The sequence below is a fragment of the Paractinoplanes hotanensis genome (genome assembly GCF_023717965.1).
Lineage (GTDB): Bacteria > Actinomycetota > Actinomycetes > Mycobacteriales > Micromonosporaceae > Actinoplanes > Actinoplanes polyasparticus.
Genome location: NZ_JAMQOL010000006.1, coordinates 56,882 through 113,025, shown reverse-complemented (window position 1 = coordinate 113,025; position 56,144 = coordinate 56,882). Strand labels below are relative to the sequence as shown.

The window sequence follows — 56,144 nt, the reverse complement described above, 5'->3', positions numbered from 1 at the left end:
CTCTGGACTTTTACTGTTAACAGTCCTAATGATTGATACATCTCATTGGGTTCGGGTGGAGGGGATGGCCATGAGGCGATCCAGATCGGTAATCCTGGCGACCGTCACGGCGCTGGTCGCCGGTGGCGCGGCGACCTACTTCACCAGTACGGCGTCAGCCGCCGCGGCCTGCGCGCCGGCGTGGAGCGCCTCGCAGGTCTACGTGGGCGGCAACACCGCCTCGCAGAACGGCGCCAACTACAGCGCCAAGTGGTGGACCCAGAACGAGTCGCCGGCCACCCACAGTGGACAGTGGGACGTCTGGAGGAACGACGGCGCGTGCGGCACGACGACGCCGCCGACCACGCCGCCGACCACGCCGCCGACCACGCCGCCCACGACGCCGCCGACCACTCCGCCGTCGAACGGTCAGCTGCCCAAGCACTTCCTCACCGGCTACTGGCAGAACTTCGACAACGGGGCCGCCCCGCTCAAGCTCGCCGCCGTCCCGAACAACTACGACCTCATCGCGGTTGCCTTCGCGGACGCCACCAGCACCCAGGGCGCGGTCACCTTCAACCTCGACCCGGGCCTGGCCGCGGCGGTCGGCGGGTACACCGACGCGCAGTTCAAGGCCGACATCGCCACCCTGCACTCGCGCGGCAAGAAGGTCGTCATCTCGGTCGGCGGCGAGAAGGGCACGGTCGCTGTCAACAGCGCCGCGGCCGCCACGGCGTTCGCCGACTCGGTGCACCGGCTGATCACCACGTACGGCTTCGACGGCGTCGACATCGACCTCGAGAACGGGCTGAACCCGACCTACATGGCGCAGGCGCTGCGCAGCCTGCGGGCCAAGGTGGGAGCGAGCCTGCTCATCACGATGGCGCCGCAGACGATCGACATGCAGTCGCCGCAGTCGTCCTACTTCGCGCTGGCGCTGAGCATCAAGGACATCCTGACCGTGGTGTTCACCCAGTTCTACAACTCCGGCTCGATGCTCGGCTGCGACAACAACGCCGCCTACAGCCAGGGCACGGTGAACTTCCTGACCGCGCTGGCCTGCATCCAGACCCAGGGCGGCCTGCGCCCCGACCAGGTCGCGCTCGGCCTGCCGGCGAGCACCCGTGCCGCCGGCGGTGGCTACGTCGCCCCGACCGTCGTCAACAACGCGCTCGACTGCCTCGCCAAGGCCACCAACTGCGGCTCGTTCCGGCCGCCGGCCACCTACCCGGGCATCCGGGGCGCGATGACCTGGTCGATCAACTGGGACGTCACCAACGGCAACGGCTTCGCCAACACCGTCAAGCCCCATCTCGCCACCCTCCCCTGACCCCCTTTTCTTGGAGACATCCCCGTGAAACTGAGCAGGAAGTTGCTCGTCCTCGGCGCGGTCGCCGTGGCCGGCACGGCCGCCGCGGTACTGCCGATGGCGACCTCGAGCGCGGCTGCCGCATGCGCCCCGGCCTGGAGCTCGAGCGCCGTCTACGTCAAGGACAACAGCGCCTCGCAGAACGGCCACAACTACACCGCCAAGTGGTGGACCCAGAACGACTCGCCGGCCACGCACAGTGGACAGTGGGACGTCTGGATCGACAACGGCGTGTGCGGCGGCGTCACGCCGCCGACGACGCCGCCCACCACGCCCCCGACCGGGCCCACCACGCCGCCGCCGTCGAACGGCACCAAGATGGCGTCCGCGCCGTACGTCTACCCGGGCTGGGGCAACCCGCCGGCGCCGTCCACGGTCGCCGGGACCGGCGTCAAGGCCTTCACCATCGCGTTCGTGCTCGCCAGCAACGGCTGCAACCCGGCCTGGGACGGCGAGACCGGGCTGACCGGCGGCGTGCACGCCAGCTACATCGCTCAGGCGCGGGCGGCCGGCATGGACATCGTCCCGTCGGTCGGCGGGTGGAGCGGCAACAAGCTCGGCCCGAACTGCTCGACGCCCGAGGCGCTGGCCGGCGCGTACCAGAAGATCATCGACGCCTTCCAGCTCAAGTCCATCGACATCGACATCGAGAACTCCGACGAGTTCGAGAACACCGTCGTGCAGGACCGGGTCCTGAACGCGCTGAAGATCGTCAAGCAGAAGAACCCGTCGGTGAAGACGATCCTGACCTTCGGCACCTCGCCGACCGGCCCGAACTTCTACGGCACGCGGCTGGTGCAGCAGGCCAAGGCGCTGAACGCGAACATCGACATCTTCACCCAGATGCCGTTCGACTTCGGTGGCGGCGCCGACATGTACGGCTCGACCGTGGGCGCCACCGAGGGCCTGAAGAACCTGCTGAAGACCACCTTCGGCTGGACCGACGCCCAGGCGTACTCGCACATCGGCATCTCGGGCATGAACGGGCTCTCCGACCAGCAGGAGCTCACCAGCACCGACACGTGGACCCGGATCCGCGACTACGCCAAGAGCAAGGGCCTGTCGCGCTTCACCTTCTGGGCGGTCAACCGGGACCGCGGCTGCGCCGGTGGCGGCGTGGTCTCGAACTGCTCCGGCATCGCGCAGGCCGACTGGGCCTTCACGAGGATCAGCGCCGGTTTCTAGAACAGCTATCGCTCACCTGACGCGCGGCCGCTCCGTCCAGCGGCCGCGCGTCGCCTTTTACGCACCTTCTTGATTGCCCAACTCGCGATCGTGACGATGAAGAAGGCCCAGATCGCGTAGTCGAAGTACTGGCTGTAGGTCTCGAGGTCCTGGTAGCGGGAGCCGAGCGCATAACCGCCGCCGACGAAGGCGGCGTTCCAGACGCCGCTGCCGATCGCGGTGAAGAGCACGAACTGGCCGAGGTTCATGTGGTTGGCGCCGGCCGGGATCGAGACCAGGCTGCGGACGACCGGCGCGCAGCGTCCGAAAAGGACGGCCGCCTTCTCGTGCTTCTCGAACCACCGGTCGGCCTTGCTCAGATCGTCGGCATCGACCAGCGGGATCCGGTCGAGCCAGCGGCGCAGCCTCTCCTCGCCTAGGGCGTAGCCGAGCCAGTAGAGCAGCAGCGCGCCACCCACCGAACCGAGCGTGGCCGCCACGAAGACCAGGATCAGATTGACCCGGCCCTCGCTCGCCAGATAGCCGCCCAGGGACAGCACGATCTCGCTCGGGATCGGCGGGACGAGGTTTTCCAGCGCGACAAGCAGGCCGACGCCCACCTCGCCCCACGACTCGATGACGGACGCCACCCATCCTGTCAGCCCGCCTTGCTGACTCAGACCCGCTTCAGCCACCGCCTGTTCATACCCGCCGCACCTGAAACGAACCTGAAGCGGGCGACGGGTATTGGTATATGCCGACGGTCGGTATATGGTTCCGGACGTGAACGAGCCGACCTTCCTCATCCTCACGGCTCTGGCCGGCGAGTCCCGGCACGGCTATGCCGTGACCGAAGACGTCGAGCAGATGACCGGCGGCCGGGTTCGCCTGCGGGCCGGCACGCTCTACGCCGCGCTCGACCGCCTGCGCGGCGAGGGCCTGATCGAGGTCGACCGGGAAGAGATCGTCCAGTCCCGCCTGCGGCGCTACTACCGGCTCACCGCGGCCGGCGAGCAGAGCCTCACAGCCGAGACTGCCCGCCTGCGCGAGCAGGCCACCATCGCGGAAGGGCGCCTGCGGGCCCGCCGCGCCGACTTCGGGGGAGCCACCGCGTGACCGAGATCCGCTACCGCCGCCTGCTCGCGCTCTACCCGCGTGACTTCCGCCAGGAATACGGCGACGAGATGCTCGGCGTCCTCATGGCCGACCCGCGCCCCGGCCCCGCCCAGGTGTTCGACGTCGCCCGCGGCGCGGTCGCCGCCCACCTGCGCGGCCTGTGGACCGGCGAGGGCCGGGCGGCCCGCGTGGTGCAGATCTTCGGGGCGATGCTGCTGTTCGCCGTCGCGTCGCGCCGTTTCGTCGGCGGGTTGCTCGCCACGGTCAACCACTTCGACCAGGTCGGCTGGCAGAACCTCCCGGTGACCAGCTCGGTGCGGTTCGTGGCCTGGGGCGTCGCGCTGGTGGCCGCCCTGCTCGGGTGGCGCCTGCTCGGTGCGGCCGGCGCCGCGGCCGGGCTGGCCGGCGAGGTCCTGACTCCGGCCGGTTCCTACGTGGAGACTCCGGCCACGGTGTTGTATGCCTACTGGCTGATCGTCTCCGCGACCCTGGTGCTGATCGCCGGCCTCGTCGCCGATCGGGGCCCCGTCCGGCCGAAGAGCTGGCAATGGGTTGCGGCCGCCGGAGTGGTCCTGGTGCTGCAGGGCAGGCTTGAGCAATCCGGTCCATCCGGCGCCTACGAGCTGCGATGGATGCTCGTTCTGGTCGCGGTGGCGCTGGCGGCGGTGGCGATCTTCAGGCAGGAACCTCGTCTGCGCGCCCGGCTGCTGTGCTGGGTTGCTCCGGTGCTCGCGACAGTGCCGCTGGTCGAATTCGGTTTCGCCGAGTTCATCGTCTACAACATGGGCCACCCCGAGTCGACGCGAATGATCAGCCCGCTGCAGTGGGCGGTGCTGGTCGTGGTGCCGGTGGTGGCCTTCGTGGGCGCGTCCGTTCTCGACCGCCGCGGCCGGGTGACGGCGGCGTCGGGGCGCTGATCGGCGGTTTGGCCCGTCGGAGTCAGGGTGAAGTAGAGAGGCATGACTGACCGGTGGTATCAGAAAGCCGTTGTCTATTGCGCCGACATCGACACCTTCGCCGACTCCGACGGGGACGGGTGCGGCGACATCCGGGGAATGATCGGCCGGCTCGACTATCTGGCCCGGCTCGGGGTCACCTGTCTGTGGCTCAACCCGATCCACCCGTCGCCCGACCGCGACGACGGTTACGACGTGACCGACTTCTACAACGTCGATCCGCGCTTCGGGAACCTCGGTGACTTCGCCGAGCTGCTGCATGAGGCGGGCAACCTCGGCATCAAGGTGATCATCGACCTGGTCGTCAACCACACCTCCGACAAGCACCCGTGGTTCCAGTCGGCCCGGTCGTCGCCCGACTCGCCGTACCGCGACTGGTATGTCTGGTCCGAGACCGAGCCGGCCGACCGCAAGCAGGGCATGGTCTTCCCCGGCGAACAGGACGAGACCTGGACCTACGACCGCACCGCGAAGCTCTGGTATTACCACCGGTTCTACAAGTTCCAGCCCGACCTCAACATCACCAACCCGGCCGTGCGCGAAGAGATCAAGAAGATCTGCGCGTTCTGGCTCCAGCTCGGGGTGGCCGGCTTCCGCATGGACGCGGTGCCGTTCATCATCGAGGAGACCCGGCCCGGGGAGCCCAACGCGACCAAGGATCTCGAATTCCTCTCCGACCTGCGGCAGTGGGTGCAGTGGCGCAAGGGTGACGCGGTGCTGCTGGCCGAGGCGAATGTCGAACCCGACGAGCTTTCCAAGTTCTTCGGCGACGGCGGTGGCTCCAACAACCGCATTCACATGCTGTTCGACTTCATGCTGAACACCCGGCTGATCCTGGCCCTGGCCCGGGAGGACGCCGAGCCGATCATCGACGGCCTGCGCGACACCCCGAAGCTGCCCCAGGGCGGCCAGTGGGCCACCTTCCTGCGCAACCACGACGAGATCGACCTGTCCCGGCTCACCACCGAACAGCGCGCCGAGGTGTTCGCGAAGTTCGGCCCGGAGCCCGAGATGCAGCTTTACGGCCGGGGCATCCGGCGGCGGCTGGCCCCGATGCTGAACAACGACCGGCGGCACATCGAGCTCGCCTACGCCCTGCAGTTCAGCCTGCGCGGCACGCCCGTCCTGCGCTACGGCGAAGAGATCGGCATGGGTGAGGACCTGACGCAGGAGGGGCGGCACGCGATCCGCACCGGCATGCAGTGGTCGCAGCTGCCCAACGGCGGCTTCTCGGCTGCCAAGACGGGTGACCTGGTGCGACCGGTGATCTCGGGTGGCGACTTCGGCTGGGAGAAGGTCAACGTGACCGTCCAGCGGCACAACCCGCAGTCGCTGCTGTCCTGGTTCGAGCGCATGATCCGTACGCTCCGGGAAGCGCCCGAGGTCGGCGCGGGCAGCTGCACGCACATCGATATTCCCGCGCCGACCAGTGTGTTGGTCCACCGCGCCGACGGCGAGACCGGCACGATGGTCTTCGTGCACAACCTGGGTACCGAGGCGGCGACCCTCGACCTCAGCTCGCTGGCCGACGAGGCGGAACAGCCCAACGACGTCCTGGCCGACCAGGAATACCCGGAGCTGGGCAAATGGGACAAGGTTGAGGTTGCCGGCTACGGATACCGGTGGATTCGCCTACGGCGTACGGCGTGATCGCGGGTTAAAGTGCACTCCAAGTGCAAAATGATTGATGGAGGCCGATAGTGTCACAGTCCGCTCCCACCCGCGTTGCCATCGTCACCGGAGCCGCCCGGGGCATCGGTGAGGCCACCGCGCGCAAGCTCGCCGCCGACGGCATGGCCGTCGCGGTCGTCGACCTCGACGAGGGCGCCTGCGCCAACACGGTGACGGCCATCCACGACGCGGGTGGGACGGCCCTGGCGGTCGGGGCCGACGTCTCCGACCCGATTCAGGTCAACTCCGCCGTCGACCGGGTCACGGCCGAGCTGGGCGCGCCGACCGTGCTTGTCAACAACGCCGGCGTGCTGCGCGACAACCTCCTCTTCAAGATGACCGACGACGACTGGGAGACCGTGATGGCGGTCCACCTGCGCGGCGCGTTCCTGTTCAGCCGGGCAGTGCAGAAACACATGGTCGACGCCGGTTGGGGCCGTATCGTCAGCTTGTCGAGCACTTCGGCGCTCGGCAACCGCGGCCAGGCCAACTACGCCGCGGCGAAGGCCGGTCTGCAGGGTTTCACCAAGACCCTCGCGATCGAGCTGGGCCGGTACGGCGTCACGGCCAACGCGGTGGCCCCGGGTTTCATCGTCACCGACATGACAGCCGCGACGGCGGCCCGGGTCGGGGTCGATTTCGCCCAGTTCGAGAAGGCTGCGGTGGCTCAGATTCCCGTCGGCCGGGCGGGTCGCCCCGAGGACGTCGCGAACACCGTATCCTTCCTCGTCAGCGAGGGTGCCGGTTTCGTCTCGGGCCAGGTCATCTATGTTGCCGGAGGGCCCCGCGCGTAGCCGGCGGTTGCTGAAAGGCGCTACAAAGAGATGATGATGAACCGACGCATGAGCTCGCGCAGCGTGTCGCTGACCAGCACGTTCTTGCTCCTCGCGGCGGGCGGCGCGGCCGCGTGCGACAACGACGACGACTACCAGGACGCCGGCTTCTACTGCGCCGACGCGAACGGCACCGTTGTCGACGAGGACTACTGCGACGACGACAACGACCGCGGCGGATCCGGCATCGGCGCGCTGCCCTTCTTCATCTGGTACTCATCGGCCTATCGGCCGGGCTACCCGGTCGGCTCCAGGCTGCCGGCAGGGGGCAACAAGTTCGCCTACAACGACCGGGCGGCGCGGCAGTCGTTCGGGCTGCCGGCCTCCGGCAAGATCGGCAACGGCACGGTGAAGACCAGCGTGGTCGGCAAGGGCGGCGCCGCCCGCGGTTCCAGCAAGAGTTCGGGCGGCTGAGCGTGCGCCGAATTCCCCACGGTCCGATCCGCGACGGCTGGAAGCTCACCAACTTCAGCCTCGGCCTGACCTACAACGACACCGAACTGCCCGACGGCACGATGGTCTCGTACTGGCAGGAGGGCCCGTACTACGACTTCACCGCGGCCGAGATCGAGGAGCTCGAGACGGCCACCGCGGCGCTGTTCGAGATGTGCCTCGAGGCCGGCGACTGGATGGTGAAGCAGTGCCCGCGCCACACGGTGCAGGGCCGCAAGGACGGCTACTTCGCGTCGGTGTGCAACCCGTCGAGCTGCTATCTGGCCCGCATCGGCATCCCCGAGTTCGCCCACGAGCAGATCATCCGCACGTGGTTCGACGGCGACGCCGAGACGTGGACGCACTACGACAAAGACCCCGAGATGCGGCTGCCGATGGAGACGCCGGACTACTCGCCGAGCGTCTACGGCCGCTTCGACCTGTGGTACAACGGCGCCGGCAGCACGCCCAAGCTGCTCGAGTTCAACGCGCAGACGCCCACCTCGCTGGTCGAGAGCGCGGTCATCCAGTGGCACTGGGCCGACCAGACCAACCTGACCAAGCACCCGTGGCGTCAGTGGAACTCGATTCACGACCGGCTCGTCGGCTGGCCCGCCGCCCCCGGTGAGCCGGGCGATCCGGGTGCGTGGCGCCGCAACATCGGCAAGCTGCGCGAGGCCCGCACGTGGCTCCCCGAGAAGCCCAAGATCTTCTTTGCGTACGAGACCTCGGAGACCTCGGGTGAGGACCGCATGAACGTCGCCTATCTGATGGCGACGGCCGAGGAGGCGGGCTACCCGGTCGAGCTGATCGCGATGAGCCAGATCGGCTGGGACGTCGCCGGTGACCGCGTGGTCTTCGTGCCCGGCGCCGGCAAGGAGCACGCGGCCGAGCCGATCGACATCATCTTCATGCTCTACCCGTGGGAATGGTTCTGGACGGAGGAGGGCGGCAAGGCCTTCTTCCGCAACATGGCCGACCCCACCAAGCACGGCACAGTCTGGATCGAGCCGCCCTACAAGGCCGCCCTGCTCGGCAACAAGGCGCTGCTGCCCGTGCTGTGGATGCTCTTCGGCGACAATCCCGAGCGCAGCAAATACCTGCTCCCGGCCTACTTCGCCGAGTCCTCCAAGGCGGCCTCGCTGACCAGCTACGCCAAGAAGCCGATCTGGGGCCGCGAAGGCGGCTCGGTGACGCTCGTGCGCGACGGCCGGACGATCACCGAGAACCCGTCGGAGTACGGGTCGGACGGCCGCTTCGTCGTGCAGGAGCTGTGCGAGCTGCCGTCGTTCGAGGGGCTCGAGGGCACGGTCCACCCGGTGATCGGCTCCTGGCTGATCGACGGCGAGCCGGCCGGCATGGGCATCCGCGAGGGACTCGGCACCAAGGGTCTGGTCACCAACGACATGAGCTTCTTCGTGCCGCACACCATCGAGGCCGACGGCTAGGGCAGTGCTAGGCCGGGTCGCCGGGCTGCGGGCGGTGGCGCCAGATCCACCACAGGCCGATGAACGGCAGCACCAGCGGCACGTAGCCGTAGCCGGCGCCGAAATGCGACCACACCGTGTCGTCGGGGAAGTCGCCGGCGTCGGCCACGGTCAGGACGCCCACCACGAGCACGCCGAGCAGCTCGATCGAGCAGCTGACCAGGGCGATCAGGCGGCCGCGGGTGCCGCCGACGGCGAGACCGACGGTGGCCGAGAGGTAGACCAGGCCGGCGAAGGCCGAGAGCAGGTAGGCCAGCGGCGCCTCGCCGAACTTCGTGGTGATCTGTACCAGCGCGCGGGCGCTGGCCGAGAGCGCGAAGACGCCGTACACCAGCAGCAGCACCCGGCCGAGGCCGGAGCCGAGCGCGGCGTCGGCCGGTCGGCGCGGGTTTTGGGGGCGGGTCGAGGATTCAGGCACCGGTCACCGACGCGATCTGCTGCAGACGCAGCACCAGAACCGGGATCACCAGACAGGCGACGCCGAGGATGAGGCTGCCCCACCGGGTCGGCTCGAGCCGGGCCAGGTAGGCGGCGACCGGCGTGAAGGCGATGGTGGTGATCAGGTAGCCGATGAAGGTGACGGTGTCGCTCGGCCGGGAGTCGCCGAACAGGCCGACGACGGCGATCACCAGGAGGACGGCGACGAGCGCGCTGAGGGCGGCCGCGGCCAGCAGGTCGAAGCGGCTGGGCGCGCGGTTGAGGGCTGATCGCAGCAGATACCACGCCGCCAGTACCAGGGCAGCGATGATGGTCGCCACCGACAGAGGACCGTTCACTCGCCACAGGGTACTGATGGATCTCGCCCTGGTAGCTTGCGGCTGCTGTGCCTACCCGCAGCGGAAAACCGAAATGAACCAAACCGGTCAGAGAGGCAGGCGACAAAGATGCGCTTCGGACTGTTCGGCACTGGACCCTGGGCACATCTGGCCCACGCCCCCGCGCTGGCCGCACACCCCGACGCCGAGTTCGTGGGGGTGTGGGGCCGCAATCCCGACAAGGCGGCCGAACTGGCGGGCGAGCACGGCGTCCGGGCGTACGCCGATCAGGACGAACTGCTGGCCGACGTGGACGCGATCGCCGTCGCCCTGCCGCCCGGCGTCCAGGCCCCGCTGGCCCTGAAAGCCGCCCGGCAGGGCAAGCACCTGCTGCTCGACAAGCCGGTCGCGTTCACCAACGAGGCCGCGGCCGAGATCGTGGCCGCGGTGACCGAGCGGAATCTCGCCTCTGTGGTGTTCTTCACCCGCCGGCTGTTCCCGCAGATCGCCGACTTCGTGGCCGACGCGGCGGCCACCGGCGGCTGGACCGAGGCCCGGGTCGACCACCTCGGCTCGATCTTCACCGCGGACAACCCGTTCGGCGCATCGGCCTGGCGCAAAGAGAGCGGCGGCCTGTGGGACGTCGGCCCGCACGCGCTGGCGCTGGTGCTGCCGGTGCTGGGCCCGGTGACCGAGGTGGCCGGGATGGCCGGCCCGCGCGACATGACCCACGTGCTGCTGCGGCACGCGAGCGGCACGATCAGCAACCTCACCCTCTCGGTCGACGCGCCGCCGGCCGCCGAGCGCGAGGACGCCCAGTTCGCGGGCGAGGCCGGCGTGCGCCCGGTGCCCGACGCGCCCTGGTCGCCGACCGAGGCCCTGGGCCGGGCGATCGACCAGCTGATCGCCGCGGCCGCCGGGGGTCCGGCCATCGAGCTCGACGTGCGTTTCGGCGCCGAGGTGACCGCCGTCCTGGTCGCTGCCCAGGAGGCGATCACCTCGGGTCGTACGGTCGCTATCGACAGCGCCAGATGACCGGTACGGCCGTCATGGAACCGTCGGCCTCGAACCCCACTGTTGTGCCGGAGGCGACCCCGGCGTCGTCGCTGAGGACTTCTACGCTGGTGCCGCCGGGCGAGGCGTCCGGCGCCGGTGCCGGAGTCACGTAGGGCGGCAGGTCCAGGATCGACAGCCCGTCGTAGGTTTTCGGTTCGTCCTGCACGAAGCGTTCCGCGTTGTCCCCGGCGACCTGCGCCTGTCTCAGGTCGTCGGCGACCTTCTGCCAGGCGCCGGTGCGTAGCTCGTACCGGTGGACCGCTGCCTTGCCGATCCCGGGCCTCGGGGGCGATGTCGCTCCGGGTGGTGACGTGAAGAGGGCGCCGTAGAGCCATCCCTGCCGGAGGGCCATCGGGGTGAACCCGTTGACCCGCTCGCCCTCGATCGCCGGCAGCTTGAGGTACCCGTGGCTGCCGTCGGGCCGCCACAGGTAGGCCTTCATGTTGATGCCGCCGATGACCGTGCCGTCCCCGGCGACGTCGACGACCTTCGTCGCGATCTTGTTGAGGTCGTCCGGCAGGGGCAGCAGTACCGGCTCGGCGCCGGGCGAGGCCCACCGGGCGGGCCGTTCGCTGGTCGGCGGCTCGCCGCGGGCGACAACCTTGCCCGCGATCACGCCGGCCTCGTTGATCGCGTCCGCGTCACCGATGCCGCCGGCCAGCTTCCGGATCCGGCCGCCCTCGATGACGTACGGCTCGGGGTCGCCGTCGAAGTTGCCGCCGACCGCGACGCCGGACGAGTTGACGTCGTTCATCCAGACCCCGCCGCTGCCCTTCTTGAGGGCCGGCGGCTTGACGTCGGTCACCAGCGCGCCGTTGTGCCACACGAGAATCGAGCTGGGTATCCCCGAGCCACGTGGTTCACGGGAGTAGCCGACGATCCAGGCGCCGGTCGGGTCGCCTCCGGTCACCTCGACGTTCTCGTGCAAACCGATCGGCAGGGCGCCCGGCGCGCACGCGGCCGGCAGCACCGGGTCCGGCCGGGGTGTTCCTCGATCGGCCACCAGCAGCCCACCGGTCAGCCCGGCGGCGAGCAGCGCGGCCAGCGCGGAGCCACCGGTCCACCAGCGGCGCCTGCGCATGCGGCGGCCCTCGCGCATGGCCCGGACCACGTCGATCGCGGGTGGTCCGGCCGGTTCCTCGCGCAGCGGGCTCAGCAGCCGGGGTCCGTACTCGTCGTCGTTCACAGCGCGCCTCCCACCCGGTCGCCCAGGATCCGCCGCAGGGCGTTGAGCCCGTGCGAGGTCTGGCTCTTGACGGTGCCTTCCGAGCAGCCGAGCAACTGCGCTACGTCGGCCACCGAGCGGTCACACAGGAAGCGCAGCACCAGCACCGCCTGCTGCCGGGCCGGGATCCGCTTGAGGGCGGCCCGCAGCACGGTTTTCTCGTCGGACGACGCCGGTGGCGGGGCCGGTCTCTCGGGTGGGGCGCCGCGCAGGCTCACCCGCCACCACCCGCGGCGCTTCTCGTCCAGGAACGCGCGGACGAGCATGGTGTGCACGTACGCGTCGACGTTGTCGACCTTCGCCACGTGCGGCCACTTCGCGTACAGCTTGGTGATCGTCTCTTGCACCAGATCGTCGGCCTGGTGTTCGTCGCCGCCCAGCAGAAACGCCAGGCGCCGTAACGCCGGTATCCGGCCGGACACGTACTCGAGGTACCCCGCGTCCGTCTCGTCGTTCATCCCCGCTCCCGTCCTGTCGTCCACCAATAGACGGGGACTTCTCGCATCAGGTTGTAGGAAATTTTCGGCGGTGCGACCCGTCCAGGCCCCCCGGCGTGCCGAATGGGGGTTTGAATGGCTGCAACGGCGAGAGGCGGATTTCATGTCGGAGCGCGGTGTCGGCCGTCGCCCGGAGCGTCTGGCGGCGGTTCCGGGGTTGGGGCCGCCTCCGGTGGACGCGGGCGACCTGCTGCGGGAGGTTGCGCGCGGCGACGAGAAGGCCTTCGGCCGACTGTACGACCTGGTCGCGCCCCGCGTGTACGGGTTGATCCGGCGGGTGCTGCGCGATCCGGCGCAGGCCGAGGAGGTTACCCAGGAGGCGCTGGTCGAGGTGTGGCGGATGGCGGCCCGCTTCGATCCGGCGCGCGGCTCGGCCACGTCCTGGATCTTCACGATCGCCCACCGGCGGGCCGTCGACCGGGTTCGCTCCGAACAGGCAGCCAGCGAGCGGACCATCCGGGTCGGCGTGGCGTCGGTCGACACCCCGTACGACGCGGTGGCCGACGAGGTCTCGGGTCGGCTCGAACGCCAGCAGGTGCGCCGCTGTCTCGACGATCTGACTGAACTGCAGAGGCAGGCCGTGACGTTGGCCTACTACCAGGGCCATTCCTATCCGCGGGTGGCCGAGCTGCTCGGCACACCCCTGCCGACGGTGAAGACGCGGATGCGCGACGGGCTGATTCGCCTGCGCGACTGCATGGGAACGGGGGCCTCGGCGTGACCACAGAGATCCACAGCCTGGTCGGCGCCTACGTGCTCGACGCGGTGGACGACATCGAACGCGCCTCGTTCGAGCGCCACCTGCGCGAGTGCGAATCGTGCCGGTCCGAGGTGACCGAGCTGAGCGAGACGGCCGCGCGGCTGGCCGACAACACCTGGTCGGTGCCGCCGCCCTGGCTCCGCGAGAACGTCCTGTCCGAGGTCGGGCGCACCCGTCAGCTTCCGCCGGTCGTCGACGCGGCGCCTCCGGCTCGCACGGCTCCGCGCTGGCGGCGCTTCACGGCCGCGGCGGCCGCGGTGGTGGCGGCGGTCGGCGCGGGCTCGGCCGTCTATGTGGTTCAGGATCAGCGCGTACGCGATGAGCAGCGGGTCGCCGAGGCGGCGCGGGCGAACGAGGCCCGTATCCGCACGATCCTGGCCGCACCCGACGTGGTGCTGAAGAAGCAGGACGTGTCGACCGGTGGCCGCGTCACGGTGGCCACCTCGCGCCTGCACGACGCGGGCGTGGTGATCCTGGCGGCCGAGGCCGCGCCGACCGGCCGGGTCTATCAACTGTGGACCATCCGGCCCGGCGGCGCCCCGGTGTCGGCCGCGGTACTGAACGAGGGCCAGGTGGCCGACGTCGTGGTGCTCGAGGGTCTGCCGGGCGCGACCGACGTCGGTCTCACGCTCGAACCGCCGAAGGGATCGCCGACGCCGACACTGCCGATGGTGGCCGACGTCAAACTCGTCTGAGTCCGACCAATCCGCCGCATGGTTCGTCCCGAATCAGGAGTGAAGGTACAAAATCCAAAGTTAGGGACGAATCATGCGTGCAATGAAGCTCACCGCATTCGCGGCGGCGACCCTCTTCTCGATCTCGCTGACCGCCTGCGGCAGTGATTCCTCCACCGACGGCGAGGGCACGGCCGCGGCTCCGACCACGATGGCCAGCAGCGCGCCGGAAAGCTCGGCGCCGGCCGACATGATGACCACCTTCGGCGCCGGCTGCTCGGCCGTGCCGGCCGACGCGTCGAACCCGGGCAGCTTCCAGGCCATGGCTCAGGTGCCGGTGGCCACCGCGGCCTCGGGCAACCCGCTCCTCTCGACGCTGGTGACCGCGGTCAAGAAGGCCGGCCTGGTCGACTCGCTCAACTCGGCCGACGGGATCACCGTCTTCGCGCCCACCAACGACGCGTTCGGCAAGATCCCCAAGGCCGACCTGGACAAGGTGCTGGCCGACAAGAAGACCCTGACCAGCATCCTGACCTACCACGTGGTGCCCGGGAAGCTCGCGCCCGAGTCGCTGGCCGGCGCGCACAAGACCCTCCAGGGCGATGACCTGACGGTCAGCGGCAGCGGCGAGGACTTCAAGGTGAACGGAGCCGCGTCGGTGGTTTGCGGCAACGTGCAGACGGCCAACGCGACCGTCTACATCATCGACTCCGTCCTGATGCCGAAGAGCTGATGCGAGCCCTGGCGGGGGCGGCGGCCGGACTGGTGGCCGCGGGATTCGGGGTGGCGACGGCCGAGGTGCTGGCCGCCGCCACCCGGCCGGCGGCCGGGCCGCTGATCGCGGTCGGCGGCGCGGTCATCGATGCGACGCCGACGGCGGTGAAGGAGTTCGCCGTACGCGAGCTCGGGACGTCCGACAAGCCGGTGCTGCTCACGGTCATCGGGCTGGTGGTGGCGGCTCTGGCCGCGGTGGCCGGGATCGCGGGTCGTCGGCGGCCGCTCCTCGTGGTGGCCGGTCCGGCGGTGCTCGGCCTGGCCGGTGCGGGCGCGGCGTTGTCGCGGCCGGCTGCCGAGCCCTACGACGTGGTGCCCTCGCTGGTCGGAGCGGCGCTGGCCGGGCTGGCGCTGTGGTGGCTGCTGCGGGGTGGTGATCGGACTTCCGGCGTACGGGTGGATCGCCGGCGTTTCCTGCGGGCCGCCGCTCTGGTCGCCGGTGGAGCCGTGGTCGCCTCGGGCGGAGCGGTGGCAGTGCGCCGCTCGGTAGGGGGAGCTCGGGCCCGGGCTCGGGAATCGGTGCGCCTGCCGGCTGCGGCCGACACCGGACCATCCGTGGACGCCGGGCTGCTCACGCCGAACAAGGACTTCTACCGGGTGGACACCGCGCTGACCGTGCCGCGGATCGACCTCGACGGCTGGTCGCTGCGCGTGCACGGCATGGTCGACCGGGAGCTGCGGCTGTCGTTCGCGGATCTGCTCGCCCTGCCGCTGATCGAGCGGCCGGTGACCATGACCTGCGTCTCCAATGAGGTGGGCGGGCCGTACCTTGGGACGGCTCGGTGGCTCGGCGTGCCGCTGGCTCCGCTGCTGCGCTCGCTCGGCGTGAAATCCGGCGCCGAACAGCTCGTGGCGCGCTCGGTCGAGGGCATGACGATCGGCACGCCGGTGGCGACTCTGCTGGACGGGCGCGACGCGATGCTCGCGGTCGGCATGAACGGCGAGCCGCTGCCGCTCGAACACGGTTTCCCGGCGCGCATGCTGACCCCGGGGGTGTACGGCTACGCGGGTTCGTGCAAGTGGCTGAGTTCGCTCGAGCTGACCACCTTCGACCAGTTCGACCCGTACTGGGTCTCGCGTGGGTGGGCGGCCGAGGCCCCGGTCAAGACCGGTTCACGGGTCGACCGGCCCCGGCCCTTCGCCCGGCTGACGGCGGGCACGGTGACTGTGGCCGGGGTGGCGTGGGCGCAGCGGCGGGGGATCGAGGCGGTCGAGGTGCGGATCGACGACGGACCGTGGGCGCAGGCCGAACTGCTGCCGGCGCCGTCGGTGGACACGTGGGTGCAGTGGCGGTACTCGTGGCCGGCCGTCGCCGGGCCGCATTCCATCGCCGTACGAGCCACCGATCGCACCGGGGCCGTGCAGACGCAGTCGAGGGCCACCCCGTTCCCCAGCGGAGCCACGGGGTGGCACACGATCAGCGTGACGGTCTCGTAGCGTCCGTCCGTTTCTCAGGGGACGGTGCGCTCGATGGCGGCAGCGCCATCGCGTTCGAGTTCCTCGCGGGCGCGCTCGATGTTGGCCGGGGTCGGGTCGCGGCCCTCGGCTACGGCCAGGTCCTCGGGGTCCCAGGGCTGGTCGGCGCCGGTCCGCACGACCGGTTCCTCGCCCGGTTGCAGGAACTCCGGGGTGTCGCGGTCCGCGCCGCCGCCCGTGATGAACGCGTCGACCGCGACATCGTCCTCGATGGCGCCGGCGACCTCGGGTGTTTCCTCCAGAGGCTGACGAATCTCGTCGCTCATGGTGTCCTCCCCACATCGGCTGACAGATCTTCTACCCCACCCTCGTCTCTTCTGACCCATTGTGTGGCGGGCATCCCGTTGGTGGCCCGCGCGATGTGGAGGCCCGAAAGGGACGATGATGGTCTCCACCGGCCAAACTGAGCGCTAACTGGACAGGACTTGCGCGTTACGGATGGACGCTTAGTAGTGGGCCGAATACATTTTCGCTCTGACGTCCGTTCGCGGGGTCCGGCGGTGACTGCGCCCGAGCCTCCGCGGAACGGCGTGGTGAGGGGGAAACGCATGACCGAGAGCCGGGGAGGACGGTCGTGACCAGCCTGTCCGATGCCGAACGGGACGCCTGTGACGTGCTGCAGGCGCTGGCCGGCCTGGCCGCGCTGCTGCGCCGCCCCGTCGAAGACGAGCCGGGCCTGACCTCGGGCGACCTCGCGTCCGACGAGACCCGCCGCCTCCTGCTGGGCCTGGCCGAGGACGGCGGCCTGGCCGCCGCGCGCGTGCTGGCCTATCTGCGCACCCAGCGCGGGGCCGGTGACGGCGAGCTGGCGGCGGTCCCGATGCGACTGGGCCCGTGGCGCGAGTGGGTTCCCCCGCGCGGCCATCTGTTCGGCCTGGCCCCGGTCCGCCCGACGGCCAACGAGGTCCCACAGCCTCGCCGCAGTGACCCGGGCGAGTGAATTTTCGCTTCGCCGGTTCCGGTATCTCAGCGGGGTGACCGCAGGGTCTCCGACGGCGACTCGCCGAACTGGCTGCGGTAGGCCGAGGCGAACCGGCCCAGATGGGCGAAGCCCCACCGGTGGGCGACGGCCGCGACCGTCACCCGAACGGGGTCGGCCCGCCGCAGGGCCTCGTGCGCCCGGCCCAGGCGCACCCGCTGCAGGTACGTCATGGGGGCGGTGCCCACATGCCGGCGGAAGCCCTCCTGCAGCGACCGGACGCTCATGTTCGCCACGCGGGCCAGTTCGGTCACCGTGAACGGCCGCTCGGGCTCGGCCTGGATGGCGTCGACCACCCGGCGGATGGCTCGGGGCGGGCCGGCGGCGATCGGGCCGGTCAGCTCGTCGCGGTAGCGGTGGGGGACGCTCAGCAGCAGGCCGCTGAGCACCGTGCTGCGCAGCTGCTCGGCGATCAGCGGCTCGAAGAAGAGGCTGCCCTCGCGGGGTAGTTCCTCGCAGAGCAGCCGGACCAGCCGGCTCCAGCTGTATCCCGGGCCGGTGGACAGGTCGACCTCCGGTGGAAGGAGCAGAGGTCCCTCGATCGGGTATCCCAGCAGTCCCGACAATTCCGCTTCCAGGGCCTTGCGCTCGACCTTCACCGCGACCTCGGCCGAGTTGGCCTCCCGGGACGTGTAGACCGGGCTGCCGGGGCCGAAGATCACCCCCGTCAGCGGGCCGGCGACGACCTCGTGGCCGGCGTGCCGGGCGTGCAGGCGGCCGAGCGTGGGCATGGTGACGTGATAGGCGTCCAATTCGGCCACGAGCAGCGTCACGGCGCTCGCGAAGCTTAATTGTCCGACCGTAAGAGGTCCGAGTTGGATCACTCCCACGCCTAGCTGAAAGTCAGCCCCGTCCTCCGGCGTACCCACTGCTACCGGGTAGTAGAAACGGTTTAGCACCGAGCGTGCTTCATCGATATCCACGCCGCTGAAGTGGGCTACTTCCGGCATATCGGAGAGCAATTGGGCCGACCTCGGGGTGACGTCAGCCATGCCGAAGTAGGTCCCATCGCATACGGTGAGTATTCGACCCCGGGACGTCGATCGTCAACGTTGCCGCCACGCACTGACCGTTCCAGCACATTCAGGCCATATGAACTACTCTGGCGTTCCGCGCCTACGTGGCGTAACTTGCAGACCAGCGGATTGTTGTAGGAACGCGGTCGGAGAGCGGCGCCCGGGCGAGGCGTCCGACGCCATCCAGGTCATTACCGGCCGGCGGAGCGTCCTTCACGCGGAAGTCGGCGTCGGCCCGCTCGATGCCAGGAAGAGGGCAGCCGTGTATCTGCCGATCACCACGCGCCAGCTGGCTGATGGCACCGTCGAGATCGCACCCAGCGGTGAGATCGATCTCGACAACGCCCACGTGATGCGGGACGCCGTCAACGACGTGCTGACCAGCTCCACGCCGGGCAAGATCTGCCTCGATCTGCAGCGGGTCATGCTGATCGACAGCATCGGCATCGGCATCCTGGTGGCCTGCTTCCACACGGCCGCCGCCAGCGGCATCAAACTCGTGGTGAGCCACCCCAGCCCCACGGTCTACCGCCAGCTCTGGGTGTCCGGCCTGGTGGGGCTGCTGGGCTGCGCCGAGCCGCCCTCGCCGCGCACGTCGGTGGGCCTGCGCCCGTCCTGACACGCGACCGGGCCGCCCCCGAGGGGAGCGGCCCGGCGTGCCTGCGGACGATCCATGCCCTTGGGCTCCGGGCGTGTGGGTTCTCAGTGCAGCGGGATCCCCGTCGCTGCCGCTTCCTCCTGCGCGCGCCGCTCGTCGCCGCTCAGGTTCGACAGCGGCTTCTCCTTGATGAACAGGACGGCGACGACCGCCAGCGCGGCGATCGGGGCGGCGATCAGGAACAGCTCCGCGGTCGCCGTGCCGTAGATGTCCTTCACGATGTCGAGCACCTGCGGGGGCAGCGCGCTCACGTCAGGCACCTCGGCAGCGCCGCCGCCCGCCGCCGCGCCGCCCAACTTCTCGGCGAAGCCCGAGGTCACCTTGCTGGCCAGGACGGCGCCCAGGGCGCTGACGCCGATCGCGCCACCCATGCTGCGGAAGAACGTCAGCGTCGAGGTGGCGGCGCCCAATTCCGCCGCGGGCACGTCGTTCTGCGCGGCCAGCACCAGGTTCTGCATCAGCATGCCGACGCCGATGCCCAGCACCGCCATGTGCACCGAGATGACCAGGACGCTGGTGGTCGCGCCGATCGTGCTCAGCAGCAGCATGCCGATCGTCATGACGATGGCCCCGGCGACCAGGTAGATCTTCCACTTGCCGGTCTTCGTGATAAGTGCTCCGGCAACGACCGAGGACACCAGCAGACCGAAAATCATCGGCAGGCTCATGAGACCGGCGACCGTCGGGGACTTACCGAGCGCGACTTGGAAGTACTGCGACAGGAACACCGTGCCGCCGAACATGGCCACGCCGACCAGCACGCTGGCGATGATCGTCAGGGTGACGGTGCGGTTGCGGAAGATGCCGAGCGGGATGATCGGCTCCTCGGCACGGGATTCGACCCACACCGCCAGCGCCAGCAGCACGACACCGCCGGCCACGAACGCCGCGGTCGCGCCGGACGCCCAGTCGAAGTGCTGCCCGGCCAGGGTCGACCAGATCAGCAGGGTGCTGACACCGGCCGTGATGAGGAAGGCGCCCAGCCAGTCGATCTTCACGCCGGGGCGTCGTACGGAAGGAAGGTGGAGGGTCTTCTGCAGCAGCGCGATCGCTGCGACCGAGAACGGCACGCCGATGAAGAAGCACCAGCGCCAGCCCAGCCACGACGTGTCCACCATGACGCCGCCGATCAGCGGGCCGGCGATGGTCGCGACGCCGAAGACCGCACCGAACATGCCGGAGTAGCGGCCCATCTCGCGCGGCGGGATGATGGCCGCGAGCACGATGGTGGCCAGCGCGGTCATGCCGCCGGCGCCGATGCCCTGCACCACGCGGCTGACGATCAGCACGCCGACGTCGGGCGTGAAGCCGGCGATCAGCGAGCCGGCCACGAAGAGCAGCAGCGAGATCTGAATCAGCAGCTTCTTGTTGTACAGGTCGGCCAGCTTGCCCCAGAGCGGCACGGTGGCCGTCATCGCCAGCAGTTCGGTGGTGACGATCCAGGTGTAGACGGACTGGCTGCCGTCGAGGTCGGCGATGATCCGCGGCAGCGCGTTGGACACGACTGTCGAGGCCAGGATCGCGACGAACATGCCGAGCATCAGGCCGGACAGGGCCTGGACGACCTCGCCCCGCGACATCCGTTCGCCGGAGGTCCCGTCGGCCGAGGCGGCCTTGTCGGCCGCTTCCGCGGTGATCGGCACGCCGCCGAGGGCGACGGCGTCCTCGGCCACGGTGGCTTTCGCGCGGAGGGCCGGATCCGGTCGATCGGGCGGACTGGTGAGTGTCATCGCATGACTTCCTCGTGAGTGGGTGCCAGGCCCTTCTCGAGAACCTCGAAGGTCTCCCGGACCAGGTCGTACAGGTTGTCGCCGGTGGTGGCCCAGCGCATCATGGCGGTGCGGAACGCGGCCCCGGCCAGAGTGGCGGCGAGCTGCGGGAAGAGGTCGTCGGTGGACAGCCCGGTCCGGGCGGCAACGGCCACGACGGTTTCCTCCTCGGCGCACTCGCCCCGGGCGACCAGCAGCGGCAGCAGCGACGGGTTGCTCTTGATCACCCGGAGCCGGGTCACCCAGAGGTCGCGTTCGCTCTGGATCTCGGCGATGTCCGCGCTCATGGCCTGGAGGATCGCCGGCACCAGCGGCACGTCGGCCGGCACCGCCAGCAGGCGGTCGTGCATCGACGGCCCGTGCGGCAGCGGCCCGCCGAGTAGCGCGTCGTCCTTGGTGGCGAAGTAGTTGAAGAACGTGCGGGGGGAAACGTCAGCCGCCTCGCTGATGTCCTCCACCGTGACGTGCTCGAGGCCGCGCTCGTCGACCAGGCGCAGGGTCGCCGCCATCAGGGCCGCGCGCGTCTGCTGCTTCTTGCGATCGCGACGAGTCGGCGCCGCGGGTTCGGTTTCGGCCACACCGGCAGGCTAGAACCAAAGTTGCAGCAGCTGCAAACTTTTACCGACTGCAGGTGACGCGCGTTACCCCGGGGTGCCACCGCCTCCCCCTCCCACCCCGGGACGTGGCGCGACGCTACGCGGTTGTCAAGGTCGGAGGACGAGGTTGTCCACAGGGCGCGCGGTCAGGAGAGGCGCAGGAATTCGGTGCAGCGCGACCACAGCAGGTCGGTGGCCAGGTGGTCGTGGTCGGGCAGGTCCTCGTCCATCCACAGATGGCCCACGGCCGGGTAGCGGTACACCTCGAAAATCGCGCCCGCCGCGTCCATGGCGTCGGCCCAGCCGGTGATGGCGGGGGCCGGCACGAAATCGGGGTCGGGGTCGGCCACGTGCAGTTGAGCGCGCAGGCCGGGCGGAATCCGGGCAGCGGTGATCGCGGCGCCGGAGAGCAGCAGCAGGCCTGCGGTGTGCGGGCGCTCGGCCAGCAACTCGTCGGCCACGCCCGTACCCATGGAGAAGCCGGCCAGAACGGTGCGCGGTGGCATGTCTCGGAGCGTGGCCCGGGCCCGGCCGACGATCTCGGGCCAGCCCACCTTGTCGGCCAAGGCGGCCGCCTGCTCGAACGAATTCGCCGGCGGTAGCCCGTACAGATCGGGGGTCACGACGGTGTGGCCGGCCGCGCGCAACCGCTCGGCCGCGCCGAGCACCGACGGCCGCAACCCGTAGAGGGAGTGGAAGATCGCGACCGACGCCATACGTCAATGGTGCCGCAGGGCCAAATCAGGCGGACTGGCGACTACTGATCTTCAGGAGCAGGCCCTCAGGCGTGCGGACGTGAAGCTGCTCGCCGTAGTCGCGGTCGGTGCCGACCTCGTCGACCGGGACGCCGGCCCGGTGCAACTGGGACTCGAGCTCGGCCAGCGGCATCGACGCGTCGAACGTCAGCTCGACCTTGTCCTCGCCGCGGCCGCGGTCGGGCGGCCGGGTGAGCAGGCCGATCTGGGTCGTGCCGAGCTGCATGAGCACCCAGTCGGTGTCCTCGCCGCCGTGGATGACCTCGCCGCCCAGATGGCGGTAGAACGCGATGGACGCGGCCAGGTCGTCCACATGCAGCATCGGGCGCAGCAGCAGCCCCGGATCCGTCGACGTCGCCATGCCCGCTTCCTCCCTTTTGCCGGAATCTCTCGCGGAGGATCAACGATCAGTCGTTCAGCTGGGTGTGCTCGATCTCGGCGAGTGCCGCGGTGAGGATCTCGTGCGGCGGGCGGGCGCCGAGCAGATGGGCCAGCAGCAGCGCGGCGTGGCGGGTCAGCTCGTCGGGCTTGGGCGGCTCGGTCTCGTCGTCGAGCACGCCGAGGGCGGCGGCCAGCAGGTAGAGGACGACCATGGCGTCGGTCGCCGGATGCCAGGAGGCGGCCGAGCGTACGCATTGCGCCAGCACCTCGCGCACGGCGTCGCTGTCGAGGCCGTCGGGGTGAGCCCGCTCGAGCAGCAGGCGGGTGGCTGTGCCGAGGATGAGACCGGTCTGGCCCTGCTCGAGTGTGGCCAGCCCGGCCGCGGCGGACTCGAAGGCCTCGCCGTCGCGGGCCTGGGCCGCGACCACGGCCGTGGTGGCCGCGGCCGCGATCGGCCGGGCCGGCGCCGGTAGGTGCCGCCAGTTGTGATCCATGCCAGGACCCTAACGACCTGGCAGGGTGGGGCCCATGCCGAGTCAACTCCAGCAAGCCATGGCCGCGCGGGTCGAGCGCGGCGATTTTCCCGGTCTGGTGGCCCTGGTGGCCCGCGGCGACGACGTGTGGGTCGAGACGGCCGGCGTCACCGAGTTCGGCGGCGACGTGCCGATGCGCCGCGACACGCTGTTCCGCATCACCTCGATGACCAAGCCCGTGCTGGCCGCCGTCACGATGATGCTGGCCGAGGACGATGTGCTCGACCTGGAGGAGCCGGTCGCCCGCTTCCTGCCCGAGTTGGCCGGCCAGCAGGTGCTGGTCCGCCCGGACGGCCCGATCGAGGCCACGGTTCCGCCCGAGCGCCCGGTCACCGTGGAGGATCTGCTGACCTTCACGCTCGGCTTCGGCATCGTGGTCGGTCCCGAGGGTGAGGTCGACCCGCCGTACCCGATCGTGCGGGCCTGGCGCGATCTCGACCTGCGGCTGTCCGAACCCGAGCCGCGCACCGGGCTCGGCCCCGACGAGTGGATCCGGCGTTTCGGGTCGCTGCCGCTGATCCACCAGCCGGGGGAGCAGTGGATGTACAACGCCGGCACCCAGGTGCTCGGCGTGCTGCTGGCCCGGGCGTCGGGCCGGCCCCTCGGCGAGCTGCTGCGGGAGCGGTTGTTCGCACCCCTCGGCATGCGTGACACCGGCTTCTGGCAGCCCGCCGACCGGGTCGCCGGGCTGCCGGTCCACTACCAGACCGACAGCGCGACCGGCCGGTTGAGCCGTTCCGAGATCGAGCCGCTCCAGGTGTGGAGCGCCCCGCCGGCGTTCCCGAACGGGTCGGCCGGCCTGCTGTCGACGGCCGACGACTATCTGGCCTTCGCCCGCCTGCTGCTCGAAGGCGGCGTCCACGGCGGCACCCGGCTGCTCTCCGAGAAGTCCGTGGCCGCGATGACCACCAACCACCTCACCGACGAGCAGATCGCCGGCGGTGGCTTCTTCCTCGACGGCCAGGGCTGGGGCTACGGTCTCGCCGTGACGGTCCGCGACGACGAGGTGGGTGGCCCCGGTCGCTACGGCTGGGCCGGCGGGTACGGCACCGACTGGTTCACCGACCCGCGCGAAGATCTGATCTTCATCGTGCTCAGCCAGGTCAGCGATCTGCTGTGGAACGGCGCGCTGCCCGAGTTCAGTAAGCTGGCCTACGGAACGGGGCGGGAGCGGCCTGGGGAGGCTTGATGACCAGTCTCGACGCGGTGACGGCGTGGGTCGCCAACTACCGCAAGGCGTGGGAGTCCAACGATCCGCGGCACATCGCCGACCTCTTCGCCTCCGACGCCGCCTATTTCACCGAGCCGTACGCGAAACCGTGGCTCGGCCGGGCCGCGATCGTCGAACAATGGTTGAAGATCAAGGATGATCCGGGCACCACGACCTTCGAGTGGCACCCGGTGCTCGTCACCGAGGATCTCGCGATCATCGAGGCGACGACGCATTATCCGGACGACACCTACAGCAATTTGTGGGTGCTCCGGCTCGACAATTTGGGTCAGGCGCGCCAATTCACCGAATGGTGGATGAAACACCCGCACGACAAATGATCAATCGGTCGCGGCGACCGGGACGGTCAGGCGCGATTGTGCGCAGTGGACGGTGTGGTCCTGCGGCCACAGCGTGTGGGCCTCGGCCGGGGCGCCCGGTGTGCCGAGGTTGCGGGCGAACCGGGGGAACGAGCCACCCGAGACCTGCAGGCGCAGGCGGTGCCCGGCTGCGAGGCGGTGGAAGCACGGGTCGAGCACGAGCGACAGGCGCTGCACCTCGCCGGCGGGCACGGCCGGATCGAGCCGCAACATGCAGTCGGCGAAGTTCCGGGAGCGGCCGCGCTGGTCGACGTCGCAGAGCCGGGCGAACACGTCCGCGTGGGCCGGGTCGACGGCCACGGCCAGTTCGAGCGTGGGCGAGCCGTTGACGTCGACGGCGGTCGGCAGCGGGTCGGTCGTGAAGGTGAGGACGTCGGGGCGGGCCTCCAGCCGGCGGTTGTCCTTCACGCCCATCGAGCCGGTGAGCGTACGCCCGCCTACGGTCGGCGTCGGGTCGGCCGGGTCGTAGCGGAAGCTCAGCGTCTCGCCCGCCGGCGACTCGAGCGGGGACACGGCAGCCGGGGGAGTCGCCGGCTCACCGGCCACGGGCGGGGGAGTGGCCGCCAGGGTCAGCGTGCCGTCGGCGTGCAGTTGGAAGACGGCCGGGGCCGACGCGGGTGGCCAGGAGGCCAGGCCGTGCCAGCGGCGCTCGCCGGTGCGGAAGACGTGCACCGCGGAGCGGCGGGCCCGCGGGCCCTCGGCCAGGTGCTGGTCGAGCCAGGCCAGGCTCTCGCGGGCCACCGTCGCGGCGCCCTGCACGCCCAGTTGGAGGTGGGTCCACGGGCCGACGGTCAGGCCCACCTCGACGTCGCGGGCGCGCAGGGCCTCGTACTGCTGAAGGGTTTGCTCGAGGAAGAGGTCCTGCCATCCGCCGATCAGCAGCACCGGCGTCTCGACCTTGCTCAGCGCGCCGCCCGCCCGGTACGGCTGCCACCAGGGATCGTCGCCGTCGGGGTGGGAGAGCCACTCGCGGTACCAGGGCGCACGCCCGCGCAGCACCGGGCCGGCCGCGTCCGGCAACGGCAAACCCTGCAGCGCGGGCCGGAGCCGCCGCGACGCCGAGATGCCGCTGGCCCCCCGGCGCAGCAGTCCACCGTCCTCCTGATGGGCGATCATGTCGCTCCAGCCCAGGAAGTCGCCGACGGTGAACGCGCCGGTGCCGAAGACGGCCTCGCGGAAGTCGTGGGGAGCGACATAGACGACGGCTGCCCGCAATTCCGGCGGCGGGTCCTGCAGGAGCGCCCACTGGTTCCAGCCCAGGTACGACGCGCCCAGGGTGGCCAGCCGGCCGTCGAACCACGGCTGTTCCCGCAGCCAGGCGACGGTGTCCTGGCCGTCCGCGGCCTCCTGGGCCATCGGCTCGAAGCGGCCGCCCGAGCCGAACGTCCCCCGCACACTCTGGATGATCACGTGGTAGCCACGCGCCGCGAACAGCCGGCCGTTCAGCGCCGACGAGGGAAAGCCGCGGCCGTACGGCGTACGGATCAGAACCGTCCCCCGGGGCCGGGCGGTGACCGGCGCGAAGTGGTCGCCCAGCAGCACCACGCCGTCGCGCATCGGTGTGCGCACCGCCGCCGTCACATAGTCGTTCGCCGCCGGGCTCTGCCGCACCAGGCGGCCGAGCGTGGCATCCGCGATTCGCTGCCGGATCGAGTTCGCCATGACGCTCCTTGATCAATTCTTGCGGTGCCCGGAAACCATAGGCGTAATGCGAAAGCGAGCGCTATTCGAGCCTTACTCGGATGTGCGATTTTCCGGCCGGAAGGGCAGACTGCCACGGTGGAGGTTCGGCAGGCTCTCGGCGGCCGCTACACATTGCTGAGTGAACTCGGCAGGGGTGGCATGGCCGTGGTGTGGCGCGCCCGCGACGAGGTGCTGGGTCGCCCGGTCGCGGTCAAGGTGCTGGCCGGCCGATTCGCCGGCGACCCGCAGTCACGCGCCCGCATCCGCGAGGAAGCCCGCTCGGCGGCGACCCTGTCGCATCCCAACATCGCCCAGGTCTACGACTACGGCGAGGCCGACCATCTTCCGTACGTCGTGATGGAACTGGTCAACGGGCCGACGCTCCAGCAGCGGGCGTCGTCCGGGCCGCTGCCGCCGCGCACGATCTTCCGCATCTGCGGCGAGGTCGCGGCGGCGCTGGCCGCGGCCCACGAGCACGGCCTGGCCCACCGCGACATCAAGATGGCCAACATCATGGTCACGCCGACCGGTGTGAAGGTGGTCGACTTCGGCATCGCGGCCGCGGTGGGGCCCGCCGCTCCGGAGGACAGGCTGGTCGGCACCCCCGCCTACCTGGCCCCCGAGCGTCTCACCGGCGACGCGGTCGAGCCGGCCTCCGACATCTACGCGCTCGGTGTGCTGCTCTACCGGCTGCTCGCCCACGAGTCACCGTGGAGTGTCGAAAGCACGACCCAGATGCTCGAGGCCCACGTGTACGTCGAGCCGGCTCCGCTGCCGCAGCTGCCGGGCGTGCCGGCCGCGGTCGCCGAGCTGGTCGACTGCTGCCTGCGAAAAGATCCCGCCATGCGACCGACCGCGACCGAGGTGGCGGCCACGCTGGGTGACGCGGCCGAGGCGGCGGCGGCCGATGTCGTACGCGAGGACGACGAACCCACGTCGGTCCGGGTGCCACGGCCCGCGCCGCCCGCCGAGGCGCTGCGCTACCGGGCCCAGCCCACCGTCGTGGCGCGGCCCAACGACCGTCCGATCGTGGCCGGCGCCCCGGCCACGCGAGGCAACCTGGGTGAGTCGTCCCGGTTCGACCGGCCGCACAACTCGGTCTGGCCGGCCACCGCGCTCGACCGGCCGGCGCGCGGCTCACGCCGGCGGTTCGAAACGGGTCTGGCCGGTGGGCCCGCCGTCAGCCGGAAACAGCTGCTGGCCGGTGGGGCCGTCGCCGTCGTGGCCGCGGCCGGGCTGGTGATCTGGCTCGTCGTCGCCGGCTCCGAGGCCGAGAAGCAGCAGCAGGACGCGGGCGCCCCGGTCCTCCCGGTCGTGCCCACCACCACGGTCAGCGCGCCGGTCGGGTCCACGGCGGGCGCGAGCTGGCCCGGCGGTGCTGCCCCCGCGGTCACCGGGGAGCCCGGTCGCGGCGTGATCGTGGGCAGCGGGCCGGTGCCGTCACGCGCACCCTCCGCGGCGCAGCCGGGTTCGCCCGATGTGACCCGGCCGCCCTCGCCGAGCACGTCGGGTGAGCCGTCGCTGTCACCTTCGGCGGTGGCGCCGCCCCCGGGCAAGCGGCTCGAATCGCCCGGCGGGGCCGTCCGGGCCACCTGCGCCCAGGGCAAGGCCACGTTGACCGAGCCGGAGCCGGCCGACGGTTTCACGGCGCAGTTCATCGAGGCCGGTCCGGCCTTCACCGCCCGGATCCTGTTCACCGGGGCCAAGGCGAAATACCGGATGGCCGTCACGTGCGTGGGAGAGACGCCGACCCCTGTGGTGCTGCCCCTCTGACGGTTGATGCCCGGTGGTCAGCCGCGCAGGGTCCGGCTCGGGGCCTCGCCGTACTCGGCGCGGTATTCGGCGGCGAACCGGCCCAGGTTGGCGAAACCCCAGCGCCGGGCCGATTCCTGCACGGTGACGCCGCCGGCCCGCAGCTCGCGGTGCACGCGTTCCAGGCGTACGCGTCGCAGGTACCCCATGGGGGTGACCTCGAGGTGGCGGCGGAACGCGCTCTGCAACGCACGGATGCCGACACCGGCCGCGTCAGCGATCTCGCGGACGGTCAGCGGGCTCGCGGGATGCTCCTCGATGAAGGCGGTCGCCCGCCGCAGCACCCCCGGGCCCACCTGACCGCCGTCCGGGCCGACGTTTCCGATCATGGACGTGTTGGGGAACACCGAGATCACCGTGGCGGCCACGAGGCGCAGGAGTTGGCTTGTCACCAACGGCGGCGGCTCGGCGCCGGGTGTGCTCAGCTGTCGCCACACGAAGTCCGCGGTCTGCACCCACAGCCGGCGTGCCTGCTCGGACACCGGCGTCATCCCGGTGAACTCCAGCTTCTCGGCCGGGAGGCCGGTGGCGGCCTCGGCCAGTTCCCCGGCGACTTCGACGGGTAATCGCAGGAGGACGAGCACGGCATCGTCGTACTCGCCGGTGATCGGAGTGTCGGGCGGGAACAGCATGCCCTGCATGCGCGGCAACGACACGGTTTCGCCCGGCCTCTTGAGACAGGCGCCGCCCTCGGCGATGAAGCCGGTCAGCAGGAACGGCATGGGCTCGGCCTCGGCCCGGTAGCGCACCCCACCGAACCGGATCAGTGTGCTGTCGATGTCGCCGTAGAGGCTTTCGTGGAAGCGCAGGTCGACCGCGTCCGGGTCGTCGAACGAGACTCGGGCCCGGTGCCGGGCGATGCGGCTGATGGCTTCGGCGGCGACGTTGCGGTCCCGGGTCCGCACGTCGAACCGTTCCGGCTTTGCTGTGAGTGCCATGGGTTCCCTTTCGCGGCCGCGGGGGCGGCACGCCTACCCCAGAACACCTACGGTGTAACGCTCCGCTCGGCAAGTCGGCACGCTGCGTGTCGCCCGCTGGTATGTCGCTGCGATCCAGGGCACGCTTCGGTTACCACCACCAAGGGGCCGGGTAGGACAGGCGCGAGCCCGGAGGGAAGGGGAAGCGAAATGGCAAGCGACGATGTGAACACCGAGGCCGAAGAGGGTCGCCGTGACCGCCGGTTCCACGGCGGCGCCCCCGCACACCTCGACGACGACGAGCTGGCTCGCCGCACCGACGAGGAGCGGGCCGACGCCGGGGTCATCGACTACAACCCCAGCGACGTCCCCGCCGCCACCGACGACCCGGTGCCGTTCGACCCGCAGGCGGACAACGGCGAGCAGGACATCGAAAGCGTCACCGCCCGCCAGGAGGCGGAAGGCGAGACCACCCCGCTCAGCGCGGACAACCCGTTCCCGCCTACGCGCTACGCCGAGTCATGAGGTCGTTCATCCAGCCGTAGTCCAGCGCGTCCGCCACGGCGGCGTACGTGCCCGAGGTCAGCGCCTCCTGGGTGGCCCGCCGGACCGTCGCGTACGCCGCCTGGGCGACCACCGAGCCCAGGCTCACCCGAGCCACGCCCAGCGCCGCCAGCTCGGCGACGCTCGGGCCGGCCGGCGATCCGATCAGGACGTTCAGCGGCGCCGGAAGCCGCACCAGCTCGCGGATGACGGCGGGATCGACCACCCCCGGGACGAAGATGCCGTCGGCCCCCGCCGCCACCCGCATCCGCTTCGCGGTCTCCTGCCTGTGGGAGGTGCTGGCGGCCGTACGCGTCCTGCGCGCCCCCGGCGTGCCCGCGCTCTACCGCGACTGGGCCGGCCGGGCGCACCTACCGGCCGACAGCCTGCTCGGCGCCTTGGTGGCGCCGCCCGGCGGCTACGCCCCCGACTTCCTGACCCCGCCGCCCACCGGCCTGGCCGCCGACCTGTCCACGGAACTGGCGACCCTGCGTGCCACCCCACCGGAGGTGGTCCGCGTCCACCTGGACCTGATGCCCGCCCCCGTGGCCGGCCTCTACGCCGACCCGAGCGCCGGCCTGTCCCGCCTGTCCGACGAGATCGAGGCGTTCTGGCACACCGCGGTGGCTCCCACCTGGCCCAGAATCAAATCGCTGCTCGACGCCGAGATCCACTACCGCGCCCGCCGCCTGGCCGGGGAGGGCACAGCGGGCGTGCTGGCCGACCTGCACCCTCAGGTCACCTGGCACAACGGCACCCTGCACATCAATCAGCCCCACTGCGCGGCCGCCGACGTCCCCACCGGCGCCGGCCTGATCCTGATCCCCTCGATCTTCGTCTGGCCCACGGTCCTGAGCGTCTCCGCCGGCCCCGTCCCGCAACTGGCCTACCCCGCCCGAGCCGCGGCCACGTTGTGGGAGGCCTCACCCGCAGTCCCCGACGCCCTGACGGCCCTGATCGGCCGCAGCCGAGCCCGGATGCTGGTGGAGCTGTCCGCCCTACTCTCCACAACAGACCTGTCCCACCGCACAGGCATCACCCCTGGCGGCGTCTCCCAGCACCTGACCACTCTGCGAGCCGCCGGCTTGGTGACAACCCACCGCCAAGGCCGCTCGCTGCTCAACACCCGAACCCCAGCAGCCGAAGCCCTGATGGCAGCCACTGGCAATCAACCGCCATCGTTTCCAGTCGAGCCGTCAGCCGGTGGGCATATCCACGGGTAGACCGGCCGCCGAAGCCGCTTCGGCCAGCCGTTTGTCGTAGGTCACGAACGACGTCAGTCGATCCTGATCCTTCAGGCGTAGGCCGGTGGCCAGGTGAATGGCGTCGAGACTGCGCACGGTAGGCGGGGTGACCGTCTGGGTGACGATGCCCTTGCGGGAACTTCGCAGAGTCTCCTGTGCTCGGCTGGTCAGGTGAGACGTACCCCGTCGAGGAGCATGGTCAGTCCTCGCTCGTAGTACTCCTGCTCGTCGGGCAGGCCAAGGAAGAAGTCGGCGGTTTCGGTCAGGTTGGGGTAGTCCTGCGGGGACAGCGACTTCAGTCGCGCGCGCTTGGCGGTGAGCAGGGACTCCCGCAGGGCCGGGTCGGCGGCGGGGTCACCCGGCTGGCGGATCACCAACCCGATCAGCGCGTTGAGCAGGAAGATGCTTAGCTGGGCGGCGGCCACCGGGGAGTGCCCCTCGGCGCGCAGCAGTGCGATGACCCGCTCGGCCAGATCGATGCCGGCGTCCGTGCGCATGAAGCGGGTCGGCGTGATCTCGGCGAGGGCGGGGTGCGCACGCAGGACGCGCAGCAGAGCCGTCATCACGGTTCGCAGGTCGGCCTTGCCGCTGGCGGTCAGGTCGACCTCGCCGAGGATCCGTTCGATCAGCGCGTCGAGCAGGGCGTCTTTGTCCTTGAAGTGCCAGTACAGCGCCATGGGTGTGACGTTCCAGGCGGCGGCGACCCGGCGCAGCGTGACGGCGTCGAGTCCGTCGGCGTCGGCGAGGGCGAGGGCGGTCGACAGGACCTCGTCGCGGTGGAGTCGTTCGGAGGCTGGGGGTCGGGGTGGCATGCGGCTTACTTTATCTCGTAAAGGGCGCCGTTGACGACGGGGTAAAGGAGCGCTACCGTAGCTATACGCAGTAAATTTACGCGACATAGTTATGGGTGGGCATGGCACAGACCGCCCCCGTCACCGGCAGCCCGTCGGGCTCAACAAGGGAGAATTCTGTGACCCACACCATTGTCATGACCGGCGCAACCCGGGGGTTCGGCCGTGTCGCCGTCGACCGCATTCTCGAAGGCGATCCTGAGGCGCATCTCGTACTCCTGGCCCGTGGCGCCGCGGGAACTGAGCTTGCCGCTCATCTAGGCCAAGGCGGGCGCGCCGTGACAGCAATCCCGACGGACCTGTTATCGCTGGGCAGCGTCCGTGCGGCGGCTGATGAACTGATCCAGCGGCTCGATACGGGAGATCTGCCACCGCTGCGTGGATTCGTCGGCAACGCCGGCCTGCTCTACACGAACAACGTCACGGAGAGCCCGGACGGGTTCGAGGCGACATTCGCTGTCAATGTCCTCGCCAATCACGTCCTTCTCCGCCTTCTGCAGGACCGATTCAAGGCGCCGTCACGGATCGTTCTCACCGTCAGCGACGCTCACTTCGGCGACTTTCGCCATAACGCGGGAATGATGCCCGCGCCGTCATGGCAAGACCCGGCCAGCCTGGCCCGCATCCGCGCGTTCCCGAAGCCGAACACCGTCACCGCGGGAGGGACCGCATACTCCACCAGCAAGCTCGCCGCGATTTACCTCATCCACGAGTACGCACGACGTTTCCCGCAGGGCGTCGACATCGTCGCCTACAACCCCGGGTTCGTGCCCGGCACCGGCCTGAGCCGCGAAGCAGGCGCAGCCGTCCGGTTCGTGGGGCGACGGATCATGCCGCTGATGACGCTGACCCCGATAGCCTCGAGCCAGAAGAACGCCGGCCGACACCTCGCCGACGTCGCGCTCGGGCGCATCCCGGCACCTTCCGGCTCCTACATCGACCGCACACGAGAAGTCTCTTCGTCCAAGGAGTCCTACGACCCCGCTCGTGAACGCCAGCTTTGGGAAATGGTAGAGGACCTGCGCCTCTCAATCGCATCCTGAGTGGTCGGAGACTCTGTGTTGATGTCCAGAGTGGATTTGACGAAGCGGGCACGGATCCGGTGATCTTGAGGTTCTCGAGGCCTTCAGCGGCACTACGTCGTTGCGGCGAGCCCGGCCGATCTGCGGGGCCGGTCGGCGGTATGGTCCGGGTTGAGCGCTGGTTGAGCTTGCTACTTAAGTCGTAAGTCGAGTGTGGTCCTGCGCCAGATGGCGCGGCGGTGCCGCTGCAGCAGGCTCTCGGCCATGAACCAGAGCGATGCACCAGAGCAGACCGCTTCCCGGCCGTATCCGCGCCGGTCGGCGCCCCACATGCGGCGTCTCGGTGCCGCCCTGGCAACCGCGGTGGTCGTCGGGGCGGGGGTCGTCGGCTGCGGTGCCGGTGCCGCGCAGGAGCCGGCCGCGACGAGCGACGCCCCGGCGGCAGCCGTCGAACCGGGCGTGCTGAACGCCGGCGACGTGAACGCCTGGCTCGACGAGATGCTCCCGGCCGCGCTGGAAGCCAATGACATCGCCGGGGCAACGGTCGCCGTCGTCAACGACGGTGGGACCGTCACCACCCGGGGGTACGGCCACGTCGATACCGGTGACAAGGGCGCCAAGCCGGTGCCGGTCGACCCCAAGCAGCACCTGTTCCGGATCGGGTCGGTGTCGAAGCTCGCCACCGCCACCGCCGCGATGCAGCTCGTCCAGGATGGCAGGGTCGACCTCGACGCCGACATCGCCGGCTACCTGGACTTCGCCATCCCCCGCAAGTTCGACGAGCCGATCACCCTGCGGCACCTGCTGACCCACACCGCCGGGTTCGAGGAGCGGATCGCCGGCCTCATCGGCAAGGAAGGCACCCGGGCCGTTCTACGCGACGCTCTGGTCACCGATCCGCCGGAGCAGATCTACCGGCCGGGGACCGTGCCGGCCTACTCCAACTACGGCAACTCGCTCGCCGGATACATCGTGGAACGGGTCAGCGGTATCCCGTTCGAGGAGTACGTCGACCGTAACGTCTTCGACCGCCTCGGCATGACGTCGTCCTCCTTCGCCCAGCCGCTCCCCGCCGACCTGGCAGGCCGCGTCTCGAACGGATACGACAACGCGTCGTCCCCCGCCGGGTACTTCGAGATCATCGGCACCCCGCCCGCCGGGTCGATGAGCGCCTCGGCACCGGACATGGCCCGGTTCATGCTCGCCCACCTGGGCGAACCGGTCGGCGACACCCCGATACTGGACAAGCCGACGCTCGATCTGATGCACCAGCCAGCGCTCGACGCCACCACGCTCGGCACCCTCGCCGGTGCACCCCGGATGACCCTCGGGTTCTTCGACGAGAGCCGCAACGGCCGGCGGATCATCGGCCACGGCGGCGACACCCTCTACTTCCACACCCACCTGCAGATCTACCCGGAAGAGGGCGCCGGCCTGTTCCTCTCGCTCAACAGCACCGGTACGTCTTCCCTGGCCAACCACCAGCTTCGACAGAAACTGACGAAAGCCTTCGCCGACCGCTACTTCCCGGCGGTGCCCGGCACGGCGGCGAACAACGGGCCGGCGACCGAGCCGGCCGCCCTGACCACCGACGCCTCGGGCACAGCCGAGCGGGCCGCGATGGCCGCCGGCACCTACGAAAGCTCCCGCGCGATCGAGAGCAACTTCCTGACCCTGATCGGCCTGTCCGGGCGTACCACGGTGAGCGTCCGCGATGACGGCCGGCTACTGCTCGAACCGCGTCCGATGGCCGATACCGCCGCCGTCTACGAAGAGATCGAGCCCTGGGTCTGGCGCGAGGTCGGCGGGCAGGAGACGATCGCGATGCGAGCGGTCGACGGCCAGGTCGAAACGATCGTTTTCGACTCCGCGTTCGCCCTGGTGCCCGTCGAGACCGCACGCAGCACCTACCTGGCCATCCCGGTGATCATCGGCTCGGTGGTCATCCTCCTGCTCACCGTCCTGGCCTGGCCGGTCGGGGCGATCGGTCGCCGGCTGCGGCGGCGGGCACCGCGTGATCGGGCTGGACGCACCGCGCGCATCCTGAGCCGCGTCGCCGTCGGCTGCGCCCTGCTCGCGGTCGGCGGCTGGGTGGGAAGCCTGGTGCTCATCATGGGCCTGGAGGATCTCTCCACCGTCTCGATGCGAAGCGTGCAGGTGGCCCAGCTGATCGGCCTGCTCGGGGTGATCCCCGCAGCGGTCTGGCTGGTGGACGACGTCCGCCGGCGGGTCGGCTGGTCGCGGACCGCCGGCAGCGCCCTGGTCTTGCTGGCCCTCGCCGGTACGGGATGGTTCGCCGTCGAGTTCATGCTGCTTTCGCCGAACATCTCCTACTGACGGCTTCGACCGGTCCCCTCCCCACCCGGCCCCTCCCGATTCGTCTCGATCTACGAGCAGAGGATGCTGACACGGTGAACGACCACATCGGGGGCGGCCCGGTCACCGCCGAGCCGGCCGATCCGGCGGACCGGCCCCGGCTGACGAAGCGGTTGGACGTACTGCTCGCCAGCCTCGGTGTGACCGGGTGGTTCGCCCGGGACTGTCTGCTCGCGGCCGTCGTCGCCGGGCCGACGTTCACATTGATGGCGGCTCTGTTCTGGGGCGCGACGGCACCGGACGACATCGTGGTCGACCCGGTGCGGGCCCGGCTGCTCGTCGCCCTCGGGGTTGTGCAGGCGCTGCTGCTCTGCCTGCGCCGGGTCCGCCCGCTGCTCTGCCTCGCCGGCATCGTCGGCCTCCAGGTCGCCATGATCACCCTGTCCCCACCTGAAGCGACGATCCGGGGATTCGCACCGTTCATCGTCGCGTACACCACCGGGGCTCTGCTGCCGGCCCGGACGGCGTTTATGCTGGTCGGCGCGGCGGTGGCGATCGAGGCTGCAGCGGCGTTCGGCACCGCCGCCGTCATGACGCCGGACCTTCTGCTGTCGGCTGTCGGCCCCGCAGGGTCGAGCGCACTGTCCAATCTCGCGGCGGTCCTCGTCGGCAACTACGTGGCGACCCACCGGCGCTACACGCACCTGCTACGCCTGCAGGCCGCCGAGGCGGTCCGGGCCCAGCAGGTGAAGGTGCAGGCCGCGCTCGGCGCGGAACGCACCCAGATGGCTCGGGAACTGCACGACGTCGCCGCCCACCACCTGTCCGGCATGGTGGTGCAGGCGGCGGCGGTCCAGCTGCTGATCGACCGGGACCCGGACGCGGCGAAGGCCGGCGTGGCCTGGCTGCGGACCCAGGGCAAGGAAACCCTGGACAACCTGCGGCTGGTGGTCGGGGTGCTGCGCGGCACCCCGGCCGACAGCAGCGGCGGCGGCGACACGCCCGGCCACGATGGCGAAGGCAGCGTTCCGGTGCCAGGCTTGGCCGTGCTCGACGACCTGGTCCGGACCGCTCGAGACCTGGGCACGCCGGTCGATTTCGTGGGCGAGGGATCGCCCCGGCCGGTGCCGCCGATCGCCGACGTCGCTCTCTATCGGATGGTCCAGGAGTCGCTGTCCAACGCGCGGCAGCACGCGCCGGGCGCCCCGGTGCTGATCACGCTGCGCTACCTGCCGCGGGAGGTGTCGCTGGCGGTGGTGAACGATCCGCCGGCGCGGCGCACAGAGCCGGCGGCGCGCACCAGCAGCGGAGTCGGAATGATCGGCATGCGGGAACGGGCGCAGTTGATCGGCGCACGCTTCGCGGCCGGGCCGACGGCCGAAGGCGGCTGGTCCGTCACAGCGACGCTGACATCAAAGGGAGGGGACCCGTCGTGACCGGTTCGGGGAATGGGGCCGCGACTCGCGCCGGGACGATCCGGGTGATGCTGGTCGACGACCAGGCGGTGGTGCGGGCCGGTTTCCGGGTACTCCTGGCGCAGGCCGACGACATCGAGGTGGTGGCGGAGGCGTCCAGCGGATCGTCCGCGGTGGCCGTGGCTGCCCGGCTGCGCCCCGACGTCATCTGCATGGATGTCCGGATGCCCGGCGGCGACGGGCTCACCGCGACCCGCGAGATCCTCGCCGGCTCCCCCGAGTCGCCCCCGGCCATCCTGGTGGTGACCACGTTCGACCTCGACGAGTACGTCTTCGGCGCACTCGAATCCGGGGCCAGCGGCTTCATCCTCAAGGACTGCGAGCCGGAGGACCTGATCGACGCGATCCGTCGGCTGGCGAACGGGTACGGGCTCGTCGACCAGGTCGTGACCCGCCGGGTGATCTCGGAGTTCGCCCGTCGGCGACTGGCAGCACCGCCCGAATCCGCGGCGGTGCGCCAGCTCACTCCGCGTGAAGCCGAGATCGTACGGTTGCTCGCCAAGGGTCTGTCCAACAACGAGATCGCCGACGAACTCTTCATCGAGACCACCACGGTCAAGTCGCACCTCGGGCGGGCGATGACCAAGATCGGCGTACGGGACCGGGTGCAGACCGTGGTGTGGGCATACCAGAACGGGTTGGCCCCGAGCTGACAGTCGGTCGAGGACGGACAGGGTGGCGCCGGCGTGCAGAGAGAACCTGCAGATCGCTTCCCGCACCGCCCGCGTCGTCGCCGGCAAGACCCCGGTCAAACGCAACCGGAACGCACGCCGGACCGACGCGGCGAACGATGTCAGCCGTTACCGCCGATAGGTAGGATCGGTGATCGGAGTAAAAACGTGCTCCCGGGCCGGTTTCACCCTTGGCCTCAAACACGCGCACACGCGGTTCCGACGATCCGCCACTCCTCCCTTGGAAGGAGCGCGCCATGAAAGCAGCTCGATTCGACCGGTTCGGCGGCCCGGAGGTCCTCGAGATCGTCGACATCGCGGATCCCCATCCCGGTCCAGGCGAGATCCGCATAAAGGTGCGTGCCGCCGGCATCAATGCCAGCGACTGGAAGAAGCGTCGAGGGCTGATGGACGAGGAACTGCCACAGTCTCTGGGATATGAAGCGGCAGGCATCATCGACGAGCTCGGCGCCGACGTCACCGGGGTCGAGGTCGGCGACCGAGTCTTCGGTGTCTCCCCGTACGGGGCCGCCCAAGCAGAACTGGCCGTGCTGTCCTACTGGGCGCCCATCCCGGACTCGCTGGACTACGCGTCGTCGGCTGCGCTCCCCGCAGCGGCCGAAACCGCCGCGCGTGCACTCGACCAGCTAGGCGTCACGGTCGGCGACACACTCCTGATCAACGGTGCATCCGGCAGCGTCGGAAACGCCGCTGTCCAGTTGGCCCTGGAGCGCGGCGCACGGGTGATCGGCACAGGCAGCCTGAGGACACATGACGCACTCCGGGCGCTCGGTGCCGAGCCGGTGGCATACGGCACAGGCATGCCTGAACGTGTCCGGGCAATCGCACCTACCGGTGTCGACTTCGCGCTCGACGTCGCTGGCAGCGGCGTCCTGCCCGATCTCGTTGAACTTGCCGGCGCACCTGAGCGCGTAATCACGGTCGCCGATTTCCTCGGCGCACAGCGAGCCGGTGTGCGTTTCAGCCGCGGCGACGACGGCCGCGCCACTTACGCCTTGGCCCAAGCCGCGCAGATGGCTGAGGATGGACGGTTCACGATCGCGGTTGGGCGAACGTTCTCCCTAGCCGATATCGCGGAAGCCCACCGCGTCGGGGAGGCCGGGGCGGCGCGCGGCAAGCTGGTGTTGCTCGTGGACTGACCAACGTGAGCGCCCGTTGTCAAGGCGGGTGATTGATGTTGGTTGATCAGGGTTTGTGGCTCTGGCGGTGCTGGTGGTGTCGTGCTGCTGGACCGGTCGGCGGTTGCTGATCGGCTCGGTGGGCATGGGTGTGAGCCGGGCCGGTCTGTGCGTGCCGGTTTGGCTGAGTGGTGGTGTTTCCTGGTTCCGGGTGTGGTCGGGGGCTCCGCAGCGGGTTCCGTGTCTCTACGTAGATCGTCAAACGGGCTGGTCCCGTGTTGGCGGCGGGATCCCGACAGCGTGCAACCGAGCTTGTGCGGAGCGCGCGCGGGGCGGCCCTTGGTCAGTCACGAGCTTGGTGGCTCAACGCTTTGCCGGGCTCGCCCCGCCGGTGAGGAGAAGGTCTATGCGGTTGTCGGCGTCGCGTCACGCGACGCTGGTGGTGCGCTCAGGCGACCACCGCGGCGAGCCCGTTCACCACCCGCCCCCACCTGAAGGACGTCACTCGTGACTGAGCTGGTCACCAACCGCATCGAACCTCCCCACCCTCGCGTTCGTGCAGGCCAAGGCGAATGTCGCTCTTCTTGGACCGCCCGGGGTCGGCAAGACCCACATCGCTGTCGCGCTCGCGGTCGCCGCCTGCCGGGCCGGGTTTACCGTCTACTTCACGACCCTCGACGACCTGGTCCGCCAGCTCAAAGCCGCCGACGCGATCGGGTGGCTCGCCCGCGAACTGCGCACCTGTTGCGGCCCCCACGTCCTCGTGATCGACGAAGTTGGCCTCAGGCCGCTTGAGCGGTCTGAGGCCAACCTGGTCTTCGAAGTCATCTCGAAACGGTATGAAAAGGGCTCGACTCTGCTGACTTCCAATAAAGGGTTCGGGAAACCGCACATGTCCCCGCGAACGTGTGTCAGGCACCGCCGGAAGTGGACAGGTTCGGCCGCGAACCATGATGCATTACGGACATGCAGGCGCGGCCCGTCGATTGCTTGCCTGCGTTCGCCTCGCACCAGTTGCAGCCTTCCACGGCAGCGGCCCTATGGCCGCGACTCATCCGGAGGCCGCTGCTCGCCTGCGTTGAGGGGTTGACTTCGCCACCCAGGAATCAGTGACGTCCGAAGAGCGGAGCCGCTACGGCTGAATGCAATCCCACGTCCTCAGCATCCGATACGTAGTTTGCTGCGCCAGTGTCTCAGCCCTGTCCGGTGGGGACGATGACCATGTCGGCGACGTTCATCCGCGCCGGCGCGGCAGCCGCGAAGGCGATGCCGGCACCAATGTCGGCGCCTTCCAGCGGATCCATCGAGTCCCGCAGGGCGGTCCACGCCTGCCGGCTCGATGTGTCGAGCATGCCCTCTCCCAGCTCGCTACGAACCAGCCCCGGATCGATGTTATGCACCCGCACTCCCTGTGAACCCAACTCCGCGCGCAGGTGGCGAGCCAGGTGCGCGACGGCCGCCTTGGTCGCTCCGTAGACGGCGTAGGTGGGATACACCATGTGACTGGCGACCGACCCGATCAGAAACAGATCGGCCGGACGTCCCTCCGCGGCGGCGGCGATCAGGTCGTCGGTGAAGACCCGGGCGGTGTTCAACAACCCGGTGAGGTTGGTGCCGATCATCTGGTCCCACTCGCCCAGGTCGGCTTTGTCGAACGCCGCAGCCAGCATTACGCCGGCGTTCGCAACGACCAGGTCGGGACGGCCCAGTTCGGCGTGTATACGCCCGGCCGCGGCCGTGACCGCGGCGTAGTCACGCACGTCGGCCGGGAGGGCGAGGGCGTCCAGTTCTTCGAGCCGGTCGGCGCGACGAGCGAGCGCGGCGACCTTGGCCCCCTCAGCCACGAGCGTAGTGATGGTGGCGGCGCCGATGCCGCTGGAGGCTCCAGTGACGACCGCGATGCGGTTGGTCAGCAATGTCATGCGGCAACACTGGTCCCGGTCACAGCGGCGGAGAAGGCCGCACCGAACCCTGGGGGTGGCAGGGCCACCCAAGCCGCGGCCGGTGCCTCTATCGTCGGACGCGTGGAAAACACTCTGGGGGCTTTCCTGCGGGCACGCCGCGAGACGACCCGGCCAGCCCAGGTGGGGTTGCCGGTCGGCGCGAACCGCCGGGTGCCGGGTCTGCGCCGCGAAGAGGTCGCCATGCTGGCCGGGGTGAGCGGCGACTACTACATGCGCCTCGAGCAAGGCCGTGACCGGCATCCCTCGCCGCAGGTCCTGGAGGCGTTGTCGCGCGTCCTCGACCTCGGTCCCGACGGCCTAGACCACGCCCGCCGGCTCGCCGACACGACGAGCCTCCCGCACCGTCCCCGGCACCCCGAACAGATCGCTCCGGGCCTGCGCAACCTGCTCGACGCGATGTCCAGCCCGGCGCTCGTCACGAGCCGGCATCTCGACGTGCTGGCCACGAATGCCCTGGCCCGGTCCCTGAACCCGATCGCCGTCGAGGGCAGCAACATGGTGTTGTCGACCTTCCTCGACCCACGTGTCAGCGACTACTACCCCGCCTGGGAGAAACTCGCCCAGGACATGGTCGCCAACCTGCGCGCGGCCGCCGGCGCAGACCCCGAGCACCCGCGGCTGGCAAAGCTGGTCGGGAAACTGTCCGTCAGATCGCCCGAGTTCCGCGCCTACTGGGCGCGGTACGAGGTGAAGGGCAAGACCCGCGGCACCAAGAGAATACGGCACCCCGTTGTGGGGCCGCTCACCCTGGATTACGAGACACTCGCACCGGAGGGAGTGAACGGGCAACTCCTGCTTGCCTACCACGCCGAGCCACACAGCACCTCGGCCACGGCTCTTGCTCTGTTGGGTAGCCTTGCGGTAAGGCGTGCATAGAGCTGCTAACACGATCTGCTGAATCGATGAGCCATTTTCGTGCTGTGTAGCGGTTGGCCTCGACTTGATGCGGGACGAGGATGGCCCGCACGTTCGCGGTGGCGCGGCGCGGGCAGCAGCGCAGCTTGACCAGGACTTTCCAGGTCTTGAGGGTGGCGTTGGCGCGTTCACCGCGGGCCCGGATGCGGGCGTGGGCGCGGTTGACGGCCTTTGTCGGCGGAACAGTTTCGGCCGGTACCGGTGGCGTTTTGAACGGCGTCCGGATGATGCCGTGGGTGCGGGCCGCGGTCAGGTCGTGAGTAGAACCGGGGCAGAGCGGCGGATGCCCAGACCAGCCGCCCCGCGGCATCCGCGATGACCTGCACGTTCACGCCGTGACGTCGGTGTTTTCCGAAGTAGTAGGGCTTCTGATCGGCCACGCGGTCGATCGGGATCAGGGTGCCGTCCAGGATCGCGTACGCCAGACCGCGGATCGTTTCCATCGCCGTGTCCAGATCGTCAGCGGTGGCGGCGAGCAGGTCGACCGCCTCGCGCACACACCGCCAGGCGGTAGAGACGCCGATCTCGAAACCCCAGGCCGGCCGGGTGTAGGTGTCGCCGTTCCGCAGATGGGCCAGGGCGAGCAGGGCCTGCTTGCCGGGGTCAAGGCGGTGCCAGCGAGATCGGCGCTGGTCACGGTGTCGACGGATGAGATCGGCGAGGTGGTTCAGGCAGTCCTTCGGCAGGCCCGACTCTCTGACGCTCTCCACGAGTGTCGCCGAGGAGCGCTTAGCGTGCCGCCGCCCGCATCCCTCGCGGGCGGCGTTGCGCTGCCCTCGGCGACGGAGTGAGCGGCCCGTGTCGGGCCGCACTTGAAGACGTACAGAAAGTTTGAAACGGGGATCAGAGCAGATCAGAGCCGACTGGCAGAGCGACCGACGTAGTGCACCCCGTGGAGGCCGACATCAGGGGCTGAGGCGCCGAATAGGGCTTGCCTGAGATCCAGCATAACTTCGGCACGGATTCGGCAGGGGCGGCCGTCGAGGGCCGGTGACGGCTAGATACAGCCGGACCGACCAGAAAGGCCACGGACCGCGTTCCCGCTGGTCAGTGGCCCAAAAGTCCTAGCGAGCTATGGTGCCCCCGGCAGGATTCGAACCTGCGCTTTCGCCTCCGGAGGGCGACGCTCTATCCCCTGAGCTACGGGGGCTCAGTGGTTTCAGAGCCTAGCAGGCACCGGAGAGGGCCCGCCAACCGGTATCGGGGCGGGCGCTCAGGCCGGCTGGAGGTCTTTCAGCAGGCTGTCGATCAGGGCGAGTTCGCCCTGCTGGCCGGCGACCATCGTCTGGGCCAGCCAGTCGATGTTCTCGTCGTCGGAGAGGTCGATCGCCTCCTGGGCCATGTGGATGCCGCCCAGGTGGTGGGCTCGCATCAGGGTCAGGAACTGGATGTCGAGGGCGTTTCCGGTGGCCTTGCGCAGGCTGTCGAGTTGCTCGGGGGTGGCCATGCCGGGCATCAGGCCGTTGACCACCGAGCCCGCGGAGTTCGGCATCCAGGCCATGGGGGCCTCGGTGCCGGTGGGGCTGAGATCCCAGTCGCGGAGCCAGGCCTGCATGTAGCCGATCTGGCCGTGCTGGGTCAGGGCGATGTCACCGGCGAGGGTGACGATGCGCGGGTTCGACGAGTTCGCGTGGGCGGTCATCGACATCTCGACGGCCTGGGCGTGGTGGGTCGACATGTCGCGCAGGAAGCCGGCCTCGACCGAGTCGGTGCCGGGGTGGCTGAAGCGGGGGATCACCAGGCCGGCGGCCACGCCGAGGGCGAGGCCGAGGATCAGGGTCGCGATGGCGATCCAGGGCTGTGAGCGCGGCGCGGCGCCGCCGGGAGCGGCGACCGAGGCCGCCGCTCCCGAGTCGGTGGAGACCGGCATCAGTTACCCATGGTGGCGCCGTTGGGCGCGGCCTGGAGCGGGCCGGTGGTGGTGTTGCCGCTGGAGCAGGCGGCGCCGGGCTCCATGCTGGCGACCAGGCGGGTGTCCTGGATGAACTGGTCGATGCGGCTGTCGTTGACGTCGTCGACCTTGAGCTGGTAGCCCCAGACCTGGACGGAGACGTTCTTGTCGAGGCCCGCGTAGGGCGACATGAACGTGTATTCCTTGCCCTGGACCTTCTTCTGGAGCACCTCGACCTGGTCGGCCGGCAGGCCTTCCTTGTACGTCACCCAGACCGCGCCGTGCTCGAGGCTGTGCACCGCGTGCTCGTTGGCGATCGGCTTGTCGTAGACGTCGCCCATGCAGTTCTGCCACGCGCTGTTGTGGGCGCCGCCGACGGGCGGGCTCGTCACGTACGTCTGCGTGCCCTCTTTGTGGTCGCGGGCGTCGATCGCGGCGTTCTTCTGCTCGCGGTAGTTGGTGACGCCGGCGATCTCGGCGACCTTGTCCTCCCAGCCTCGGGAGCCCTGGACGGCGGCGAAGACGCCGTAGCCGATGATGCCGACGGCGATCAGCACGACCACGCCCGCCACCGCGATGGGGCCCCAGTTGCGGTTGCCGGCGACCTTGACCGGCGTGACCGGCTTGCGGCCCTTGCCGCCGCCTTTGCCCGCCGGGCCCTTGCCGGCGGGGCCTCTGCCCGCGGTCGCCTTCTTGGCGGCGGCGGCCTTGGCAGGGGGCTTACCCTGGCCGGAGGTCTTGTCGACCTTGACGGACTGCGGGACCCGTTCGGGACCCGGCGTGCTCATGCTCATCGTGCCTCGTCGATTCTTGGGGAGAAGGATGGCGGGGCTCGGGTGGCCGCCGAGCGTCGAAGTCTACCCCCGATAGCATGGTTGAGTGACTCCCGCCAAGCTTGCTGCCACCGTTCTCTCAGCTGCTCGTGCCGTGTTCGAGACCCGCGGCCTCGACCTCTCGGCGCTGCCCGCGACGACGACGGTCGAGCGACCCCGCAGCCCCGAGCACGGTGACTACGCGTCCACGCTGGCGTTGCAGCTGGGCAAGAAGGCCGGCGTGCCGCCGCGTGAGCTGGCCGCCGCCCTGGCCGAGGAGCTGGGCCGGCAGCCGGGCATCAAGTCGGTCGAGATCGCCGGGCCGGGCTTCCTCAACATCCGGCTCGACGCGGCCGCGGCGGGCGCGCTGGCACGTGACATCGTGCTGGCCGGCCCGGCGTACGGGCACACCGCCACCCTGACCGGCGAGCGGATCAACCTCGAGTTCGTCTCGGCCAACCCGACCGGCCCGGTGCATGTCGGCGGCGTCCGGTGGGCGGCGGTCGGTGACGCGCTGTCCCGGCTGCTGAGGGCGTCCGGCGCGACGGTCGGCACGGAGTACTACTTCAATGACGCCGGCTCCCAGATCGACCGGTTCGCCCGATCGCTCTACGCCAGCGCCAAGGGCGAGCCCGCTCCCGAGGACGGCTACGGCGGCGCGTACATCGCCGAGATCGCCACGGCCGTGGTCGCCGAGGCGCCCGATGTGCTGAAGCTGGGCGAGCCCGTGGCGCTCGAGACGTTCCGGCGGGTCGGTGTCGAGCTGATGTTCGCCGAGATCAAGCAGTCGCTGACCGAGTTCGGTGTCGAGTTCGACACCTACTTCAACGAGAAGGACCTGCACGATCGGGGCGAGCTTCAGGAGGCCCTCGACCGGCTGCGCGAGCAGGGCCACATCTACGAGGCCGACGGCGCGACCTGGCTGCGCACGACCGAGTTCGGCGACGACAAGGACAGGGTGCTCCGCAAGTCCGACAGCGACTGGACGTACTTCGCCGCCGACTGCGCCTACTACCTCGACAAGCGCAAGCGCGGCTTCGACCGGGTCGTGATCATGTTGGGCGCCGACCACCACGGCTACATCGGCCGGATGAAGGCGATGGCGGCCTGCTTCGGCGACGACCCGGCCACCAACCTCGAGATCCTGATCGGCCAGCTGGTCAATCTGGTGCGCGACGGCGAGCCAATGCGGATGAGCAAGCGGGCCGGAACGGTCATCACCCTGGAGGACTTCGTCGACGCCATCGGGGTCGACGCCACCCGGTACGCCCTGGCCCGCTACTCGTCCGACTCGCCCATCGACATCGACATCGACGAGTGGACCCGGGCGACCAAGGACAACAAGGTCTATTACGTGCAGTACGTCGCGGCCCGCACCGCCGGCGTGGCCCGCAACGCCGCCGAAGTCGGGCTGACCCGGGGCGAGCCCGGCGATTTCCACCCCGAACTGCTCAGCCACGAGAAGGAGAACGACCTGCTCAAGGCGCTGGGCGAGTTCCCGGCGGTGGTGGCCCGCTCGGCCGCGCTGCGCGAGCCGCACCATGTCGCGCGCTACCTGGAGGAGGACGTGGCGGCCAATTTCCACCGCTTCTACGACAACTGCCGCGTGCTGCCGATGGGCGACGAGCCGATCACGGACGTCCACCGCGCCCGTCTCTGGCTGAACGACGCCACCCGTACGGTGATCGAGAACGGTTTGGGCCTGCTCGGCGTCTCGGCGCCCGAAAGGATGTAGGGATGCGAGCTCATGAGGCCGGGGCGCTGCACGGCGACCTCGGACAGCGGGGACCGGCCTGGTTGCGCACCCCCCACGACGTGAACGCCCTCGTACCGCAGCTCTGGCCGCGCACGGCGATCCGCGCCGAGGCCGGCCACCTGGAGATCGGTGGGGTGAGCGTCGCCGCCCTGGCCGAGCAGCACGGCACGCCGGCCTACCTGCTCGACGAGGACGACCTGCGGTCCCGCTGCCGCGACTTCGCGTCGGCGTTCGCCGAGGCCGACGTCTTCTACGCGGGCAAGTCGTTCCTCTGCAAGGCCGTGGTCCGGGTCATCGACGAGGAGGGTCTGTTCCTGGACGTCTGCTCGGGCGGCGAACTGGCGGTGGCGCTGGCGGCCGGCTTCCCGGCCGAGCGCATGGGGTTCCACGGCAACAACAAGTCGGTCAGCGAGCTCAGCCGGGCGCTCGACGCCGGGGTGGGCCGGATCATCGTCGACTCGTTCCAGGAGATCGACCGGCTCACGGCCCTGGCCACTGAGAAACAACAAAGGCCGCAAGTTCTCGTCCGGGTCACGGTCGGGGTCGAGGCGCACACCCACGAGTTCATCGCGACCGCCCACGAGGACCAGAAGTTCGGCTTCTCGCTGGCCGGCGGCGCGGCCTACCAGGCGGCCATCAAGATCCTCGACGAGGACGTCCTCGAGTTGCGCGGCCTGCATTCGCACATCGGCTCGCAGATCTTCGACACCAACGGCTTCGAGGTCGCGGCCCGCCGCGTGCTGGAGCTGCAGGCGCAGATCCGCGACGCGCGCGGCGTCGAGCTGCCCGACCTCGACCTGGGTGGCGGTTTCGGCATCGCGTACACCACGCAGGACGACCCGAGCAGCGCCGGCGACCTGGCCAAGCGGATCAACAAGATCGTCGAGTCGGAGTGTGAGCTCGCGTCGCTGCGCAAGCCGAAGCTCTCGATCGAGCCGGGCCGGGCGATCGTCGGGCCGTCGGTCCTGACGCTCTACGAGATCGGCACGGTCAAGGACGTCGACGGCATCCGCACCTATGTGAGCGTCGACGGTGGCATGAGCGACAACATCCGTACGGCGCTCTATGACGCCTCCTACTCGGCGACGATCGCCGGCCGGGCGAGCGCCGCCGAGCCGATCCTGGCCCGCGTGGTGGGAAAGCATTGTGAATCCGGGGACATCGTCGTGAAGGATGAATTCCTGCCCGCCGACGTGCAGCCCGGAGATCTTCTCGCCGTGCCCGGCACCGGCGCCTATTGCCGGAGCATGGCCAGCAACTACAACCACGTCCCTCGGCCGCCCGTGGTGGCGGTGCGCGACGGCGCCTCGCGCGTGATCGTGCGGCGGGAGACCGAGGACGACCTGCTCGCATTGGATGTTGGATGAGCGTGAGTAAACCCATCCGCCTGGCCCTGCTCGGCTGCGGAACTGTCGGGTCGGAAGTCGTACGCCTGCTGCACCGTCAGGCCGAAGACCTGACCGCGCGGATCGGCGCCCCGCTCGAGGTCGCCGGCATAGCGGTGCGCCGCCTCGGCCGGGAACGCGGTGACCTGCCGATCGACCCGGGCCTGTTCACCACGGACGCGCTCGGCCTGGTCAAGCGGGACGACGTCGACGTGGTGATCGAGGTCGTGGGTGGCATCGAGCCGGCCCGTACCTGGCTGGTCGAGGCGCTGCGCGCGGGCAAGAGCGTGGTCACGGCGAACAAGGCGCTGCTGGCCGAGGACGGCGCGGCGCTGCACGACGCGGCCGCCGAGGGTGGGGCCGACCTCTACTACGAGGCGTCCGTGGCCGGGGCGATCCCGCTGCTGCGCCCGCTGCGCGAGTCGCTGCACGGCGACCGGGTCACCCGGGTCACCGGCATCGTGAACGGCACGACCAACTTCATCCTGTCGTCGATGGACGCCACCGGGGCCGGCTTCAGCGAGGCGCTCGACGAGGCAGGCGAACTGGGGTACGCCGAGGCCGACCCGACGGCCGACGTCGAGGGCTTCGACGCCGCGGCCAAGGCGGCCATCCTCGCCTCGCTCGCCTTCCACAGCCGGGTCACCGCGGCCGACGTCTTCCGCGAGGGCATGACCGGGGTGACCGCCGGCGACATGGCCAGCGCGAAAGAGATGGGCTGCACGATCAAGCTGCTCTGCATCGCCGAGCGCGGGCCCGACGAGTCGGGGCAGGAATCGGTCAGCGTACGGGTGCACCCGGCGATGATCCCGCGGAGCCACCCGCTGGCCGGCGTGGGCGACGCCTTCAACGCGGTCTTCATCGAGGCCGACGCGGCCGGGCAGCTGATGTTCTACGGCCGGGGCGCGGGTGGCATGCCGACCGCGAGCGCGGTGCTCGGCGACATCGTGGCGGCGGCCCGGAACCGGCTCGCGGGCACCCGCGCGCCGAGCGAGAGCAACTACGCCCAGCTGCCGATCCGGCCCATCGGCGCGGCCATGACCCGCTACCACATCAGCCTCGACGTGGCCGAGCGCCCGGGTGTGCTGGCCGCCGTGGCCGGGGTGTTCGCCCAGCACGAGGTGTCGATCGCGACGGTCCGGCAGTCGGGCCGGGCCGAGGACGCCAAGCTGGTGATCGTCACCCACGGCGCGCCCGACGCGAACCTGGCCGCCACGGTCGAAGATCTGGGCCGGCTCGACATCGTCCGGTCCATCGCCAGCGTGCTGCGGGTCGAGGGCGGCGCCTGAAGTCCCAATTGATGGACATCCGGTCTCAAGATTCGGAGTTCTGCGGCACGCTGGGCCGAGTTCGTAAAACGTAGAGGAGCGCTGCCATGTATCGGGGACTCATCGAGGCGTATCGGGACCGTCTGCCGGTCACCGACAAGACCCCGGTGGTCACGCTGCACGAGGGCAACACGCCGCTCGTGCCGGCGCCGGCGCTGTCCTCGCGTACGGGGGCCGACGTCTACCTGAAGGTCGAGGGGGCCAACCCGACCGGCTCGTTCAAGGACCGCGGCATGACCATGGCCGTGTCCAAGGCGGTCGAGGAGGGCGCGAAGGCCATCATCTGCGCGTCCACCGGCAACACCAGCGCCTCGGCCGCGGCCTACGCGGCCCGGGCCGGCATCACCTGCGCCGTCCTCGTGCCGCAGGGCAAGATCGCGCTCGGCAAGCTGGCCCAGGCGCTGGTTCACGGGGCCAAGCTGCTGCAGGTCAACGGCAACTTCGACGACTGCCTCGCGCTCGCCTCGAAGCTGTCCCAGGACTTCCCGGTCTCGCTGGTCAACTCGGTCAACATCTTCCGCCTGCACGGGCAGAAGACGGCGGCCTTCGAGATCGTCGAGGCGCTGGGCGACGCCCCCGACATCCACTGCCTGCCGGTCGGCAACGCCGGCAACATCTCGGCGTACTGGATGGGGTACCAGGAGGACGAGGAGGCGGGCAACAGTTCCCGCCTGCCGCGCATGTTCGGCTTCCAGGCCGCCGGCGCCGCGCCCATCGTCACCGGCAAGGTGGTCGAGGAGCCGTCGACGATCGCCACCGCCATCCGCATCGGCAACCCGGCCAGCTGGACCAAGGCGCTGGACGCCCGGGACTCGTCCGGCGGCCTGATCAACGCCGTCACCGACCGCGAGATCCTCACGGCCTACCGGCTGCTCGCCCGTGAGGTGGGCGTCTTCGTCGAACTGGGCAGCGCGGCCAGCGTGGCGGGCCTGCTGCAGCAGGCGGCCGAGGGCCGGATTCCGGCCGGGGCGACCGTGGTCTGCACGGTGACCGGCCACGGCCTGAAGGACCCGGAGTGGGCGATCTCGACCGCGCCCTCGCCGACCACGATCCAGAACGACGTGCTGATCGCCGCGCGGGAGCTAGGCCTCGCCTGAGTCGGCCGCCTTGAGGATCAGCGCTGTCGCCTGAGCGACGACCTCGAGCTCCTCGGCTGAGAGACGGCTGAGGAGCGTACGCATCTTCTCCTCGCCGGCATTGAAGATGCTCGCGATGAGGTCCTTACCCGCGCGGGTCAGCGCGATCCGGCGTACCCGCCGGTCGTGCGGATCCTCCGCGCGGGCGACCAGATCCTGCACCACGAGCCGGTCGATCATGCCGGTCAGCGCGGCCGCGCCGATCCCGACCATGCCGGCCAGCTCGCTGCCCGAGACAGAGCCGTGGCGCGCCAGAAGTATGAGGATTCGCAGCTGGGACAGCGTCAGGTGCGAGGAGAAGAGCGGATCGGTCCGGTCCTCCGCGATCACCTGCTGCAGCCGCTGCTGCGCGCCCATAATGTCCGCGATGAGCTGTTGTTTGTCGGCCAACGCCGCGGGCCCTCTTTCTTTACGCGCCGATGGCCGATATGCGTCCCCATCCGACCACCCCACCCGCCGCCCATGAGCGGACTGAAGGCGGTCCTGATTACGGACGGTACCAGCGTGCCCCGGCGGAAAACCATTTGTTCGTGTCGGGCAAACTATTAATGCTGGACGAACTTTTACCGGGGGAGCCACCATGTCCTTCCTGACCCGGCTGAGCCTGGCCAACCGAAGTCTCGTCGCCCTGATCGCCGTCGTGATCGCCGGCTTCGGGCTGTTCGCCATCCCATCTCTCAAGCAGCAGCTGTTCCCGTCGATCGAGTTCCCGGCGGCCTTCGTGACCGCGACCCTGCCGGGCGCCGGCCCGGAGGTCATCCAGGACCAGATCACCGAACCGCTCGAGGACGCGGCCAAGGGCCTCGACGGCATCGACAGCGTCACCTCGACGACCCGCGAGGGCATCGCCACGGTGACCGTCGCCTTCGTCTTCGGCACCGACATCGACGCCGCCGTCAACCAGCTCACCACCGCGGTCAACCGGGTACAGCCGCAGCTGCCGGACGACGTCACGCCGACGATCTTCGCCGGCGGCACGGACGACATCCCGGCCATCGTGCTCGCGGCGTCGGGCGGGGGTGACGAGAGCGCGCTGCTCGACAAGCTCAACGACACGGTCGTACCCGAGCTGAACGCGATCGACGGCGTGCGCGACACCCAGATCACCGGTGCCCGCGCGGCGCAGGTGGTGATCACGCCCGACCTGCCCAAGCTCACCGCGGCCGGGGTCAATCCGCAGGCGCTGACCACCGTGCTCCAGCAGAACGGCGTCTCGGTGCCGGCCGGCGCGGTCAACGAGGGCAGCCGGTCGCTGACCGTGCAGGTGGGCAGCTCGCTCACCTCGATCGACCAGCTCAAGCAGATCTATCTCACCGGCGCCCGGGGCCCGGTGCGGCTCGGCTCGGTCGCGACGGTCGAGAGCAAGCTGCCCGCCGCCACGTCGTACACGCGCACCGACGGCGTCAACAGCCTCGGCATCGCGGTCACCGCCCGGCCCGACGGCAACCCCGTCGACATCTCCCATGCCGTACGGGACCAGCTGGCCGACCTCGAGCAGGCGTCCGGAGCGAAGCTGACCGTCGTGGTCGACCAGGCGCCGTTCGTCGAGCGCTCGATCGAGAGCCTCACCACCGAGGGCCTGCTGGGCCTGGTGATGGCCGTGATCGTGATCCTGGTCTTCCTGCTGTCGGTCCGCTCGACGCTGGTCACGGCCGTGTCCATCCCGCTCTCGGTGCTGATCGCGCTGATCGCGTTGTGGATCGGCGACTACACCCTCAACCTGCTCACCCTGGGCGCGCTGACCATCGCGGTCGGCCGGGTGGTGGACGACTCGATCGTCGTCCTGGAGAACATCAAGCGACATCTGGAGTACGGCGAACCGAAGGTCCACGCGATCATCTCGGCCGTCAAGGAGGTGTCGGGCGCGGTCACCGCCTCGACCCTCACCACCGTCGCCGTGTTCGCGCCGATCGCCCTGGTCGGTGGCTTCGTCGGCCAGATCTTCTCGTCCTTCGCCATCACCGTCACCGTGGCCCTGCTGGCGTCGCTGTTCGTGGCCCTGACCGTGGTGCCCGTGCTGGCGTACTGGTTCCTCAAGCCGCCGCCGGCCGACGCCGACACCGAGGCGATCCGCCGGGCCGCCGAGGAGAAGGAGCGGCGCAACCCGCTGCAGCGCGGCTACCTGCCGGTGATCCGGTTCGCGACCAAGCGGCGATGGACCACGCTGGCCATCGGGCTGGCCGTGCTGATCGGCACGCTCGGCCTCTCGACCCGGCTCGAGACCAACTTCCTCGACCAGTCGGGTCAGGACTCGATCAGCATCACCCAGGAGCTGCCGGTCGGCACCAACCTCCAGGCCACCGACGCCGCGGCCAAGCAGGTCGAGGGCGTGCTGGCCGACACCGAGGGGGTCAAGACCTACCAGGTCTCGCTGGGCAGCGGCGGCGACTTCAACCCGTTCGTCGGCGGCGGTGGCGCCAGCAGCGCCAGCTTCAACGTGGGCCTCGACGAGGACGCCGACGCCGTGAAGATCACCGATGAGCTGCGCGACAAGTTCGCCGCGATGAACGGCATCGGCGAGGTCAGCATCGGCGCCGACTCCTCCGGGCTCGGCGGTGGCAACGAGCTGTCGGTGCAGGTCAAGGCGGCCGACGCGGAGGCTCTGACCAGCGCGTCGGAGCAGGTGCAGAAGGCGATGACCGACACCGGCCTGGTCGAGGTCAGCAGCTCGCTGGCGGCCAGCGTCCCCCGTCTCGACGTGGTCGTGAAGCGCGAGGCCGCGGCCCGGGCCGGGTTGACCGAGGCCACCGTCGCGCAGACCGTCGCGGGCGCGTTCCGGGCGGCTCCGGCCGGGCGCATCACGGTCGACGGCGCCAGCCAGGACGTGGTGATCTCGTTCGGCGCCGCGCCGGCTGACCCGGCGGCGCTGCGGGCCCTGCCGCTCACCACCGCCCGCGGTCCGGTGCCGCTGAGCACCGTGGCCGACGTCAAGGAGGTCAACGGCCCCGAGGAGGTCACCCGGGTCGACGGCGACCGCACGGTCACCGTCACCGGCACCAACACGGGTTCCGACCTGGGCGCGGCCACCCGCGACCTGCAGAAGAGGCTGGACGGGCTGACCCTGGCGGCCGGCGCCACGGCCACCATCGGGGGCGCCAGCGCCGACCAGGCCGAGGCGTTCCAGCAGCTGGGTCTGGCCGTCCTGGCGGCCATCGCGATCGTCTTCATCATCATGGTGGCGACGTTCCGCAGCCTCGTCCAGCCGGTGATCCTGCTGGTCTCCATCCCGTTCGCGGCGACCGGAGCGATCGGCCTGCTGCTGATCACCGGAACCCCGCTGGGTGTGCCGGCCCTGATCGGTGTGTTGATGTTGGTAGGCATTGTGGTGACGAACGCCATCGTGCTCATGGACCTCATCAATCACTACCGGGCGGCCGGCATGGGCGTGCAGGAGGCGGTGATCGAGGGTGGCCGGCACCGTCTGCGGCCGATTCTGATGACCGCCATCGCGACCATCTTCGCGCTGATCCCGATGGCGCTGGGCCTCACCGGCGAGGGCGGCTTCATCTCGCAGCCACTGGCCATTGTGGTCATCGGCGGTCTGATCAGCTCGACGCTGCTCACCCTGGTGCTGGTGCCGACGCTCTACACCATGGTCGAAAACAGCAAGGAGAGGCGCCGCCGCAAGCGCCTGGCCAAGCAAGGTGTGACTCCTCCGCCGGACGCGCCGGACGAGGTCGCCGGCGAGGAGGAGCCGCAGCCCGAACCGCAGCCCAGCGGCGCCCTGCGCGGCTACACCGACCAGTTCGAGGTACTGAAGATGCCGAAGGGCCCGAAGCCGGCCCAGGAGTAGGGGCAAGCCCCCGGGCGACCGGCCGCCACCGGTCGCCCGGGACCGGGCAGTAACGTGCCTGTACGTGGCAACAGCGTTCTCGGTCGTTACCGGCAACCGTGACTTCCGGCGGCTCTTCGCGGCCGAGCTGGTCGTCTTCGGCGCCGACTGGTTTGTGATGATTCCCCTGCTCGTGCTTCTGCCCGAGCTCACCGGCAGCGGCGTCTGGGGCGGCCTGGTGCTGGCCGCCGACACCGGCATCAACGCGCTGCTCCTGCCCTACACCGGCACGGTGGCCGACCGGTTCGACCGGCGCAAAATTCTGATCATCGCCAACATCGCCGCCTTCGCCGCGGTGTTGCTGCTCTTCACGGTACGGTCGGCCGCGACCGCGCCCCTGGCCCTGGTGGCGATCGGGGCGATGGCCGTGGCGAAGGCCTTCTATTCGCCGGCCGCCTCGGCCGCGCTGCCCAACGTCGTCGACCCACCGGACCTGGCCGCGGCGAACACCGTCTCGGGTTCGGCCTGGGGCACGATGACGATCGTCGGGGCCTCGCTGGGTGGCGTGGTGGGTGCGGCCTTCGGCCCGTACGTCTGCTTCGGAGTCACCGCCACGCTGCTGCTGCTCGGCGCCGCGCTGACCACGACGATCCGTCGCCCGCTGCAGGCCGGTCGCGAAGCAGGCACACCTGCGCCCCGCACCTGGCACGCGTTGCGCGAGTCGTTCGGCTATCTGCGAGCCAATCCCCGCATCCGCGCCCTGGTGACCGTCAAGATGGCGGCCGGGCTCGGCAACGGCGTGCTCACCGTCTTCCCGCTCATCGCCGGCCTGCACGGCGCCGGCGTGCTCGGGGCCGGCCTTCTCTTCGCCGTACGCGGCGCGGGCGCACTGGCCGGGCCTTTCGTCCTGGGACCGGTGATCCGGCGCCGTTCCTGGCTCTTCCCGGGGCTGGCCCTCTCGATGGCGTTGTACGGCCTCGGCTATCTGGGCGTGGCCGTGGCGTCGTGGTTCCCGCTGGTGCTGGTGCTCGTCTTCGTGGCCCACCTCGCGGGCGGGGCCAACTGGGTGCTGTCGAACTACGCGTTGCAGGGCGAGGTGCCCGACCGGCTGCGCGGGCGGGTCTTCTCGACCGACCTCATGCTGGCCACGCTGGCCATCGCGATCAGCCAGCTGGGCGCGACGGCGGTGGTCGACATCGTCGACGAGTGGGTCATTCTGGCCGGCTGCGGGCTGGTGACCCTGACCTATGCCGTCGTGTGGCGGATCGCGACCCGCCGGCTCGCGCCGGGCGCCCCCTCAGCGGTCGGGGCTGAATGACCGGAGCCGGTCGCCCGGGTGCGGCAACTCCGCGACAGTGATCAAGCCCTAGCATGATGCGATGGCCCCGATCTTCGCCACCGAACCGGTGTCCGTGCGCACGCCGGCCACCAGCGCCAACCTCGGTCCTGGTTTCGACGCCCTGGGCCTCGCGCTGACGCTCTACGACGACCTCACGGCCCGCATCACCCCGGGTGGCTTCACGGTGACGGTCAGCGGTGAGGGCGCCGGCGAGTTGCCCGGCGACGAGTCCCACCTGGTGCTGCGGGCGATGCTGGCCACCTTCGACGAGATCGGCGGTCGCCCGGCCGGTCTGGCCGTGGAATGTGTCAACCGCATCCCTCAGGCGCGCGGCCTCGGCTCGTCCTCGGCGGCGATCGTCGGTGGCGTGCAGCTCGCTCGCGGCCTCGTCAAAAGTGATCTCGGCGACGACGACGCGTTGCGCATCGCCGCCCGGCTCGAGGGGCACCCCGACAACGTCGCGCCCTGTCTGCTCGGTGGATTCACCATCGCCTGGAACGACGGCGCCGGGGCCCGCGCGGTGCGCCTGACGCCCGCGAAGGGCGTGCATCCGACAGTGTTCATTCCGGCTGAGCGCGGCTACACGTCGTCGGCGCGCGCGGCCCTGCCGTCCGGTGTGCCGCACGCCGACGCGTCCTTCAACGCGGGTCGCGCGGCCCTGCTCACCCATGCGCTGACCAGCGATCCCGGCCTGTTGTTGGCGGCCACCGAGGACAGGCTGCACCAGGGGTATCGGGCCGATGCGATGCCGGGCACGGCGTCGCTCGTCGCGTCGCTGCGCTCGGTCGGTGTGGCCGCCGTGGTCAGTGGGGCCGGCCCGTCGGTGCTCGCGTTGACCGAGGTCCCGGCCGATTTCCACCCGGGAACAGAATGGCGCGCCGAGTCGTTGGGCGTGGATGGCGCCGGAGCTCTTGTCAAAGGGAGTATGGTGGAACTCGCCTAGCGGGGCCCTGTTGCCGCAGGTCGCACGAGTTGACTACGCTCAAGACCAAGCACACAGCCGCGAAGCGATCTCTGCGGTTCGGCGCGCACCCCCGAGACTCTTATGGCCTTCTGGCCGTCTCACCTCTCCAAAGGCACACGCCGAGCAGCAACCGAGAAGGTCGCTGCACTCGCCGAGACCTACTCGTCAAACCTTTGACGAGCAGGGACACCGTCGAGCTGCCGTGCCGCACCAATCTCCCGCATTGCTCATGCGAGGCGGGTACCGCGACACCCGGCCATCAGGCTGCAGAACCGGGCGTCTCGGGCTTTTTCCGACGGAAGGAATCCATTGAGCGACACCACCGACGTGACGTCGGGTGTTTCTGACGTCGCTGACGCCGGCGCCGGCACCACCGCGACTGCCACGAAGCGCCGTCGAGGCGGCACCGGGTTGTCCGCGATGCTGCTGCCCGAGCTGCAAAGTCTCGCCGCGTCCCTCGGCATCTCCGGTACCGCCCGGATGCGCAAGGGTGAGCTGATCACCGCGATCACCGAGCGTCAGGGCGGCGGGGCCCCCGCCGAGAGCGCGCCGCGTCCGCGCAGCAGCCAGGCCGCCAAACAGGCTCCGGCTCCCGCCGCGGCCGAGACCGCCGCTTCGGCGCCGGTCGTCGCCACGGCTCCCGTGGCCGCGTCGGCCAAGGTCGAGCCGCCGGCAGCCGCGCCGTCCGACACACCCACCGGGCCGATC

Annotated in this window: 56 protein-coding genes, 1 tRNA gene and 1 pseudogene (1 of these 58 cut by a window edge); 35 read left to right on the top strand and 23 right to left on the bottom strand. The window is 70.1% G+C overall.

All coding sequences use genetic code 11. From position 1 onward, the window contains the following. The first annotated feature begins 70 nt into the window (after positions 1-70). Together LXN57_RS04865 and LXN57_RS04860 are read left to right on the top strand one after the other, a co-directional pair. Positions 71-1,309 (top strand): chitinase, encoded by a 1,239-nt coding sequence (locus tag LXN57_RS04865; RefSeq protein WP_251796770.1) that lies wholly within the window; start codon positions 71-73, stop codon positions 1,307-1,309. 24 nt (positions 1,310-1,333) lie between these two features. After that, positions 1,334-2,533: a chitinase gene (locus LXN57_RS04860; protein ID WP_251796769.1), complete on the top strand. Its 1,200-nt coding sequence runs from the start codon at positions 1,334-1,336 to the stop codon at positions 2,531-2,533. Positions 2,534-2,538: 5 nt separating this feature from the next. On the opposite strand, the gene LXN57_RS04855 is transcribed toward LXN57_RS04860, so the two are convergent. Beyond that, a complete protein-coding gene (locus LXN57_RS04855; protein WP_251796768.1) occupies positions 2,539-3,162 on the bottom strand; it encodes a DedA family protein in 624 nt (207 codons plus the stop codon). A 133-nt stretch (positions 3,163-3,295) separates the two neighbouring features. Between LXN57_RS04855 and LXN57_RS04850 the strand changes: the two genes are divergently transcribed. From LXN57_RS04850 to LXN57_RS04825, 6 genes are read left to right on the top strand one after another with little or no spacing between them, the layout of a single operon-like run. Then, positions 3,296-3,628: a PadR family transcriptional regulator gene (locus LXN57_RS04850; RefSeq protein WP_438872831.1), complete on the top strand. Its 333-nt coding sequence runs from the start codon at positions 3,296-3,298 to the stop codon at positions 3,626-3,628. Beyond that, on the top strand, positions 3,625-4,545 hold the full coding sequence (locus LXN57_RS04845) for a hypothetical protein (protein WP_251796766.1): 921 nt from the start codon (positions 3,625-3,627) through the stop codon (positions 4,543-4,545). Before LXN57_RS04850 ends, LXN57_RS04845 begins: the two co-directional genes overlap by 4 nt. 42 nt (positions 4,546-4,587) lie before the next feature. Next, entirely contained in the window at positions 4,588-6,234 is a 1,647-nt protein-coding gene (locus LXN57_RS04840; protein ID WP_251796765.1) for an alpha-amylase family protein, read from the top strand. A 50-nt stretch (positions 6,235-6,284) separates the two neighbouring features. Then, positions 6,285-7,049 (top strand): 3-oxoacyl-ACP reductase FabG, encoded by a 765-nt coding sequence (fabG, locus tag LXN57_RS04835; protein WP_221375793.1) that lies wholly within the window; start codon positions 6,285-6,287, stop codon positions 7,047-7,049. A 36-nt stretch (positions 7,050-7,085) separates the two neighbouring features. Beyond that, complete coding sequence (locus LXN57_RS04830; RefSeq protein ID WP_251796764.1) at positions 7,086-7,502, top strand: hypothetical protein; 417 nt, start codon at positions 7,086-7,088, stop codon at positions 7,500-7,502. A gap of 2 nt (positions 7,503-7,504) precedes the next feature. Next, the gene (locus LXN57_RS04825; RefSeq protein ID WP_251796763.1) at positions 7,505-8,968 is read left to right on the top strand and encodes a glutathionylspermidine synthase family protein; all 1,464 of its coding nucleotides are present in this window, start codon (positions 7,505-7,507) and stop codon (positions 8,966-8,968) included. Between the two features lie 7 nt (positions 8,969-8,975). Here the strand turns inward: LXN57_RS04825 and LXN57_RS04820 are convergent, their stop codons facing one another. After that, on the bottom strand, positions 8,976-9,425 hold the full coding sequence (locus LXN57_RS04820) for a hypothetical protein (protein WP_251796762.1): 450 nt from the start codon (positions 9,423-9,425) through the stop codon (positions 8,976-8,978). Beyond that, the gene (locus LXN57_RS04815; protein WP_251796761.1) at positions 9,418-9,783 is read right to left on the bottom strand and encodes a hypothetical protein; all 366 of its coding nucleotides are present in this window, start codon (positions 9,781-9,783) and stop codon (positions 9,418-9,420) included. The genes LXN57_RS04820 and LXN57_RS04815 overlap by 8 nt, the downstream gene beginning before the upstream one ends. Before the next feature lie 108 nt (positions 9,784-9,891). On the opposite strand from LXN57_RS04815, the gene LXN57_RS04810 reads away from it, so the two are divergent. After that, positions 9,892-10,797 carry a Gfo/Idh/MocA family protein gene (locus LXN57_RS04810; RefSeq protein ID WP_251796760.1) on the top strand — a complete coding sequence of 302 codons (906 nt, stop codon included), beginning with the start codon at positions 9,892-9,894 and terminating at the stop codon, positions 10,795-10,797. On the opposite strand, the gene LXN57_RS04805 is transcribed toward LXN57_RS04810, so the two are convergent. Together LXN57_RS04805 and LXN57_RS04800 are read right to left on the bottom strand one after the other, a co-directional pair. After that, positions 10,778-12,004, bottom strand: a complete 1,227-nt coding sequence (locus LXN57_RS04805; RefSeq protein WP_251796759.1) for a hypothetical protein — start codon at positions 12,002-12,004, stop codon at positions 10,778-10,780. The two genes, LXN57_RS04810 and LXN57_RS04805, sit on opposite strands and share 20 nt — an antisense overlap. Beyond that, positions 12,001-12,501 carry a SigE family RNA polymerase sigma factor gene (locus tag LXN57_RS04800; protein WP_251796758.1) on the bottom strand — a complete coding sequence of 167 codons (501 nt, stop codon included), beginning with the start codon at positions 12,499-12,501 and terminating at the stop codon, positions 12,001-12,003. Before LXN57_RS04800 ends, LXN57_RS04805 begins: the two co-directional genes overlap by 4 nt. A 142-nt stretch (positions 12,502-12,643) precedes the next feature. On the opposite strand from LXN57_RS04800, the gene LXN57_RS04795 reads away from it, so the two are divergent. The 4 genes from LXN57_RS04795 to LXN57_RS04780 all read left to right on the top strand — a co-directional run bounded on the left by LXN57_RS04795 (position 12,644) and on the right by LXN57_RS04780 (position 16,185). Next, on the top strand, positions 12,644-13,261 hold the full coding sequence (locus LXN57_RS04795) for a sigma-70 family RNA polymerase sigma factor (protein ID WP_251796757.1): 618 nt from the start codon (positions 12,644-12,646) through the stop codon (positions 13,259-13,261). Further along, on the top strand, positions 13,258-13,995 hold the full coding sequence (locus LXN57_RS04790) for an anti-sigma factor (protein ID WP_251796756.1): 738 nt from the start codon (positions 13,258-13,260) through the stop codon (positions 13,993-13,995). The genes LXN57_RS04795 and LXN57_RS04790 overlap by 4 nt, the downstream gene beginning before the upstream one ends. An 82-nt stretch (positions 13,996-14,077) precedes the next feature. Beyond that, a complete protein-coding gene (locus LXN57_RS04785; protein WP_438872830.1) occupies positions 14,078-14,707 on the top strand; it encodes a fasciclin domain-containing protein in 630 nt (209 codons plus the stop codon). Continuing rightward, positions 14,707-16,185 carry a molybdopterin-dependent oxidoreductase gene (locus LXN57_RS04780; RefSeq protein ID WP_251796754.1) on the top strand — a complete coding sequence of 493 codons (1,479 nt, stop codon included), beginning with the start codon at positions 14,707-14,709 and terminating at the stop codon, positions 16,183-16,185. The genes LXN57_RS04785 and LXN57_RS04780 overlap by 1 nt, the downstream gene beginning before the upstream one ends. Before the next feature lie 14 nt (positions 16,186-16,199). On the opposite strand, the gene LXN57_RS04775 is transcribed toward LXN57_RS04780, so the two are convergent. Further along, on the bottom strand, positions 16,200-16,490 hold the full coding sequence (locus LXN57_RS04775) for a hypothetical protein (RefSeq protein WP_251796753.1): 291 nt from the start codon (positions 16,488-16,490) through the stop codon (positions 16,200-16,202). A gap of 308 nt (positions 16,491-16,798) precedes the next feature. On the opposite strand from LXN57_RS04775, the gene LXN57_RS04770 reads away from it, so the two are divergent. Next, positions 16,799-17,164, top strand: coding sequence for a hypothetical protein (locus tag LXN57_RS04770; protein WP_251796752.1), 366 nt, complete (start codon positions 16,799-16,801; stop codon positions 17,162-17,164). 26 nt (positions 17,165-17,190) lie between these two features. On the opposite strand, the gene LXN57_RS04765 is transcribed toward LXN57_RS04770, so the two are convergent. After that, positions 17,191-18,153, bottom strand: a complete 963-nt coding sequence (locus tag LXN57_RS04765) for an AraC family transcriptional regulator (protein ID WP_251796951.1) — start codon at positions 18,151-18,153, stop codon at positions 17,191-17,193. A 328-nt stretch (positions 18,154-18,481) separates the two neighbouring features. Here LXN57_RS04765 and LXN57_RS04760 point away from each other — a divergent pair, with 328 nt between their 5' ends. After that, positions 18,482-18,838, top strand: a complete 357-nt coding sequence (locus LXN57_RS04760) for an STAS domain-containing protein (protein WP_127497678.1) — start codon at positions 18,482-18,484, stop codon at positions 18,836-18,838. An 83-nt stretch (positions 18,839-18,921) separates the two neighbouring features. Here the strand turns inward: LXN57_RS04760 and LXN57_RS04755 are convergent, their stop codons facing one another. From LXN57_RS04755 to LXN57_RS04735, 5 genes are all read right to left on the bottom strand, one after another. Further along, positions 18,922-20,607 (bottom strand): MDR family MFS transporter, encoded by a 1,686-nt coding sequence (locus tag LXN57_RS04755; protein ID WP_251796751.1) that lies wholly within the window; start codon positions 20,605-20,607, stop codon positions 18,922-18,924. After that, complete coding sequence (locus LXN57_RS04750) at positions 20,604-21,224, bottom strand: TetR/AcrR family transcriptional regulator (protein ID WP_251796750.1); 621 nt, start codon at positions 21,222-21,224, stop codon at positions 20,604-20,606. Before LXN57_RS04750 ends, LXN57_RS04755 begins: the two co-directional genes overlap by 4 nt. Positions 21,225-21,388: 164 nt before the next feature. Continuing rightward, a complete protein-coding gene (locus tag LXN57_RS04745) occupies positions 21,389-21,958 on the bottom strand; it encodes a dienelactone hydrolase family protein (RefSeq protein ID WP_251796749.1) in 570 nt (189 codons plus the stop codon). 25 nt (positions 21,959-21,983) lie between these two features. Then, positions 21,984-22,358, bottom strand: coding sequence for a VOC family protein (locus LXN57_RS04740; RefSeq protein ID WP_251796748.1), 375 nt, complete (start codon positions 22,356-22,358; stop codon positions 21,984-21,986). A 46-nt stretch (positions 22,359-22,404) separates the two neighbouring features. Then, positions 22,405-22,872, bottom strand: a complete 468-nt coding sequence (locus LXN57_RS04735) for a hypothetical protein (protein ID WP_251796747.1) — start codon at positions 22,870-22,872, stop codon at positions 22,405-22,407. A 34-nt stretch (positions 22,873-22,906) separates the two neighbouring features. Here LXN57_RS04735 and LXN57_RS04730 point away from each other — a divergent pair, with 34 nt between their 5' ends. Together LXN57_RS04730 and LXN57_RS04725 are read left to right on the top strand one after the other, a co-directional pair. Beyond that, a complete protein-coding gene (locus tag LXN57_RS04730) occupies positions 22,907-24,100 on the top strand; it encodes a serine hydrolase domain-containing protein (RefSeq protein WP_251796746.1) in 1,194 nt (397 codons plus the stop codon). Next, complete coding sequence (locus tag LXN57_RS04725; RefSeq protein WP_251796745.1) at positions 24,100-24,462, top strand: YybH family protein; 363 nt, start codon at positions 24,100-24,102, stop codon at positions 24,460-24,462. The genes LXN57_RS04730 and LXN57_RS04725 overlap by 1 nt, the downstream gene beginning before the upstream one ends. On the opposite strand, the gene LXN57_RS04720 is transcribed toward LXN57_RS04725, so the two are convergent. After that, positions 24,463-26,163 carry a CocE/NonD family hydrolase gene (locus LXN57_RS04720; protein ID WP_251796744.1) on the bottom strand — a complete coding sequence of 567 codons (1,701 nt, stop codon included), beginning with the start codon at positions 26,161-26,163 and terminating at the stop codon, positions 24,463-24,465. 117 nt (positions 26,164-26,280) lie between these two features. Between LXN57_RS04720 and LXN57_RS04715 the strand changes: the two genes are divergently transcribed. Continuing rightward, entirely contained in the window at positions 26,281-27,957 is a 1,677-nt protein-coding gene (locus tag LXN57_RS04715) for a serine/threonine-protein kinase (protein ID WP_251796743.1), read from the top strand. A gap of 17 nt (positions 27,958-27,974) precedes the next feature. Here the strand turns inward: LXN57_RS04715 and LXN57_RS04710 are convergent, their stop codons facing one another. Next, a complete protein-coding gene (locus LXN57_RS04710) occupies positions 27,975-28,934 on the bottom strand; it encodes an AraC family transcriptional regulator (RefSeq protein ID WP_251796742.1) in 960 nt (319 codons plus the stop codon). Positions 28,935-29,123: 189 nt separating this feature from the next. Between LXN57_RS04710 and LXN57_RS04705 the strand changes: the two genes are divergently transcribed. Next, positions 29,124-29,438 carry a hypothetical protein gene (locus tag LXN57_RS04705; protein WP_251796741.1) on the top strand — a complete coding sequence of 105 codons (315 nt, stop codon included), beginning with the start codon at positions 29,124-29,126 and terminating at the stop codon, positions 29,436-29,438. Here LXN57_RS04705 and LXN57_RS04700 read toward each other — a convergent pair. Then, positions 29,416-29,724 carry an isocitrate lyase/phosphoenolpyruvate mutase family protein gene (locus LXN57_RS04700; protein ID WP_251796740.1) on the bottom strand — a complete coding sequence of 103 codons (309 nt, stop codon included), beginning with the start codon at positions 29,722-29,724 and terminating at the stop codon, positions 29,416-29,418. The genes LXN57_RS04705 and LXN57_RS04700 overlap by 23 nt on opposite strands. Between LXN57_RS04700 and LXN57_RS04695 the strand changes: the two genes are divergently transcribed. Beyond that, positions 29,696-30,679, top strand: a complete 984-nt coding sequence (locus LXN57_RS04695; protein ID WP_251796739.1) for an ArsR/SmtB family transcription factor — start codon at positions 29,696-29,698, stop codon at positions 30,677-30,679. The genes LXN57_RS04700 and LXN57_RS04695 overlap by 29 nt on opposite strands. On the opposite strand, the gene LXN57_RS04690 is transcribed toward LXN57_RS04695, so the two are convergent. Together LXN57_RS04690 and LXN57_RS04685 are read right to left on the bottom strand one after the other, a co-directional pair. Further along, the gene (locus LXN57_RS04690) at positions 30,653-30,796 is read right to left on the bottom strand and encodes a PIN domain-containing protein (RefSeq protein ID WP_251796738.1); all 144 of its coding nucleotides are present in this window, start codon (positions 30,794-30,796) and stop codon (positions 30,653-30,655) included. The genes LXN57_RS04695 and LXN57_RS04690 overlap by 27 nt on opposite strands. A gap of 71 nt (positions 30,797-30,867) precedes the next feature. Beyond that, complete coding sequence (locus LXN57_RS04685; RefSeq protein ID WP_251796737.1) at positions 30,868-31,512, bottom strand: TetR/AcrR family transcriptional regulator; 645 nt, start codon at positions 31,510-31,512, stop codon at positions 30,868-30,870. A 158-nt stretch (positions 31,513-31,670) separates the two neighbouring features. Between LXN57_RS04685 and LXN57_RS04680 the strand changes: the two genes are divergently transcribed. The 6 genes from LXN57_RS04680 to LXN57_RS04655 all read left to right on the top strand — a co-directional run bounded on the left by LXN57_RS04680 (position 31,671) and on the right by LXN57_RS04655 (position 39,264). Beyond that, entirely contained in the window at positions 31,671-32,594 is a 924-nt protein-coding gene (locus LXN57_RS04680) for an SDR family NAD(P)-dependent oxidoreductase (protein ID WP_251796736.1), read from the top strand. 309 nt (positions 32,595-32,903) lie between these two features. Beyond that, complete coding sequence (locus LXN57_RS04675; RefSeq protein WP_251796735.1) at positions 32,904-34,910, top strand: serine hydrolase domain-containing protein; 2,007 nt, start codon at positions 32,904-32,906, stop codon at positions 34,908-34,910. A 74-nt stretch (positions 34,911-34,984) separates the two neighbouring features. Then, entirely contained in the window at positions 34,985-36,325 is a 1,341-nt protein-coding gene (locus tag LXN57_RS04670; RefSeq protein WP_251796734.1) for a sensor histidine kinase, read from the top strand. 47 nt (positions 36,326-36,372) lie between these two features. Continuing rightward, positions 36,373-37,017 (top strand): response regulator, encoded by a 645-nt coding sequence (locus LXN57_RS04665; RefSeq protein ID WP_251796733.1) that lies wholly within the window; start codon positions 36,373-36,375, stop codon positions 37,015-37,017. 275 nt (positions 37,018-37,292) lie between these two features. Continuing rightward, the gene (locus LXN57_RS04660) at positions 37,293-38,195 is read left to right on the top strand and encodes an NADP-dependent oxidoreductase (RefSeq protein WP_251796732.1); all 903 of its coding nucleotides are present in this window, start codon (positions 37,293-37,295) and stop codon (positions 38,193-38,195) included. A gap of 535 nt (positions 38,196-38,730) precedes the next feature. Continuing rightward, entirely contained in the window at positions 38,731-39,264 is a 534-nt protein-coding gene (locus LXN57_RS04655) for an ATP-binding protein (protein ID WP_251796731.1), read from the top strand. A 103-nt stretch (positions 39,265-39,367) separates the two neighbouring features. On the opposite strand, the gene LXN57_RS04650 is transcribed toward LXN57_RS04655, so the two are convergent. Then, the gene (locus LXN57_RS04650) at positions 39,368-40,096 is read right to left on the bottom strand and encodes an SDR family oxidoreductase (RefSeq protein WP_251796730.1); all 729 of its coding nucleotides are present in this window, start codon (positions 40,094-40,096) and stop codon (positions 39,368-39,370) included. Between the two features lie 102 nt (positions 40,097-40,198). On the opposite strand from LXN57_RS04650, the gene LXN57_RS04645 reads away from it, so the two are divergent. Then, a complete protein-coding gene (locus tag LXN57_RS04645) occupies positions 40,199-41,014 on the top strand; it encodes a helix-turn-helix transcriptional regulator (protein WP_251796729.1) in 816 nt (271 codons plus the stop codon). A gap of 46 nt (positions 41,015-41,060) precedes the next feature. On the opposite strand, the pseudogene LXN57_RS04640 reads toward LXN57_RS04645, so the two are convergent. The 4 genes and pseudogenes from LXN57_RS04640 to LXN57_RS04625 all read right to left on the bottom strand — a co-directional run. After that, positions 41,061-41,763, bottom strand: a pseudogene (locus LXN57_RS04640) (transposase family protein); the annotation flags it as partial. 365 nt (positions 41,764-42,128) lie between these two features. Then, positions 42,129-42,203, bottom strand: a tRNA-Arg gene (locus tag LXN57_RS04635). 63 nt (positions 42,204-42,266) lie between these two features. Further along, positions 42,267-42,923 (bottom strand): DUF305 domain-containing protein, encoded by a 657-nt coding sequence (locus LXN57_RS04630; protein WP_251796728.1) that lies wholly within the window; start codon positions 42,921-42,923, stop codon positions 42,267-42,269. Beyond that, entirely contained in the window at positions 42,923-43,738 is an 816-nt protein-coding gene (locus tag LXN57_RS04625) for a thioredoxin-like domain-containing protein (protein WP_251796727.1), read from the bottom strand. Before LXN57_RS04625 ends, LXN57_RS04630 begins: the two co-directional genes overlap by 1 nt. An 85-nt stretch (positions 43,739-43,823) precedes the next feature. Between LXN57_RS04625 and argS the strand changes: the two genes are divergently transcribed. The 4 genes from argS (at position 43,824) to thrC (ending at position 49,322) form a co-directional block, all read left to right on the top strand. Next, positions 43,824-45,491: an arginine--tRNA ligase gene (gene argS, locus LXN57_RS04620; protein ID WP_251796726.1), complete on the top strand. Its 1,668-nt coding sequence runs from the start codon at positions 43,824-43,826 to the stop codon at positions 45,489-45,491. 2 nt (positions 45,492-45,493) lie between these two features. Then, positions 45,494-46,879 carry a diaminopimelate decarboxylase gene (lysA, locus tag LXN57_RS04615; RefSeq protein ID WP_251796725.1) on the top strand — a complete coding sequence of 462 codons (1,386 nt, stop codon included), beginning with the start codon at positions 45,494-45,496 and terminating at the stop codon, positions 46,877-46,879. Then, the gene (locus LXN57_RS04610; protein ID WP_251796724.1) at positions 46,876-48,186 is read left to right on the top strand and encodes a homoserine dehydrogenase; all 1,311 of its coding nucleotides are present in this window, start codon (positions 46,876-46,878) and stop codon (positions 48,184-48,186) included. Before lysA ends, LXN57_RS04610 begins: the two co-directional genes overlap by 4 nt. 86 nt (positions 48,187-48,272) lie before the next feature. After that, the gene (gene thrC / locus LXN57_RS04605; protein ID WP_251796723.1) at positions 48,273-49,322 is read left to right on the top strand and encodes a threonine synthase; all 1,050 of its coding nucleotides are present in this window, start codon (positions 48,273-48,275) and stop codon (positions 49,320-49,322) included. On the opposite strand, the gene LXN57_RS04600 is transcribed toward thrC, so the two are convergent. After that, positions 49,308-49,751: a MarR family winged helix-turn-helix transcriptional regulator gene (locus tag LXN57_RS04600; RefSeq protein WP_251796722.1), complete on the bottom strand. Its 444-nt coding sequence runs from the start codon at positions 49,749-49,751 to the stop codon at positions 49,308-49,310. The genes thrC and LXN57_RS04600 overlap by 15 nt on opposite strands. Positions 49,752-49,941: 190 nt before the next feature. Between LXN57_RS04600 and LXN57_RS04595 the strand changes: the two genes are divergently transcribed. The 4 genes from LXN57_RS04595 to rho form a co-directional block, all read left to right on the top strand. Beyond that, positions 49,942-53,154, top strand: a complete 3,213-nt coding sequence (locus LXN57_RS04595; RefSeq protein ID WP_251796721.1) for an efflux RND transporter permease subunit — start codon at positions 49,942-49,944, stop codon at positions 53,152-53,154. Between the two features lie 64 nt (positions 53,155-53,218). Beyond that, entirely contained in the window at positions 53,219-54,451 is a 1,233-nt protein-coding gene (locus LXN57_RS04590) for an MFS transporter (protein ID WP_251796720.1), read from the top strand. 61 nt (positions 54,452-54,512) lie between these two features. Beyond that, complete coding sequence (thrB, locus tag LXN57_RS04585; RefSeq protein ID WP_251796719.1) at positions 54,513-55,415, top strand: homoserine kinase; 903 nt, start codon at positions 54,513-54,515, stop codon at positions 55,413-55,415. Between the two features lie 330 nt (positions 55,416-55,745). Beyond that, positions 55,746-56,144, top strand: partial view of a transcription termination factor Rho gene (gene rho, locus LXN57_RS04580; RefSeq protein WP_251796718.1) — the 5' end (the start) only. It continues 1,617 nt past the right edge of the window; 399 of the gene's 2,016 nt are visible here — the first part of the coding sequence; the start codon lies at positions 55,746-55,748; its stop codon lies off the right edge, out of view.

Coding starts and splice junctions, on each gene's coding strand:
- LXN57_RS04700 (WP_251796740.1), bottom strand. CDS start 29,724: ATGCGGGTGGCGGCGGGGGCCGACGGCATCTTCGTCCCGGGGGTGGTC.
- LXN57_RS04810 (WP_251796760.1), top strand. CDS start 9,892: ATGCGCTTCGGACTGTTCGGCACTGGACCCTGGGCACATCTGGCCCAC.
- LXN57_RS04785 (WP_438872830.1), top strand. CDS start 14,078: ATGAAGCTCACCGCATTCGCGGCGGCGACCCTCTTCTCGATCTCGCTG.
- LXN57_RS04660 (WP_251796732.1), top strand. CDS start 37,293: ATGAAAGCAGCTCGATTCGACCGGTTCGGCGGCCCGGAGGTCCTCGAG.
- LXN57_RS04705 (WP_251796741.1), top strand. CDS start 29,124: ATGGCAAGCGACGATGTGAACACCGAGGCCGAAGAGGGTCGCCGTGAC.
- LXN57_RS04685 (WP_251796737.1), bottom strand. CDS start 31,512: ATGCCACCCCGACCCCCAGCCTCCGAACGACTCCACCGCGACGAGGTC.
- LXN57_RS04630 (WP_251796728.1), bottom strand. CDS start 42,923: ATGCCGGTCTCCACCGACTCGGGAGCGGCGGCCTCGGTCGCCGCTCCC.
- LXN57_RS04795 (WP_251796757.1), top strand. CDS start 12,644: ATGTCGGAGCGCGGTGTCGGCCGTCGCCCGGAGCGTCTGGCGGCGGTT.
- LXN57_RS04675 (WP_251796735.1), top strand. CDS start 32,904: ATGCGGCGTCTCGGTGCCGCCCTGGCAACCGCGGTGGTCGTCGGGGCG.
- LXN57_RS04710 (WP_251796742.1), bottom strand. CDS start 28,934: ATGGCACTCACAGCAAAGCCGGAACGGTTCGACGTGCGGACCCGGGAC.
- LXN57_RS04725 (WP_251796745.1), top strand. CDS start 24,100: ATGACCAGTCTCGACGCGGTGACGGCGTGGGTCGCCAACTACCGCAAG.
- LXN57_RS04610 (WP_251796724.1), top strand. CDS start 46,876: ATGAGCGTGAGTAAACCCATCCGCCTGGCCCTGCTCGGCTGCGGAACT.
- LXN57_RS04650 (WP_251796730.1), bottom strand. CDS start 40,096: ATGACATTGCTGACCAACCGCATCGCGGTCGTCACTGGAGCCTCCAGC.
- LXN57_RS04840 (WP_251796765.1), top strand. CDS start 4,588: ATGACTGACCGGTGGTATCAGAAAGCCGTTGTCTATTGCGCCGACATC.
- thrB (WP_251796719.1), top strand. CDS start 54,513: ATGGCCCCGATCTTCGCCACCGAACCGGTGTCCGTGCGCACGCCGGCC.
- LXN57_RS04830 (WP_251796764.1), top strand. CDS start 7,086: ATGAACCGACGCATGAGCTCGCGCAGCGTGTCGCTGACCAGCACGTTC.
- LXN57_RS04740 (WP_251796748.1), bottom strand. CDS start 22,358: ATGGCGACGTCGACGGATCCGGGGCTGCTGCTGCGCCCGATGCTGCAT.
- LXN57_RS04765 (WP_251796951.1), bottom strand. CDS start 18,153: ATGCCGGAAGTAGCCCACTTCAGCGGCGTGGATATCGATGAAGCACGC.
- LXN57_RS04735 (WP_251796747.1), bottom strand. CDS start 22,872: ATGGATCACAACTGGCGGCACCTACCGGCGCCGGCCCGGCCGATCGCG.
- LXN57_RS04745 (WP_251796749.1), bottom strand. CDS start 21,958: ATGGCGTCGGTCGCGATCTTCCACTCCCTCTACGGGTTGCGGCCGTCG.
- LXN57_RS04595 (WP_251796721.1), top strand. CDS start 49,942: ATGTCCTTCCTGACCCGGCTGAGCCTGGCCAACCGAAGTCTCGTCGCC.
- thrC (WP_251796723.1), top strand. CDS start 48,273: ATGTATCGGGGACTCATCGAGGCGTATCGGGACCGTCTGCCGGTCACC.
- LXN57_RS04625 (WP_251796727.1), bottom strand. CDS start 43,738: ATGAGCATGAGCACGCCGGGTCCCGAACGGGTCCCGCAGTCCGTCAAG.
- LXN57_RS04730 (WP_251796746.1), top strand. CDS start 22,907: ATGCCGAGTCAACTCCAGCAAGCCATGGCCGCGCGGGTCGAGCGCGGC.
- LXN57_RS04865 (WP_251796770.1), top strand. CDS start 71: ATGAGGCGATCCAGATCGGTAATCCTGGCGACCGTCACGGCGCTGGTC.
- LXN57_RS04780 (WP_251796754.1), top strand. CDS start 14,707: ATGCGAGCCCTGGCGGGGGCGGCGGCCGGACTGGTGGCCGCGGGATTC.
- LXN57_RS04755 (WP_251796751.1), bottom strand. CDS start 20,607: ATGACACTCACCAGTCCGCCCGATCGACCGGATCCGGCCCTCCGCGCG.
- LXN57_RS04665 (WP_251796733.1), top strand. CDS start 36,373: ATGCTGGTCGACGACCAGGCGGTGGTGCGGGCCGGTTTCCGGGTACTC.
- LXN57_RS04775 (WP_251796753.1), bottom strand. CDS start 16,490: ATGAGCGACGAGATTCGTCAGCCTCTGGAGGAAACACCCGAGGTCGCC.
- lysA (WP_251796725.1), top strand. CDS start 45,494: ATGCGAGCTCATGAGGCCGGGGCGCTGCACGGCGACCTCGGACAGCGG.
- LXN57_RS04800 (WP_251796758.1), bottom strand. CDS start 12,501: ATGAACGACGAGACGGACGCGGGGTACCTCGAGTACGTGTCCGGCCGG.
- LXN57_RS04695 (WP_251796739.1), top strand. CDS start 29,696: ATGCCGTCGGCCCCCGCCGCCACCCGCATCCGCTTCGCGGTCTCCTGC.
- LXN57_RS04720 (WP_251796744.1), bottom strand. CDS start 26,163: ATGGCGAACTCGATCCGGCAGCGAATCGCGGATGCCACGCTCGGCCGC.